The following is a 52,186-nucleotide window of genomic DNA, read 5'->3' on the forward strand; positions in this document are numbered from 1 at the left end:
ACCAATCGATGAGCGGGCACAGCAGAGTGTTCTGGCAACATGACTGACGGTGTCACCACGATGCAGCATCAGCATGGCGGTGAGCCGCCGGGCGTGGTTTTTGTCCTTTGTTTTATGGATAGTTTTCTGCATCAGGCGTCGTTCGGTTCTGGGTATTGGTGCTATGATCGACATTGCTCAGTCCGGCTGGTGATTTGGGATATTCAGCGATTGATCAGATCGCATAAACCGGACTGAGTTCCCTCTAAGTGATCTACTATTCCGAGCAGTTATTTAGACCAGGTAACCCAGTCGTATTTTTTAAATTCCATAACTACCTCGCGGTGATTGATTTGGTGTTGCGATACCCTGCAGCGTATTTCGCAACCTCTGGCAAACAAGCTGACCCACTCTCATGCTTACTACGCAGAGAAGGGGAGTTGATTGCGCGGGATACTGTCAGGCTGCATCCTGATAAATATGTTTAGGGAAGTTTGTCCAGGCGAACTCGCCATGAAGTTCTAGGGAAGCAATGTCATATGCATGTGCAGCGTCTTCTTTGTGAAGAAATAAACCGAGGTGTTTTATTTTGCTATTGCAGCAAATCTGAGCCTGCCACTTGCCTGCAGACTTCATAAAACTCACCCCTTTGTATCCGCTGCTATTGGATTTTCTAATCCCTTGGTTGTGCTGATTTTGATTGTGAGTGCACAGCCTGAGGTTGTTAATCCTGTTGTTTTGCTTGTCACCATCAATGTGGTCTATATGCGTCTCCGGTAGGCTACCATAGTGAAGTAGCCATGCTGCGCGGTGAGCTATAACAACTCCATACTTGTTAGCGCTGAACCGTAAATAGCCACGATGATCAGTGAACATGCGCCTTTCTTTTCCGTCTTTGGTAAAAAATTTCCCTGTTTCGGGCTCATAGATAATTAAGCCTGAATCAACCATGTCTGCATACTTCTTGCTGTAGTGCATTCTGAATACCTCTCGGTAAGGGATATTTAGAATGCTTTTCGCTTGTGAGCAGCATTGCCGTTCATCCTGAACCCGCCGCGCTCCCGACGCATGGTTTAATGTCGCGCCGTTCGACATGGGTTCATAATGTACTTAAAGTTCATTTATGTAAAGTACCTAAAGTACAAAATTAAGATAAAAAAAGTTCATAAGTAGTTATGCTTATGAACTTAAAGGTAAAATATTTTCTATCCGAAGCGTCTAAGGTCTATTGATTGTCTGATTAGTACTTTTGCCATGATGAAAAGCTGGTCTTCTTCGTCTTTTTCGATATGCCAACGGTCGTACGCGGCATTATCTGAGATCACTGAAATTTTGTCCTTGACCATTTGGAGTCTTTTTACGTGGAGTGACCTACCGAATACGAACACATAAATGCCATCTCCGTCGAATTGGTTAACCGAGATATCAACGAATATCTCATCGCCGGGATTTATGGTTCCTTCCATACTATCGCCATTGACAGTTATAACTTTCACCGTTTCTTGAGGTCTTCCATTGAACATGGATCTGGCTTGCTCATTGGTGTACTCAATGGCTCTTATCTTCTCAACAAACTCAGTACTCAGCATCGTTCCCGGCCCCGCACTAGCCTGAACGTCTAAAACATCGACCCTATAAACGTCCAGTTTTTTTTGGTAATGACCTGAGTCTATACCATCATCATCTGTATATCCATACAGGTGTTGTGAGCTAGTTCCAAGAAGCGCCGCTAATTGATCCATGACAGATTTTCTGGGTATCGCCTCATCGTTAAACCACTTGCTTACAGCCTTTGGAGTCAACTTCAACCTTAAGGCCAGTTCGGTCTGCCGACCCCTATCAGGTATTCCCGCCTTATCACAGGCCAGCGCTAGCCTATGCGAGAACTTTTCACGCTCTTTTTTAAGAACCATAGGTTCAAGCATATATTTAGTTGACTGTACTTTCAGTTCCGACATAATATGAACTCCAAGTTCAACCGCTGGAGAATTGCATGACCTTAATCACGTTAGCCGACGTCATTAAAAGTGTTCGTGTCTCTGTAGTGGCTGATATTTGCGGCCTAACTCCAAAGGCCGTTTACAAGTGGATCGAACGTGGTGCCTTGCCTCGTACGGAATTCACCGGCGAAACGGACTATGCAGGCAAGATTGCTAAAGCATCTGGCGGCAAGTATTCAGCAGCAGAGATTCGACGTATCAGTAAACAGCAAATTGCTGCGTAAATAATTTGTACTTTTAGTACCAAACGGCCTGGTATATGGTCGGGTGCCCGGCGTGGTCAATGGATGACTGTCAATGGTGCACAAAAAAACAAATCACATTAACCCAAGTGACTTGCTCACCGCAATGTCACGCAATCATTTACCTACAAGGAAATTATTAATCATGGAACAAGCAAGAAACAGCAAGTTGATCAACGAAGTAGAGACAGAGTTACGAAGTCGTCTGACGCACAAAGGTCAGCGCGTTCTGGCTGATGAGGCCGGATGGCATGAATCGAAAGTAAGCCGGTTAAACCTGCGCGATATGGCAACGGTTTTCGTGCTGCTTGAGAAGGTTTGGGAAACGAGCCTGATCGCAGAAGTTGCCCGGCAAGCGGTTGCAGCTGCGATGGGAAAAGAAAAAGCCTCAAGTTGCGCCAACAACTTTGAGGCCTGACGCGAAATGACTGGATCAATTCACAGGAGTAATTATGCCAAAGAAACACGTTGTGTACCAAGCGGATTTACACAAAAACATTACCCGATCCCGATATTTGCGCTCATGTAACCCGATTCTGGCTGAGAAGCTGAGAGAGATACTGGAAGAGCATAAGGTGAAGGAGAAGGGCAAATGAGTGTTGTACGTAACCTATCAGATTATCGCCCTTCTACGGAGGGTATGGAGCGTCGCGTGGCTCAACTGGAAGATGGATTCACCCGTCTTGCCAATGCGCTGTATGACGAGCTTATCGGTGCTGATTTAACGAAGAATCAGAGCAAGGTAGCACATGCCATCTGCCGTAAAACATATGGCTTTGGCAAGAAGATGGACCGCATTGCCGACAGCCAGCTTGCAGAGCTGACAAGACTTCCCCGCCAGAAAGTTAATAAGGCCAAGAATGAGCTTATCGAGATGAAAGTCATCATCCGCGAGGGTAACAAGATTGGCCCTAACAAAGAGGTTTCGGAGTGGCGTGTGACCGGGTGTCACTACTCTGGTGATAATGTCACTGCATTGGTGACAAATAATGTCACCAAAACGGTGACAGGGTTGTCACCAAAACAGAGTCACACAAAAGAAACTATTCAAAAGAAAAAAGAAACCCCTATATCCCCAGAGGGGAATTCATCGGTTTCTGAAGAAAAACCAAAGCGCCAGACAGTCAGCAAATACCAATTCGACCGTGACCGCCTGAAAGACACATGGAACCGCAAAGCTGAAACATTCGGCCTGCCGAAAATCCTCAGCATCAGCGCAACGACCGAGAAGGGCATCAAGCGCCTGTACGACTCCCACCTGAAGCACTGCAAAGAGACCGGTCGCCCAAGCCAGCAAATTGATACCTTCGTGAATGGCTATATCGAGTTTGGCTACCAGCCTTCCGATTGGGCCTGCGGTGCTAATCCTGGCGGAAAGCGTTACGGCATCGACACGGCGCTGACCCAAAAGAAAATCGACGAAATCATCAGCCAGGAGGCCTGAAATGGACAGTTTAGATTTCGAGCAGCAGCTGGTTGGTTCGATGATGGTCAAGGGCGATCACATCGACTGCCGCGATATCGCTGCAAAGCTCCCCGCCGAGGCTTTCGCCAATCATCACTTGCGCCAGATTTACGCGGTCATCTGCCGGTTCATCGATAAGTGCGAACCGATTGACCCTTTCACCGTGGGCGCAGCGGTACCGGAAGAAACGCGCGATCACGTCATGACCGTTGGTTTCAAATGCAAGACCGCGGCAAATATCAAGGCGTGGGCCAAGCTGGTTCGTCAGTGCTGGATGCTCCGCAAGGGAGCTGCAGAGCTGACAAAAGCGGCTGAGATGCTCGCTAACGCCAATACGCAGAACATCAACGAGAGCATTGCCGAAGCGACCGGCATCATCTCAAGACTCCAGTTTGAAACTACCGACCGTCTCCCGCGCCGCATTGGCGACATGCTGCCGGATTACATGCAGGTGCTTGAAAAGCGAATGGAAGGCCATGAGTCCGGCCTCTACCTCAAGACCGGTATCGAGGCGATGGATGAAGCTTATGGCGGATTCGACCGCACCGACCTGATTGTTATCGCTGGACGCCCTGGCATGGGCAAGACAGAGCTGGCAATAAACATCGGTAACTCAATCGGCCGGCAGAAGGGCAAAGGCCTGATGATTTCGATGGAGATGTCTGACATGCAGGTCGTTGAGCGCTTCGTCGCAGACCGCGGCGGCATCTCTCTCGGCTCGCTGCGCAACCCACTGGACATGATTGACGAGCAGTATACGCGCCTCACTAACGCCTCTTCGCAGCTTCAAAACGAAGATAACTACGTTCTGGATGAAACCCTCAGCGTTGACGAAATTATCACCCACGCCGAGCGCATGAACATGGATGGGGGCCTGAGCTTCGTGTCTATCGATTACCTCGGCCTTATGAAGAAGCCCAAAGCAGAGCGTAACGACCTGGCAATTGCCGAAATCACCCGCAAGCTGAAGCAGTTCTGTCTGCGCAACAAAGTGCCAGTCATCCTCCTGTCGCAGCTTAACCGCGGTGTCGAAGCCCGGGCTGATAGGCGGCCAACGATGTCAGACCTACGCGAGTCTGGTGCTATTGAGCAGGATGCTGATGTGATTATCTTCCCATACCGGGATGAGGTTTATCACGAAAACAGCGATATGAAGGGCATCGCAGAAATCATCGTCGGAAAATACCGCTCCGGACAGCCTCAGACGTTCTATATGGGCTGGAAGAATGGTCACTTCGTCAACATCGACCAGAGTCACGCTGCGCAGCAGTATTCCGACAATAAAAACAAAGAGCAGCCAGCCAATGACTGGCGCTACGGAGGCACCCAATGAACAAGCTAACCGCTGAAATCGCACGCCGAGAATTGGAAAAACTTAAAGTTTGGGAGGATGACTGTGTATTAACTCTGAAGGAAGAGCTGTACATGCAAGCCCTTGAGATTGCACTCCCCATACTGGAGCAGCAGGAGCGGGGTGAGGGGGAGTGGATAGAGTGGGGTGGCGGAGAGCAACCATTAAAGCATATGGATTTTTGCGAAGTTAGATTCAGGAATGACGAGCAGGGAACTGGTATGGCTCACTTTTGGGTGTGGAATCATAGCGGTGAGGATGATGACATCATAGCCTACAGGCTGATGGACTCGCGCCAGCAGCCGGTTAAACCGAAGAGAGGGGGAGGGTTTTAGGATGAGTGAATGGATTAAGTGCAGTGAAAAATATCCCGGCCCGCAAGAATGGGTTCTGGTGTATGCAAAATGGGCAAATCAGCAAGTCATTTGCTGGGACAATATCTCAGAAAAATGGACTGATTTTGACGAACAAACTTATCACAAGGAGATGTTCAGCCACTGGCAACCGCTGCCACCACCACCGGAGGACTCATGCACCAACTAACCGCCAGTGAAGCAAGCGACGATGAGATGGAGCGGCAGTCATTCCACCTGTGGGCCATAAATCAGTGTGAATACGACATGAGCTTCAACGATGAAACCAAACGCACTTACCGAAGCATGAAAACACGGAAAGCGCTCAAGGTATGGCAGGCAGCATTGAAAAGCAAGCAGGGGGAAGTATGACAGAGCATGGACTGAAAATTTTACCTGAGCATTACGAACCGGTGGAATCTGGCATCAAGCGGGCGGAACTGCGCAAGAATGAACGCGACTATAAGCAAGGAGACACTTTAAATCTTTGCGAATGGGATGGAAATAACTTCACTGGTCGATTCGCTATAAGGATGATTTCACATGTAGCAGACGTTTCCGCTTATCTGCCTGGATATGTATTGCTAAGCCTTGAAGATGCGGGGCCGGCTCACGATGATTTGATGTGGTGAGGTAATTATGAACAACGTCATCCCACTCCGGCCTGACCCACTCCGCAAGGCCTTCGAAGTAATAGACACACTCAAAGACACCAAGCTTTCACCGGGCCAAGAGCGCATCGCCGATGAGGCTTTGACGTGGCTTCAGAAAGCTATCGAAGAGAGATATCGAAATGGAGACACAACGTTACCTGCTTCGTAACAGTAGCATCCGACAGAACTGCATCAGCGCCATTCAGCAACTACCAGCCAATCCCGATAAGCCAGTCGAAATCGTCATCCAGGAACGCAAGCGAAGCCCAGACCAAAACCGCCGCATGTGGCCGCTTTTGCATGACCTCTCTGCACAGGTTACCTGGTACGGACAGAAATACACGCCAGACGACTGGAAAGACCTCATCACTGCCCTCGTAGCAAAAACCAAAAACGAACAGCAGCGCACCGCACCAGGAATCGGCGGCGGCGTGGTCATGTTCGGCTCGAGGACAAGCAAAATGCGGGTAAGCGAAATGGTAGAGGTCATTGAGGCAATTTACTGGTTTGGCACAGAGCAAAACGTGAAATTCAGCGACGAGGCCCGATTAGAAATCGAATGGGCTCAGAGGTTTGGAAAGAGCAAATGACACCCTTCACCGACATATCAGCAGCAATCGAAGAAGCAGACTGGATGTCTGCAAGAAGAAATATCCGGTACAGCGTCTATCAGCGCTTTGGCGGCGTTATGGAAGTATCCCGCACCCACCCTGACCGTAACGCCATGTACACAACTACAATCGACGAGGATAGAGCCATGCGAAACACATGGACGACTGAAAATCTCGACATCCTGATTAGAGACTATGCCACCACGGCAACTGACCTTCTGGCATCGCTGTTTGATAAGCCACGCCAGCAGGTTACAAACAAGGCGCGTGAACTGGGCCTTAAGAAACCCCCTGAATATCTTGAATCAGTCAGGGCCGTAACCGGCGGTATGAGGTGCAGAGATGCGAATCACACCCTTCGTGCATGACGCATGCGACGCGTCCACCGCTGACGAACTCCTCTCCCGATACAAACTCCGAAACATCCAGGCAACCAAATCGCTCGCATTCGACCCGCGGCTATGGATTGTCACTGCGATGTTGCCAACCTATCGGGAAAGGCCAATACCAACCAGGCAGTATAAAAACCCAATGTGGAGCAGGTTATGACATCAAAGGCTGATTACACCTTTCTGGACATGCTAATTCAGGAGAGTGTCGCATCAGGAAATAATACTTTCGCAAAAATCGATACTGGAGAGGTGAATAAGCAAGCCAAATTACTTGAGCAGCAAATAAAAAGTGAGGCTTTCCGCATTATCGACCGCCGGTTACAAGCTCTTCGCAAAAAGGGGTTGATCAAATACTCCACGGTTGAGAAATGGACAATCAATTATGAATGACCGCTGCTGTCGATGTCACACCACCCTCACCTCAGAGGATAAATACCATTACGGCGCTAACTGCAACCAGTGTGAATGCGATATCGAATGGGAGAATCATGAGCGACACAACCCAATCAAGTCAGCCTACTGGCGATGGCGGGCAATCTGTTATTGCCTGCGTTGGCTGTGGAATAAGCCTCAAACCATTCGAGGTATATGCCTGCACCGATTGCCTCAACTTCTGGCTGATGTCAGATCCAAACGGGCTAATGGGAGAAGATGATGAAATCACCTAGGATTCTTGTTTTGGGAATGCTTCCAGTACTAATGGAGCGATCTCTTTCTCATGTCGCAGAGTTGGTTTTATTATCAAGGGAGATAGCTCGAAATAGTCTGATTGAAGATGCGCCAGCTTCAGCCATAAATTGTAAATCCGTCGAAAGCTGGCAAGAAAAGCCAAAAAGAAATGGGGGGTTCGCTGCCGCAAGAAGAGCTGCAAAGAAAAAAAGGAGGCGTCATGGCTAAAGGCTTAAAACAGCCGAAGCTGAGAAAATGCAAAATCTGTCCTGAAAAATTTATCCCCCGCAACAGCCTCCAGACCGTCTGTTCTCCCAAATGTGCCATCCAACTCGCAAACCAGATATCCGAGCGCAAGCAAGAGCGCCTGGAGAAAGAGCAGCGCGCTGCATGGAACAAACGCAAAGCCGATGTAAAGCCGTTAAGCCACTGGATAGCTATGACCCAGCGGGCGTTTAACGATTACATCAGGGCGAGAGATGGTGATGTCTGTATAAGCTGCGGGAGCACAACGGCGGTCAGTTACCACGCCGGGCATTTTCGGACGACTGCAGCGGCTTCGCAGTTACGTTTCAACGAGGATAATGTTCACTCACAGTGCGCATCCTGTAATACCCACCACTCCGGCAATATCGGACCCTACCGCATCAACCTCATAGCAAAAATCGGCATTCAGCGCGTCGAGGCGCTCGAATCAGATAACAACCCTCACCGATACACCCGTGATGAACTGTACGCGATTAGAGCGCATTACAGGGCTTTGACGCGGGCATTGGTTAAACAGAGAGAGGCAGCCTAGTTATGAATCAAATTATCCTAAATCAGCCTTTAAGAAAATTATCGCTAAATAGCAGCCTCAGTCAGAGATGTTTCAAATGCAAAGGCGAAAAACTATTGCCTGATTACTCATGCATTCAATGGGGATCGCCAACACTCACTGGCAATGTTGCGAAGAAAGTATGCGATCGCTGCGGCGGAATTGGGGTTGAGGCTAAACCATGACTGAATACCTCAAAGCCAAATGGCGTCGGCTACTTTACCAGTTTCGGCCAATTTACCCAGTAATCCAGCCAGCACACATCCAGAGTTGGGATGCGATGCCCCGAAAAAACCGCAGGAGTAAGTCATGAAAGCAATCAGCTTTGATAGCGGCATTGAGCAGGTCAAAGTCGCACTCAACAATCAGCCAACACTTTCCATCCGTGAGATTCAACGCATCTTCCTTTGTTCACTTCCAACCGTCCGTAAAGCGATCAAGGCCATGATTGACCTTGGCGTCATTTACGAAATCAACGGCTATCAGGGCAAGCGCTACGTGAAGGAATCACCCAGCGAGCGCCAGCTTTTGAAGATGGAGCGAATCCGCGAGCGTGATTTAGCGCGGCGAGAAGCCCGACGCAATGCCAGAACAATGGTTTTCCTGTGCAAGGGAAAAACCACAGAAGGTAATCGCATCTTCCAGGAGTGCAAAACGAACAGCCCCATACAGCGCATGGATGACCTTCTGCGCGCCACCGGTAAGTTTTACTGACCAAGAGGTGTCTATGAACATTCAGCGATGGGTAGAGCGTTTTGAAGGCCTTATGGAAGAAATGGAGATGGATGGCGTGGACCCGGTCAACGTGGTCATGAACATGTGCCGCTGTTACGTGGAAGACTGCGCGGAAGACTCGAAGGGCGACAACAACGCCGTCATCTGGTCATTTGAAGACGGGCAAGACCTGGTCATAGCGCTGACACCTTCTGAAGAGTGTTCCGGCACGATGAATAAACAACTGCATTGATATTTGAGAGGGAATGAGCGTGAAAAATTACAGCGAGATGAGTGATTTTGAGATTAACGGCATGGTCGCGGCTGCGACACAGAAATTTGGTGATTACACACAAGCCAGAGGACTGACGTTCATTCACGAATATGGTGAGCCGACAGGTGAGTTTGGTTCCATGTGTCTTGGCTGGAAAGAGTTCAACCCATGTGGTTCATGGGCTGATGCGGGCCATATCATTGAAGAGAATGATATTTCTTTGCGGAAGCTTTATGGATCAGGATGGAGAGCTATCAAAGAATGGGGAGATTCACACGAACATGATAGCGAAAGCCCATTGCGCGCTGCCATGATTGTTTTCCTGATGATTCATGAGGCCAAGGATGAATGACCTCAGGCAATACTGGCAATTACTCCGACTCAGCAGCAAAGCATTAAACATTCCATTCAGCACCGATTACACCCTTCTGAAAAACAAATCCAGATTAACCAGAGGCAACCATGAAGAACGAACAGTTCACGCAGCTGACAACCTGTGCGCGCAAATCGGAAGTGAAGAAGCGTTACCTCGGCAAAGTGCAGATCATAACCCCATTGCAACGCGCCTGGGTTCGGTGCCTGCTTGATGTATGGGGCGAGAAGTACGGCGGTTCAGAAGGGCCAGATACGCAGAAATGCAGCGTCATTGGTCGCCTGATGGTCCGCAAAGAGTGGAATGACCGCGAATCAGAGCGGATAATTCAGACAGTCGAAAACCTTCACAAGCAGGGCTACAGCGGGAACGAGTTGTTCCTGAAAGCAAAGCAGATACTCAGTCCGGGTAATTCAGTCAGCAATCTTCTCGACCGCGCCAACGACAAAGAAGATGCTGATTTGGTTGAATCCGTCATGTGTAAGCTGTTTGCGCCAAACAATCCCATCCGCGCTGTAGCTATTAAATACTACTGCGATCGCAAGAGCTCGCAAGATATTGCCAGAGAGTTGTCTAAACTTACCGGTGTGGAGTTCGAATACTGCCGGTGGCGTATCAGATGGTGCCGGGAACTGCTTGAGGCTGCGGTTTATCACGCAGTGAAGAAAGAAATTGGTGCTAAAAGTCACGATATTGCTGCTTAGTTGTTTCTATCGTGCAAATAAATTTGCAAAACACGCCGAGTACCTGGTATAAATCTGTTATGCTCGGGACAGAAGTAGTTGAGCAACACAATTAACACAGTACCTTTTCCTGCTTAGAAAGGCTGCAACGTAAACGCCCTCCAGAGTGAACCGCCTGGCAGGGCGTTTTTATTTATGTGTCTTTTCGCGATGGTAGACCATGGCGAGAGGGCATGAGCATTAAAGCTTAAAATAAGTACCCTGCAGGCGCGGGCTTATAATCCGCCGTTAGCTCCACGAAACGGAGCCCATAACAGATAGGTTGCCTGACGTGGGATCGCTTGGCGATGAACTCGTGTTGTGAAACAGGCGGCCTATCGTTGTGGTGAGTGCGGAGGCTGATCCGCAATGGTTAGAGGGTGCTGTTGACTCCAGTGTATCTCCAATGTCTGATACGGTTCGCGGCCGTAAATCCTCCCGAGGCACAAAGCAGACAAAGCCGGAATCAGTCCCGGCCATCACACATAATTTGCTCTGGGCGGACCCGCCATGCTGTTAATCGCACTTGCGTCAGAGTAATCTTAAAAATGTGATTTATTGCAAAAACGCATTTGGCAATATTCAGTAAATTTACTACTGCCCCTTCAAGAGCTAAGCCATTGCGAGTGCCGGAGATAAGCGCCGGGTGGGGCATCAAACAAAAAAGGGTCGCTTTCGCGGCCCTTTCTCGTATTTGACTCTCAGACTAAAGAATGACGATCACCTTGCCTGCATAGCTTAACGAAGCGTCAACGGTCTTTGAGTCAAACCTATCGTGTCGTAAAAATATGTCGTGAAAATGGGCGATGGTTGAATGGTGGAACATTCAGCCAACATTTTGCTCATGGATTCAATCACGAACAAAACCGAGGCCCATCCAGTCTGATCAGACGGGTTTAAAGTAAGTCGGATTTGTTCAATAAGCAACGGCAATATTCTTAATTTTTGAACAAGTCCCTCAAAAGTGAGGGTCGCTTTATCGCGGCCTGGCTTGGTCTGTTTGACCTTGTTGGTCAGGTGCTTGTACACACGCAGCCACCTATGTGGTGGAGACTAAGCAATGGCAAACGGGATTGATTTCGTACCGGCGTTGCTACTGGCGATAATCATGACTCTCGTAGGTTCGGTGGCGAAGTATGCTAACAGGGCTGAGACGGACAAGATCCGATTAGTCAACCATGTTCTGATTTCGCTTTTCGCAGGCGCTATGATGTTTTTATATGGACTGCATGAAGAATGGTCGATGTATTTACTCGGCATCGGATGCGGTTTGGCTGGATGGCAGGGGGCGGCGATCATAAAGCGCATACATCCTCCCGGTTTCAGCCAGGAAGATAATGGTGACAACGATGGCACAAACTGACATCAGATTAGGGCGTCTGGTAATTAACGTGATGCCCGTCTTTTTCATGATACTTACCGCTGTAATGTGCACCCAATTCCAGAAGACCACCGACAGCAATGATTCGGCGGTGGAGCTGGCAATGAAGGTGCAGAAAGAAAATTCAGACCTGTCACGGCGTATTGCGGCCACTGAGCTGCGCGCGCGTGATGCAGAGAAAAGGGCGCTGACCGATACTACGCCTGATAAGGGGGTGAATGTGATCATCATTAACCCCGGTTCAAAGCAACCCAGTTCACTCCCGTCAAAGTCCTACGCTGACCTGAACTACCCACTTTAAGGATTCTCTATGAGCCAAATCGCTCAAATGCTCCGTGCTGATGAGGGGTTTAGCCCTGCGCCATACATCGACACGGAAGGTTATCCGACTATTGGAACTGGCCTCCGGATAGGCCCAAAAGGCGCAAAGTTGGCGAATTACACATTCAGCATCAGCCCTGGCATCTCAGATGCCTGGATGCAGGAAATCGCGAACGGATACCGACAGAAGTTGGCAGCAAATCCCAAAATTGCGCAGGCATGGCAAGCCTGCGATGAAGTTAGAAAAGACGTTCTTCTCAATATGGCTTATCAAATGGGCTCCACGGGGTTGACTGGCTTTACAACCACACTGTCCCTGATAGCTAAAAAGCAGTTCCAGCAGGCCGCCACTCAAATGCTTAACAGCCTGTGGGCGCGGCAAACTCCACTCCGTGCAGCGAGACTCGCCAACGTTATGACTATCGGTGACTATCGCGCATACAGCCAATGGTTCAAAGTATGAAACTCATCGATAACCTGCCTCAACTATGGAAAATGTGGTCAGTTCGCATCCTTGCGATTCTGGCTCTGGTTGCGTCGGTATGGGACCAAATCCCTGACAACGTGAAAGCCATGATCCCCGCGCAATACCTCGGTTATATCGTGGCGTTTGTGTCAGTGTGCGGCATCATTGCGCGCGCGATTAAGCAGTTTGAAAATAACGACACGCCGAAATGAACATCACATCAGCATTCTCACCTGGCTGGAAAGGCGCAGGAATAGCATTGCTGATTGGTGCTTTGCTGGGCGCTGCCGCGTCATGGTGGATTGCTGATAAAGCGCACACTGCCGAGATGGCGACACTGAACAACAAAACCACCTCAATGCTTAAGCAGGCAAGCGATGAAGCAAGCCTTCAAAGGGACAGGAATGCTCAACTGGAGCATGACTTCGCCAGCCTGATCGCAGCCAAAGAAGCACAGCATACGCAGGAGTTAAACGATGCCCTCGCTCAAAACAAAACTTTGCGTGATGCTGTTACCAGTGGTAATCGCGAGTTGCGCCTCGCAAAAGCCGACTTTGCCACCTGCAACGTGTCAAAAGGTGCAATTGCCAGCGCCGCCAGCATGGGCGATGGAACCGAAGTCAGATTCAGTCAGGATTTTGGACGAAACATTTACGACATCCGCGCCGGTGCAATAACTGACCAGAAGAAGCTTGATGTGCTGCAAAGCTATATAAGGGCTGAGCAGGATGCCGGATTAATTGCCAAATAACGCCATTACAAAGCTCACCCTCCAGTGGGCTTGATAATGCTGTTGCAGCCAGCAGGTTTCGAGCGCCGGTGAGAGCCATGCGAACCAAATAAAGACCCTGAATCTCACCATCCTTCCCAAAGCGCACCCCACGCGCTGAAAATCGACGAGAGCCTTACAGAAAGTGAGCCTGAGAAATGCCGTTAAAGTCGGCGGACTCTCTCGGGCGGCATTTCTGTGGGACAGGCTCATTTTCTGAAAGGTAAACGCAATGCAATTAGTTATCTCAGAAGTAACTGTTAAGCAGGATAAAGATGGTCGTCATTGCCTGAACGATTTGCAAAGAGCGGCGGTTAATGCAGAGGGTGAGTCTCGATCTGCAAGGTCGATGGAAGTACATGAATTCATGCGCCGCCCCGAGACTAAGGCGCTGATTGAGTTGCTGGAGAAAGAAACTACGGGAAAAGCACGTAGTTTGCCGGTGCTGACGATACAAGGTCGAAATGGTGGCACATATGTTTGCAAAGAGTTGGTTTATGCCTACGCGATGTGGATTAGCCCAAAATTCAATCTTCACGTTATCCGCACGTTTGATGCGGTTGCCGCAAAGGAGAAAATACGCGTTTCATACCGCGATACTGCGCGCCTTGAATATAAGCCTATGACCGATGCTATCAAGTGTGAGCGTGAAGCGCAGGGCAAGCAGATATCTCCGCATCACTTTAGCAATGAAGCCGACCTTATCAACCGCATTGCATTGGGCATGACCGCAGCCAAGTTCAAGGTTCACCATGAGATCGGCAAAAAAGAGAACATGCGTGACTACCTTACCGTCGAGCAAATTCACTGTGTGACCGAGTTGCAGCGTGCCAATACCGTCTTCATATCAATGGGCTGGGACTTTGAGCAGCGTAAAGAAGCCCTTAAAGGCATCTTTGATCGTAAGCATCGCCTGCCATTAATCGAAGAACAACAGCGACTGGTGGCCTGATATGAATGGAACATTCAGTCTGCAAAAAGCCAAAGATGTAGAAGCCCGGTTAAGAACTGCTGAAGAAGCTATCTCGTCAGGACTCATCGGTGAGGGCATCTACTGGGTACAGATGGCGATAAACATCATTGAGAAAGAGCGCGGCATCCAACAGACGGACTTTAGAAAAAATGGCTGACGAAGAATTTAATCTGGATTTCATCGGCGATTTAGACGCAGCCGAAAAACGAGCAAAAGAAACGGCAGAACGCCAGCCTGATATCGATGAAGGTGAAGCCGACTGCGAAGGCTGTAAAATCTGACCGAGAACCCACGATGACCAAATATATCCTGGCCGCCTTTATGGTGGCCTTTTCTTTTTGTGCCTCAGCAAAATCCACCTGTCCGGGTAAGTTCCTGAACGACAACCCACCGGCGGTGAAATACGACCAGGAAATCTGCTTCACTGATTACGCCGTTCTGTACAGCTATCAACTGAAAGACCCGGTGTTATCCGCTGAATACCTGACCGCCGACGAAGTTAAAACAGCGGGCCAGATGAAGCGCAAAGACAGCTTCCACGCTGAGCCAAAGGTTCCGGCGCAGTATCAGTCGAAGCCATCTGATTACCACAACAGCGGCTATGACCAGGGCCATATGGCGTGTAACGGCGATGCTCCAGACGTTAATGCGCAGTTCGATACATTCAGCCTTGCCAACATGACCCCGCAGCTTCCCGATCTGAACCGAAAAGCGTGGCGCTTGCTTGAAGAATCGGTGCGAAAGCAGGTGCTTGCAGAGGGTAGTGCTTACATCATCACCGGCATGATACCCGGCACCAAAACCATCGGTCACGGCGTCAACGTACCATCCTTCATCTGGAAGGCGGTCAAAGCCAAATCAGGTGAAGCGGTATACCTCGGTGACAACACTACCGGCAAGGTGACCAAACTGACCAGCCAGCAATTCGAACAGGCCTATCACATCAATCCATTTGGTGATTAATCATGCAGACCACACAGTTGCAAGTCATGATCGTGCCGCCTTCTACAGAAGTAATGCAGAGCATTGCTGATGCTTACCTGGCGAAGCTGTCGGGAACAGCGCTTAGTGAGCATGACCTGGAGCACGTCAAGTACAGTATCATTGGCGATATCATGGACAAGTTTCAGATTGTCGCCACGCCAGTAAGCTGATAGCCCGTTCAACGATTGACATACTCTACCCCAGCCGCAGGTGGGCAAACAGCGGCAGTCATTATGCAGACGACCTCAGCGGTTTTATCTTTTCCCGCAAAATCCAGTTTGCAGTGATGAAGGACTGATGGAAAGACATCGCATTTATTAAGTATTGCAGAGCATTTCACTATGAAGCGCTCGACAATGCAGAATTAAGTCAGGATGTGCTCGGCGCGCGTATAAAATTAAATGCTGAAAGAGGTGAGAATGACAACGATAGCATGGGATGGAAGTACTCTGGCTTCGGATAGTCAGTCCACCTCTAACGACGTAATCTGCACGCTCAATGAGCAGAAGATTTTCACCCCAACAGAAAAACAATGGTCAGTGAATGGCGAGGTTGTGCTGGCTGTAGGAACTGCCGGGGACTGCGGCATCGAGCTTCAGCTTTTCGAGATGATGGAGGCTGGCCTGACGCACAAGAGTCAGTTTACTCCTGAGCCAAGCTTCACTGCGCTAGCGGTAACCGGCAAAGGCCGAATGTGGATCATCTCCAAAAACACAGGGGATGCTCATGCATCAATAAGCCTGCAACTGGACGGGTACGCCACTGGCTCCGGCGGCATGATAGCTCGTGCAGCAATGCACTGTGGAAAGGATGCAATCGGAGCCGTAGAGGTCGCGACACAGTTAGACGTTTTCAGTGGTGGCAAGATTCAGTCCTTCACAGCTAAAGAGCCGATGATGAGGCGTGAAATCCCGCTATCTTGCTGTTAAAAGTGAATAAATATTGAAAACGCGCCGAGAAAGTGTCAAAATATGTACAAAATAGAGGTCGTGTCCGTAAAGGATGCGGCCTTTGTCGTTTCTGGAGCTAAATAACCATGACCCGTGAGCAAGCCCTCCATTTAGCAGCGCGCCTTAAACTGGAACACAGCCTCTCATCATTCGAAATTGGTCAGGCTGCCGCCCGGTTGAGTATCCACCTTAAGGCAGGTAGCAGCGATGAGAAATGTGACGGTAGCGTTCTTATCGTGCCGAATGGTCATGATCGCAAAGTGACGGACAGCATGAGAGAAAATGGCATCGACAAAGACTGCTATGCGCTTGGGCGGCATGACGGCATTAAAGACTGCATTCACTATCTCACGCAGCAGGGTCACAAAGTCGAGCAATACAACCCCGACATTCACGGGTGAGCCATGAAGCGCCTCAAAGAGATGGTAATAGCGACAATCGTTGCTGTTTCGGTGCTTGGTTCCCTGATCATGTTCGCAGAGTGGTTCAAATAGTCATCCCCAGGCGCATTCAATCCAGTGCGCCTCAGAATGGTTAATCAACCTCAGAGGTAGCTATGGCAACAACCAGCATTACTGCTACCGCAGACTGGCAACAGATTACAGACGGAACCATGGATAAGGTGATTCAGTCGATTGGCGGTGAGATCCGCCTGTGTGACTCACCAACCAAGCCAGATGGCAAAATGGCAAGCCACCGAGTAAACGGATGGGCCACGATTTCCGCGCCAACCGTTGCATGGATTAGGGCTGCTCACAGCGCCCCTGTAATGGTCATCATATCGTGAGGTAAGCATGGCAATCCTGCCCATCAACGGATTTCAGAAAATCCAGAGCGCTGGGCTAAAGGTTGGAAGCATCACCTCACTGCCATACGGTAGCCAGCCCACGGTCGAAATTACCGGCACGCCACCTAATCAACTACTGAATGTTGGTATTCCGGCAGGTAAACCCGGTGACAACGGATCATCGCCTTTACTGACTATAGGCAAGGTAACCACGCTTTCAGCAGGCAGTCAGGCGACAGCAAGCATCTCCGGCACTGCGCCAGCGTTTACTCTGGATATCGGGATACCTGCTGGTCCCTCCGGGAGCAATGCCACAACCACCGCTACGGCAACCACATCTGCAAATGGTCTGATGTCCTCCGCTGACAAAACTAAACTGGATACTATCAATGCTCCGGTGTTTAACGTCATTGCTTCAGGTGGTCGCCCGGTAGGAACCGCATTCACTGTCGATGCTAACCGAAACGCTAGGGTGAGTTACACCATCAGTTACACACTTACCGCCACGCTTACGGTAGGGCAGACGCTTCAGATCGTCGCTACTGTGGATGGCAAAGAAGTCGCCCGCATGGCAGACGGAATTCTGTTAGGTCTGGCGGGTAATCTGCAAAAGACAAAATCATTCAGCTTCGATGTGCCTGCGGGTAAATCGGTGCTGCTCACTAAAACCGGAACATCCAGCATTATCGCCACAGTGATAAGTGGTCAGGAAGTTCTTTATTAGCAGGAAACAGAATGGCAAAGCTCACTGACAAACAAGAGCTGTTTGCCCGTGAGTTTATAGTTGACCTCAACGCAACACAGGCAGCTATCAGGGCGGGATACAGTGCTAAAACCGCCCAGGAACAATCAAGCCGATTGTTATCAAATGTCATGGTGCAACAGCGCATTGGGGAGCTTAAGACGGTCAGGAATGAGCAGGTTGGCGTAGATGCTGCGTATGTGCTGCGTCGCCTTACCGAAATCGATCAAATGGACGTGCTCGACATCCTGACCGATGTAGGTGATTTGAAGCCGGTAAAAGACTGGCCCAAGGTATGGCGCACATCATTATCCGGACTAGACGTCATGGCAATGGCTGGCGAAGGAGATAACGCAGGACTGCTGAAGAAAATCAAATGGCCTGACAAGGTGAAGAACCTTGAGCTTCTCGGTAAGCATGTAGATGTTCAGGCATTCAAAGAACAAACGAAGGTGGAGCACGGCTTCGAAGAGGAAGTCTCTGACCTGATGAAAGCATTATCAGCAGGAGCATCGCATGTCTCTTCAATCCGAAATCCTGGAGATGCTGAGTGATAAGCTCCGTCGTCTGAATACGCTTTACTGGATCACCGACAAAAACGGCAAATCAGTACGCTTTCAGATGACGCGTGAGCAGCTTGAGTATTTCGAAGGCATGCATACCCGCAATATCATCCTGAAGGCCCGTCAGTTAGGTTTCACCACTGAGGTTTGCATCATCCAGCTTGATGCGGCCATATTTGAGTCGGCCCGATGCGCGCTTATCGCCCATACACTGAACGACGCCAAGCGCCTGTTTCGTGAAAAGGTGAAATATGCCTACGATCGGCTGCCTGACTTCCTTAAGCGCTGCAATCCGGCAAGCAACGACTCTGCCAGTGAGCTTGTATTCCAGAATGGCGGATCGCTTTACATCAGCACCTCGTTCCGTGGTGGCACGCTTCGCTATCTGCATGTCTCTGAGTTCGGGAAGATATGTGCAAAGCATCCTGAGAAAGCACGTGAAATTGTCACCGGTGCTTTTGAGGCGGTATCGACGGATTGCTTCACCACGATAGAGAGCACGGCAGAGGGTCGGGCAGGTTACTTCTTTGAGTATTGCCAGGCTGCTGAAAAAGCTCAGTTGCAGGGCAAGAAACTTTCGCAGCTCGACTGGAAGTTCTTTTTCTTCTCATGGTGGAAGAATCCCCAGTACGCAATTGACCCGGTAGAGCCGCTTCCTCAGCGCCTGATTGACTACTTCAACGACATTGAGCAGAAGCTAGGCATCAGCATTAACGAGCGCCAGCGCGCATGGTACTACGCCAAAGAGAAAACTCTTGGCGATGACATGAAGCGCGAATACCCGTCCACGCCGGAAGAAGCATTCCAGCAGTCGGTCGAAGGCGCTTACTACGCGAAGCAGTTCCACTGGCTGTATGCAAATGGCCGTATTGGTCAGATCCCCGCTAACCCACACCTCCCGGTTCACACGTTCTGGGATATTGGCGTGGGTGATTCGACGGCGATCTGGTTCGTGCGTGAGGTCGGCAATGACTTCCACATTATCGACCATTACGAAAACAGCGGCGAAGGCTTGCGTCATTATATGAAGGTGCTGAAGGACCGCGGCTACACATACGGTGAGCACTGGGGCCCGCACGATATTGAAAACCGTGAATTTGGCTCTGATGCGAAATCACGTAAAGAGCTTGCCCGTGATGGCTATGAAATTGACGGTCAGCGATACAGCATCAAATTCAACGTCGTTCCGCGTGAATCAGTAGATACCGGCATAGAAGCCGTGCGCGAGATTTTACCTTTCTGCGTATTTGATGAGGCGAAGTGCGAGCAGGGCATTAACGCTCTGGAGGGATACCGCAAGGAGTGGGATGACAAGCGCGGCTGCTGGAAAGACAAACCTCTGCATGACTGGACATCACACAGCTCTGATGGGTTCCGCTATTTCGCCGTCGTCAAAAACAACAGGCGCACATTCAAAACGAAAACGCGTCATTTTTCTGCATAACTGGAATTGACTATGACAGATTCTGTAAGAGTGCGATCAGCAAAAGTCGAGGCTATTGCAGAATGCTGGCCTATGATTACCGCGCTGCTGGGCGGCACCGAAGAAATGCGGGAAGAGGGCAAGACCTATCTCCCGCAGTGGCCCAATGAAGACAATGACTTTTACAAGCGTCGCCTGCAGGTTGCCACATTATTCCCGGCATTCGCCCGCACCGTTGAGGTGTTGAGCGGCAAGCCATTCTCGCGGCCGGTGACGTGGAATGACGATGTGCCAGAGAGCATTGTGGCACTGTTCGACGATATCGACATGCAGGGAACGAACCTTCACTCATTCCTTGCCAGTGTGCTTGAAGAGGCGATGGGGTTTGGTATCTGCATCGGGCTTGTCGATTACCCTCAAACCTCCGGTCAAATGACGCGCGCTGAGCAAAAAGCCAGTGGCGTTCGTCCGTACTGGGTGAAAATCTGCGCTAACAGCCTGCTTGACTGGCGTTCTGAGCGTATTAACGGGCGTGAGCTGCTTACTCACCTTCGCTTCGTCGAGTGCGTGACTGAGCAGGACCCTGCCGATGAGTTCTCTGAGGTTCAGGTTGAGCAGGTTCGGGTGCTCGACAGTGGTCGCTGGCGTATTTATCGCGAGCAGCGCAACGATACAACCGGCGAAATCAAATGGGTGCTTCATGATGAGGGCGTAACGAGCCTGAAATTTGTCCCCGCCGTGCCGGTTTACGGTAAAAAACTCGGGTTCATGTGCTCAAAGCCACCGCTTTCTGAGCTTGCCTATCTGAATGTTGAACACTGGCAGTCCAAAAGCGATCAGCAGACCATCCTCCACGTCGCCCGCGTGCCGATACTCTTCGGTAAGGGCTTTAGCCAGGATGAAGAAATCACCGTTGGCGCGGCCAGCGCTGTAATAGCGGAAAACGTCACTGCTGACCTGCGTTATGTCGAGCATACCGGCAAGGCGATTGAGTCCGGCAGCAAAGACCTTGAGCGCCTTGAAGACATGATGCGCCAGATTGGTGCTGAGTTGCTTGTAATCAAGCCTGGCAAAATCACCGTTGCTCAGACAATGGCTGAAGATGAGGCCGGTACATGCGCGCTACAGCGCATTGTGCAGGACTTTGAAGATGCAGCCGACCAGATGCTTCAGATTACTGCCGAATGGCTTTCAGAGAAGGCTGGCGGCTCGTTAACGATATATAACGACTTCGGCGCAGCTTCGCTTGCAGAGGCAACGTCTCAGTTGCTGCTTGATGCTGCAATCGCCAACGTGATTTCACGCGAAACGATGTTCACCGAACTCCAGCGGCGCGGATTGCTTAAAGATAACCTCACCTGGCCTGATGAGCTGAAGCGTATTGCTTCTCAGCCGCCAGTGCCGACGGATATCAATACCAACCTCACCGCTTAACACACGAATACCCCTACGCGCCTGGCCTAACCGCCGGGCTTTTTTATGGCTGAAATCTGCGGATGCAGAGCAGCGAACCGGGCCGGATGGCTCACAGCAAGGTTGGATGACCATAAATGAAACTTAAACTCGATGAGAACGGCCACGTGGTAGTCAGCGACGGCAAACCAGTTTATGTACACGACGATGGCAAAGAAGTTGCTTTCGACGCAGTAGGAACGGTAGCCACGATTTCCAGACTGAATGGCGAGGCCAAATCGCACCGTGAACGCGCTGAAGCGGCAGAGTCCTCTCTGAAAGCATTTGAGGGCATTGCTGATCCAAAAGCTGCTTTGCAGGCGATTGAAACCATCAAAAACCTCGACGCCAAAAAACTGGTGGATGCCGGTGAAGTGGATAAGGTCCGGGCGGAAGCCATCAAAGCCATTGAAGACAAGTACGCTCCTGTCCTGAAAGAGCGTGATGACCTTCAGGCCGCTCTGGTTAATGAAAAGGTTGGCGGCAGCTTCCTGCGGTCACAGTTCATCGCCGAGAAAATGGCAATCCCCGCTGATTTTGTTCAGGCGCGGTTTGGTGATGCATTCAAGCTGGAAGGCGATCAGGTAGTTGCCTACGACAAACAGGGCAACAAACTTTTCAGCCGCAGCAATCCCGGCGAAGTCGCTAAGTTCGACGAAGCGCTAGAAATTCTCATCGATAACTACCCCCATAAAGACCACATTCTGAAAGGCTCATCGGCTTCCGGCTCGGGCTCTCAGGGTGGTCAGGGTAGTGGCAGTTCAAAAACCTCTCTCGCCCGTTCCCAGTTTGATCAGCTTCCGCCTGCAAAACAGATGGAGCACATCAAATCGGGCGGCACAATTACCGATTAAGAAGGAAATTCATAAATGGCTAACACCCTGACCAGCCTTGTCCCAGACCTGTACGAATCGCTGGACATCGTGTCTCGCGAACTGGCCGGCTTCATCCCGTCTGTAACCATGGATGCCACCGCTGAACGTGCAGCCCTGAACCAGGCGATCCGCATTCCAATTACCCCTGCCGCGCCTGCTGAGAACGTGACTCCTGGTCAGTTGCCTCCGGACGATGGTGACCAGACTATCGGCAACATTCCTTTTACCATCACCAAATCCCGCATGGTTCCGTTCCGCTGGACGGGTGAAGAGCAGAAAGGTATCAACACCGGTCCTGGCTACGCCAACCTGCGCCGCGATCAGATCACTCAAGCAATGCGTACCCTGGTAAACGAAATCGAAGTTGACCTTGGCAACCTGGCTTATCTGTCATCTCGCGCTACCGGTACCGCTGGCACCACGCCATTTGCTACCAACCTCAGCGACACTGCGCAGGTCCGTAAAATCCTGTCTGACAACGGTGCGCCACTGAGCGATCTGCAGTGCGTCATCGACACCACCGCCGGTGCGAACATCCGCACACTGGCACAACTGACCAAGGCAAACGAAGCAGGCACCACCGCTTTGCGCGCTCAGGGTACGTTGCTGGAACTGCATGGCTTCGTGCTGCGTGAATCTGCAGGCGTTGCACGTCACACCGCTGGCACTGGCGCAAGCTATGTCACCAACGGCGCGCTGACTGTCGGCACTACCGTTATTCCTGCGCAGACCGGTTCAGGCACCATTATTGCCGGTGACGTTGTGACTATCGGCAACTTCAAGTACGTGGTTACCTCTGCGCTGTCAGGCGGCTCATTCACCATCGGCGCTCCTGGCCTGCGTGAGAACGTGGCAACCGGTTCGACTGTAACGCTGGCGGCTGCTTACACCGCTAACTTCGCATTCAGCCGCTCAGCGATCGTGCTTGCAACCCGTGCGCCTGCGCTGCCGGAAGAAGGCGATATGGCCGACGACCGCATGATGATTCAGGACCCACGCACCGGCATGGCGTTCGAAGTCTCCATGTACAAACAGTACCGCCGTGTGCGTTACGAAATTGCTGCCGCGTGGGGTGTGCAAAACATTAAACCCGCCCATACAGCGCTGCTGCTTGGCTAAATTTCGGGGGCTTCGGCCCCTGACTTTTTTCGAGAGGAAATTATGGCTGGACTGACAAGAGAACAACGCGCCGAGCGTGAAGCGGCAAAACTGGCGGAACTACAGCAGGAAGAGCTGACGCCTGAGCAAGAGCAGGAGCTTGATAAAGAGCTTGAGCAGGAAGGTGCTAATCAGATCGCTTTCGTCATGATGGTTCGTGATGAAGAAAAATACCCCGCGCCGCACACCGCTCAGGTTCACCCTGACGAAGTGCAGAATTACTACTCCGGCGGCTGGGTAGAAGACAAGAGCTAACAGGCGGTGAACGATGCTTACTGACCAGCAGAAAACAGACGTGCGACGTTATGCCGGTTATCCGATGGTTGGTGACACGCCTGTAGATGACACCCGCGACTTCGCTTATGGATGGGTTTCGCCTGGCGTATGGGAAACCCTTTTTCGTCGCCTGAATTCAATGAGCGCCTCTGAAGAGAGCGTACTGATTAACACCTACCTGACCAAGCTTGCGTTGCTGGAAACGGCGATAACTGACGCCAGCGACAATCTCGACACCGATGTGGCCGCCATCTGGACCCACAACAAAAACGAAGTGTCAGATCGCATGAACCTGTTCAACAAATGGCGTCGGTTGATGTGTTCATTCATCGGCATACCGCCGGGCCCATGGCTGGGTAATGGCGGCACTCGCGTCGTCAGGGGGTGATGCATGGATGGCAATAAAATCCAGCTAAAGATGTACAAGGGATATGCGAAGGCGGCAAGGGTGGTGGGTACGGATTACCAGCACTTCCGCCCGACCACAGCCAATAATCCACTGGATGCTGCTAATGCGCTGCCATCGCTGAAAATGACGCTGAACGCCTGCGATATGAAGTACGGCAAGCCCAACGTGTACGGCAAGGCCACCTGGTACGGCATTTTTGACGGCACGCAGGGGCAGGTTGGTGATTATTTCGTCGGCATCGAAGGTGCGCTTTTTGTTGCAGCCATGCAGCAGTTGCTGCCGATCCTTATGGTTGGCTGCAATCGAACAGTGACCATCCTGCGCCCGTCAATGGGCTCTGGTCCGGGTGCTATCGGCTACGGTGGTGACACAGCCGCAAGTGAAGTGCCGCTCATGACCAACTGGCCGTGCTCGATGCTCCAGGGCAGCAAGGGCGAGAAAAACGAGGTTGGATTGCCTGCTGATGCGAAAAACCCGTGGTTTAACGTGCTGCTTCCTTACGTCAATGGTGTGACACTCCGCACGGCAGACATCATCACTGATGACCTCGGCGGCCGGTACAAGCTAACCTCTGCCGAACTGACAGATTTAGGCTGGCGATTAACTGCACAACAGGTGAGGCCGTGATATGGCAGACGTTTACGGCATTCAGAACACGCTGGTATCGCTCATCGCGGGCGTGATTTATCCCAACGGAACGTCTCAGCCTTCTGTTTCGGGCGTGACGACAACCGTTTACGCTGGATGGCCTCAGCCAGCTCGCCTTGAGCAGGATTTAACGGCCGGCGGTTGTCACATTACCGTTTATCCACTCTCGACCGAGAAGAAGCTTACCGAATCGCTGGGAAGGCCATGGCGCACCATCTCGAAAGGTGCTTCTGGTATCACCGCCGCTGTATCGGGCCAGCAAATTACCTTCGGCGGCACGGTAACCACCCCGACCAACATCAACATTCACAGTAATGATCAGCATTACACCTACGCGGTGCAGCCAACGGACACGTTAACGACTATCGCCACTGCTTTGGCGGTGCTGATTGCGGGTGCGTCGAATGTGGGCCCGGTTATCACAATGCCGTCTACTGCTTCGTTTGAGGTCAGGATTGGCTCGAATGACACCGTCGGACGGATACTGCGCCGTCAGGAAAAAGACTTCCAGATTACGGTGTGGGCCGGTTCGCCCGATGTGCGCGCTACTGCTGCTCTTGCTGTTGATAACGGCCTTTCCGCGCTGACATACCTCAGCATGCCCGACGGCTCGCCTACGGTGCTGAGATACAAGCGCTCTCTCATCAGTGACAACGCACAGTCTTACCTTGTTTACCGTCACGACATGATTTTCTGCGTCGATTTCAGCTCGCTTCAGACCGCGCAGGCAACTCAGGTTGTTGCTCCTACGATGAACGTGAGCGACACGCATACCACTCAAACCTTCCCGGAGTAACAACATGGCCGACAATGCCAAATCAATCGAACCCGCAGAACTGGGTTACGATCTCGTCGTGCGTCACGCTTTTATGGATTACCAGATTGGTGATCGCATCAAGGATTCAGCCAAAATCCAGGAGATTTTAGCTGGCGAAATGGCCTGCTATGTCTTCAAGGCAGCAAAAGCAGACTGATAACACTCTCTGTCAACAAATGACCCGCTCACTGAGGCGGGTTTTTTATTTGGGGAAACGATATGCCCGTTTATCAAACCGGTAGCCTTAACACTACCGCGCTGTCTGCTGCCGATTTGTATGTAGGCATTCAGGCACCAAAAACACGCTACATCAACGGCGTGGCAAGTGATGGCCTGGGCCTTGTTGGTATTGCTTCATGGGGCCCGGTTAACTCCCCGGTGCTGATTGGCTCTGATACCGATCAGGCGCTTTATTTCGGCTCTCAGCAGGTTCGCAAATATGACCTGTGTACTGCCATCGCCATCTCGCTGCAGATTGGCGCCACTAACCTGAAATGCGTCCGCGTGACTGATGGCACCGACCTTGCGGCAGCCATCGCGCTGAAAGACACCGCAACGCCAACAGCCGCTACCGGCATGACGCTGACCGCGAAGTATTCCGGCACCAAAGGTAACGGCATCACTGCGAAGATTTCGACCGGTACGGCGGTAAACAGCTACAAACTGACCGTTTACTTCCCCGGTCAGACGCCGGAAGTGTTCGATAACATCACCGGTTCAGGCGCGGCGCTGTGGGCAAGCCTGGTAAGCGCGGTGAACAACGGCATTACCGCCGTGCGCGGCGCAAGTCAGTTTGTCGTGGCGACTGTTGGTACATCAACTGCGGTTCCTGACACTACTACCGTGTGGCAACTGACCGGTGGCACCGATGGCGCAACCACCATCACAGATTCTGTTCTGGTCGGTACAGACGGCACAAGCACTACCCGCACCGGTATGTACGCACTGCGCGGCGCTGGCGTCCAGATGCTGAACCTGGTTGACTTAACCGACAGCACCCAATGGCCGACAATCAACACATTCTGCCTGTCGGAAGGCACGTTCGGCGTTGTGCAGGCTGCAGCTGGCGTCACCTATGCGACACTGGCTACCACGCTCAACACGTCTGGCGTAGACAGCTGGCAGGTCAAAGTTCTGGTTGGCGACTGGGTCTACTGGAATGACACGCTGAATGGCCTGAGTGCCCGCATGTGTGCCCCGGCAACGTTTGTTGCTGCGAAATATGCCGCTCAGTCACCAAGCGTCAGCGCCCTGAACAAGCCGATCACCAACGTTGTTGCCACTCAGCGCCAACTGGCTAATCAGCCTTACAGCATCAGCGAAATCGGCGCGCTCAGCACCGCTCGCCTGGATGTCATCACCAACCCATGCCCCGGTGGAAATTACTTCGGCCTGCGCTCTGGTCGCAATGCCGCGTCATCAACCACGCAGAACGACGACACCTATACCCGTATGACCAACTACCTGTCTGCGACGCTGGCGGCATCGTTCGGCTATGTGGTAGGTGAGGGCCAGACTACCGACCTGCGCCGTAGCACCAAGGCTACCATCGAATCCTTCCTGCAAAACCTCGCTGACGAGGGGATGATTGGCGATCCGAATGGCGGTCCGGCATTCAGCGTCAAGCTCGATGCGACAAATAACCCGAGCTCGCGAGTTGCGCTGGGATATATGGTTGCTGACGTGCAGGTTAAGTATCTGGCAACCGTTCGCTACTTCCTGATCAACCTGGAAGGCGGCGCAAGCGTCAACGTGTCCGTCTCCAGCAGCGCGACCATTTAACAGTTCAACAGCCCTCCATGTGAGGGCTTTTTATTGGAGCAAGAAATGGCGCTGATTGAACTGACAAAAGGTGCTTTCGCAATCGTTGATGATGAAGACGCAGATTTGTTATCAAGATTTAGCTGGCAACTTAACTGTCAAGGGTATGCCAGTGCCAACGTGGGGGTTGGAAGAGCGCACGTTACACATGAGCGAATGCACAGAATGATCATGAGGCCTCCGGAAGGAATGGACGTTGATCATATCAATGGCAACCGTCTGGATAATCGTAAATGCAACCTTCGTTTGGCAACTAGAAGCCAAAACCTTCAAAACTCCAGAAAACGCACCGGTTGCTCTTCTAGATTCAAGGGCGTCAACTGGCTTGGCCAAAATAAGCGCTGGCGAGCCCGGATAAAGGTCTTCGGCAAAGAAATCGCACTAGGTTGTTTCATTAGCGAGTTAGAGGCCGCCGAAGCGTATAACAAAGCTGCGAAAGAACACTTCGGAGACTTTGCCAAACTCAACGAAATTTAGGAACACAATTATGCCTTTATCTAATTACACAGTCGGTCGCGACGTCCAGGTTGATATCAACACCGCTTATGGCGTCGTGACCATTCCAGTGGTCATCTCTTTTGATGCCAAGCCGAAAGTTAACCAGGTCGATGTGACTAAAATCACCGGCGAAACCGACACGCTCATGATCCCCAAAAACTGGGATGGCACCATTGAGGCCGAGCGACAGGATGCCACTCTGGATTCGTGGTGGGCGCAGTGGGAATCTGACTATTTCGCAGGTATCAACCGCGCCGCCGGCACCATCACTGAAACCATCACAGAGAACAATGGCGCTGTCACTGTCTGGCGCTATACCGGCGTGCAGTTCAACTTTACTGACCCGGGCAAGAAGCAGGGTGATCAGACCGTTCGCCAGTCATTCGCATTCACGGCTAAACGCCGCTTACAGGTAGCTTAATACATGGCTAATGTCACAGTAAAAGACGGTGCCGCAGCTGATGTTGCGGCACAGGAAGAAGCAGCAACCATCCTGAAAGACTCCAAAGGTCGTCGCATTGTTTTGCGCGAACTGGACCCACTGGAAGAATCACGCATTTTCATTGCTGTTGGTGCTGCTAATGCCGCAAACCACACTTACATGACCGGCTATGCGTTTCCGGCAGCCATGGTTGAGTCGATTGATGATGTGGATTATTCGGTTCCTACCAACCAGGCTCAGATTGACGGTCGCCTGAAGCACCTCGGAAAGGAGGGGATGACTGCAATCCGCGAGTACATGATCAAAGCGGTACGGGATGCCGGGCTTGGCGAAACGGACAGCGACGTGGAGCAGGCCGCAAAAAACTGACAGGGAACGCTGATTTTCGCAACAGATGCTATCTGATGAAAAACGGCGTTCCCTTCTCAGTTCTGTTTAAAGGCTTTGATGACCTGATGCAGCATGAAAAGCTTGCAATGCAGGTCACTCTTAGCGAACTGGACAGCGGTCAGAAGTACAACTGGACCACCGGCGAGTATGAGGAGAGGAAATGAAAGACGTATCACTTGATAGCCTGGCGTCGGCCTTTTCCTCGCTCGCCACATCAATCAGTAATGGTCAGAACGGCATAGCGCACGCGCTTGGTGAGGCGATTCGCGACCGTGCAAAGGAAAAGATTGGTGAATATCAGCCATCCAGTCACGGTTTCGATGCTTGGGCTCCGCTGGCACAATCAACTATGGATCAGCGCGTGTCAAAAGGCTTCCCGGCCAATAACCCGCTACTGAGAAGTGGTGAGTTGCGCGATTCCATCACGATGCGATCGGATGGTAACGGTGCAATAATTGGCAGCCCGCTGGATATTGCGCTCTATCAGGAAAATGGCACTGAACACATACCGCCAAGACCATTTCTTGGGCCTGCGGCAGGCGAGGTTATGGACCGCGCGCCAGAGCTGATCGTCAAAGTCATTTCAGCGAAGATGAAATAGTTTTTGCTGCCTGTTTTTTCTACTAAATGCGCCGGGCGAGTGGTAATATTCAGTTAACATAACCCAACTGGTGCTTGAGATGAAAAAGACAGGATGTTCATTGATTGCCGTCGCCATGATGGCACTCTCTTTCACTTGCAGTGCAGCATTTCACAAAGGTGAGAAGCTTCCCCTTAAAGATGGCGGAATGCTTTGCCGTTCACTTGAAGGGGCTATAGCAACCCGAGACGTCGCAATCACCAACGAGCAGGGCGGTAATGCGGACATGATTGATGCAACCAGGCATTTCTCCTGCCTGAGTTATTCAATCCGGCCTCTGACCTTTGTTAAATACGATGATTACCTAATCCCTGGTTATCCGGAAAAAGGAAAGGTTTTTGCCTCCGTCATTGAACCACGTTCTGGCGAAGTCTGGCACATATTCACCGGATTCCTCGGTAAATAGCTGAATAATTCGAATCATACAAGACCCGGCCACTGTGCCGGGTTTTTTATTGCCCATAGGATACGTATATGGACTCTCAGGCTTACCGCGTTGCCGTCCTGCTGACCCTTAACGATCAACTGAGCAAGAACCTTGCGAAAGTTGGTAAGGATGCACAAGAGTTAGGCGGCAAGTTTGATGCCATCAATAAAAGCATCCAGGCAATCACTAAAAGCTCTAACGCAGCAGCTAAAGCCATTGAAAAGCTGAATAAAAGCCTTAACAGCCAGGGGTTAAGCCAGGCAGCCAGCGCAAAATCATACGCAGATTCCATGGAAAGGGCTGCCAGAAGCTCGGCCAGTATAGCGACAACGGCGGCCCAATCCAGTGGCATGATGCAGGCAATGATTGGAGTTGCGGCATCAGGTGCGATTGCCAGGCAAATCAGAGAAGGTGATTTTCTTAAAGCATCAAGGGGTTCTGCTGGGCTTTTAGGTAGGGGCGGCTATACCTTTGACGGCAGCGCGACCAGAATTAGCGGATACCTTCCACCTGGAACTGTTGGTGCCCTACCTGCTCCATCCAGTGGCGGCGCATTAGTCGCAACCGGAGGCGGCGGCATTCGTGGTTTTATTGGCGGTGCGGTAACTGCCTGGAAGAGCCGTAAGAATGGTGGCGTGGGCGGCGGGGGAGATGCTGATTTCCCGCCTGGCGGTGGAGGTGGTGGTGCAGGAGGAGGCCGAGGAGGGAATGGTGGCGGTGGTAACGGTTATGGCATGGAAAACCTTGCCATCGCTTACGGCGGTTTCCACTTCATGCAAAGCGCAGTCGAAGCTGGGGCGGAGTATCAGACATTGCTCGCGCGATTCTCTGCCTATGGCATGGGTGATGCTGCAGTAAAAGAGGCTGACAAGTTCGCGCAGGCAACCAAGGTAATGGGGGCTTCGAAAAACGACATGCTCCGCTTCTTTGTTGAGGCGCAGGGCGTATTCCGTGAGTCTGGCGAACTTACTACCGAAGATCAGCTAAAAGGCGCACGCCTTGCGGCGCCCATGATGGCGAAAATGCAGTTTTCCATGGCGTCTATGGACCCGGCGGCAAACCACATGACGCATGCCAAAGAAATGGACATGCTTCGCTTCGTGGAGCAGGCTGGCGGCCTCAATAGTCCGGCCAAATTCAACTCCATCATGAACAACGCCTACAAGGCGGTGCAGTCATCCGGTGGCAATATCGATTTCAGCCAGTTGCGTCAGTTTATGGCGCGTGCTGGTACGTCAGCCTATAACCTCAACGATTCTGCCCTCTATGCCAAACTTGAGCCTATTATCGGCGAGATGAAAGGTGGTGCGGCGGGTGACGCCTTAATGACGGCGTATAACCGGCTGACTGGCACGATCAAGCTACCAAATCAGGTTGTTAAGCAGCTTGAGGATATGGGTGTCTGGGATAAATCCAAAATCATTCATAACAGCATGGGCGGGATTAAGTCCATTGTTGGCGGCCCTGGCTCTCAGTTGACAGACCTCAAGCTTCTCGCAAGCGACCCGGTTGAGTTCTATGAGAAAGTGATCAGGCCTAAATACGCTGCTAAGGGAATGTCTGAAGAGCAGATTCAGCTACAAAATAACGTCATTTTCGGTCGTCAGGGCGGCAAGATGTTCAACCTGATTGAGAAGCAAATGCATGTTATTGAGCTGGCTGCCAAGGCTTTTGAAAAGCAGATGGGCATAGATGATGCCAGCAGGCAGACCGCTGGAACGTATACAGGCAAGCGTGTTGACTTTGACGCCAAATGGAAGGATTTCCAGCTTGCACTTGCTCAGGATGGCGGCCTGCTTGACACCTTCACCAAAGGGTTATCAAGCCTGACCACTTTCCTGCAAAAACTGACTGAATTCAGTAATGCACACCCTAAATTCACCAGCTCTGCTATGTCGTTACTCGAAGTTGTAACGGCGCTGGCGGCAATGAAAGGCGGGGCGTGGCTGTTGAAGCATGCATTCAGTGCTTTGATATCACCGGTCACCATTTTGACAGGTAGTCAGTCCGGAAGCATCAGGCTCCTAGGTTCCGCATTGGCTGGGCTTCCCGGTATCATTGCGGCAACCACCTTTGCTGCACTATACCCAACAAGCACGGTAAGCCAGACGCAGGAAGATGCCGAAAGAGCGAGACTTGGAGCGCAAAACTCCAAGGACAACACCGGCGTCGAGATGAAGCCGTGGACACCAACCCAGGCTGACTTTGATCGTAACCACGCTGCCGATGCAACCTACAGGAAAACCGGTGTATATCCGGAAATTCCAAGTCAGCAAAGGCCGGTAATGGTCACCTCAAAAACCTACCTCGACGGCAAGCAGATCGCCGAAACCGTCACCAGTCACCAGACCAGGCAGGCCAGCCGTGCACCAGCCAGCCCAACCGGCGTTGATGCGACTATGGGCCTGTTACACCCTGGTATGGCGAGTGGTGCGTTTACTCGTTAACGGAGAGAGTTATGGCGCTTTTTGATTCACTCACATCGCTCTCTTCAACAGTCAGAAGCGTGGCTTCAGGGCTTAACCTGTCTGCCACGCGGCTGATTCTTGGCGATTTTGAGTTTCTGGATTTCGAGCTTCCTGAGCGGATAATCATCCCTGGTCGACAAAAAACCGTCACGCACCAGATGATTGGTGGCCGCCGTCTCGTTGACGTCCTTGGCGTGGAGTATGACCCAATCACCTGGTCAGGCATTTTCACCGGCGACACCACATCTTCCCGCGTTTCCATGCTGGAGCAGATGAGGGATGCAGGTGAAACGCTGACCATGACGCTGTCAGGCTATTCGTTTGACGTGGTGATCGCCGAGTTTAACCCGGCGTATGAGTTTGAATATCGCAGGCCATACAACATCACGCTGGCGGTGGTACAGCGCAACGACAGCCCGTTACAGACCGATGCGTTAACCGGCGCGCTGAATGCGCTTATCGACAGCGACATCGGGCAGGCGCTCAACCTTTCCAGCGTCATTGACGTGGATGCGGTGACATCAGCGGTCAGCACGGTACAGACTGCGGTCAGTACGGTTAAAGACTACGCCACCGCAACGGTAGACCAGGTTCAGGCAGTCGTCAGGCCCATCATCGCGGCGCAGCAGATTGTTCAGACGTCGATTTCATCCCTCGAAAACTCCCTGGGCGAAATCACCACGCTGGGCGGCATCATTCCGGGCAACCCGATATCGACGACGGTAAATAACCTGCTTACCCAGGCTGATGGCATGACCCGATTGCCCGCGCTGTATAACCTCGGCTCAGTGCTTGAGCGCGTTAACAAGAACGTGCGCACCGGCCAGACGGCCAATGGCGTCAAAAGCGTCACCTTGTCAGGCGGAAACCTTTATCAGGTGGCAGCCGACAACTACGGCGATGCGCGGTACTGGGAAAGCCTGGCGACGGTCGTCAACCTGACGGACCCTCAACTTACCGGGATCAACACCATCGTGGTACCGACAACGCCATCCACCTCAGTGAGTTAGTATGGACGTAAACAACCCGATTTTAACGCCGGGTTCAAGGTACGTTTCTGGCCGCTGCTACCTGAATAAAACGCTGGTCGACTTCAAATCGTTCGAGGTCACCAGTAACGGGTTTCGCGGGGCCAGCACTTTTGACCTTGAGCTGGCGGTTTCGGCTCTTCCACAGTCAATGCAACTGGCCTGGTGGGGCACGCAGACCACGATTGCCGTGGACCTGTGGGCGGATATCACCACGCCAGCGGGCGTGGATTCGAAAATGCTCATTCGTGGCAATATCGACACATGGGACTTTGACCCGGCGCGCTTCATCATTACCTGCAACGGCAGGGACTTTACTGCCCTGTTCATTGATGCCAAAACAGCCGGAGAGAGCTTCAAAAACTATACTTCAAGCCAGATCGCAACCATCCTGGCTCAGCGTCAGGGTCTGAAAGCGGAAGTGACAGCGACAACGCAGCGATTTGGTGAGTTTTACCAGATTGACTCCGCACACCTGACCGGCGAACAGACGGAGTGGGACCTGCTGACGACACTGGCCGCTTTGGAAGGGTTCAATGTGTGGATTGAGGCCGATACGCTTTATTTCCACCCTGAAGCCGACCAGAGCAAAGCAGATAATTATGTCATCCGCTATATGCCGCCCGGCACAGTCACGCGATATCCGCAGGCCAACGTATCTGAAGACCTGCGATTCTCACGCGCTCTGACCATTTCAAAAGGCGTCACGGTAGAGGTGATGAGCTGGAGCGCCAAAAGGAAGAATAAGCAGTTCATTGCTTACTATCCCAAGACGGCCAAGCGCACTAATCCCGGCGCGTCTACGCCGAAAACGCAGGTTTACCGCATCATCCGCAATGGCTTGTCACCGGAACAGGCTCAGGCCATGGCAGAAAAGGTTTACCGCGATATTGTCCTGCATGAGCTCAAGTTCAGTTGCTCAACGTTTGGTGACAACGTCCTGGTGCCGCGCACGCTGGTTCGCATTGAGGGCACTCAGTCGATGTTCGATCAGCTTTACTGGTGTGACTCAATCACCCGGCGCATAAGCTGGGATGAAGGCTACACCATGCGCATATCTGGCAAAAACCACTCACCGGCACTGGAGATCAGCACGCAATGATGCACATGATGAATCAGATAGCCATGCGCTCCCAGATGGCTGCAGGTGGCTTCTCCGGCACCCGGCAGGGCGTAATCACTGCTTACGACCCGGTCGAATATGCCATTAAGGTAGCGCTGCAGCCAACCGGCGAAGAAACCGGATGGATACCGCTCGGTACGCCGTGGGCGGGGAATGGATGGGGCATGGCGGCGGGCCCGATGATTGATGCCGAAGTACAGATTGACTTCGACTCAGGTCAGATTGGCGTTCAGATGGCCGGCAATCAGTTTTACAACAACGTTGACCGATGCCCCGGCCCGCCGTCCGGTGAGTTCTGGATAGTGCATCAGTCCGGCTCGCTACTGAAGTTTCTCAACACCGGGGAAATCCTCGTTTCTTCTGGAACCAAGATAACTTACGCCGCGCTTCAGCATCATTTTACCGATGGAGATGTGCTGATTGACCAGAACCTGATCGTGATCGGAAATATCTTTGACCAGAATCAGGCTCATGGCTCACTCGGAGACCTGCGCGTTAAATACAACGGACATAAACACACTGGCGTCCAGTCAGGAAGCAGCTCAACGAATACCACGGACAGCCCAACCTCATAAGGCGATAGCATGTACGACCTGTATCACTATGTCGGCACGGACATTTCCGTATCGCCGAGCGGTGACATTTTGTCTGTGACAGGCACAGAGCGCCGCAAGCAGAAGATTTTACGCCGCCTGATAACCAACCCAGGCGAACTGGTCTTTCACCCTGAGTACGGGGCTGGATTAGGTAAAAAGGTTGGCGAGAACGTCAACATCAACGAGTGGAAGGCGCTTATCCTGGGGCAGATGAAGCTTGAGGATTGCGTCGCCCGATCACCTGAGCCAACAGTAACCCTGAGCCTGATTGATAACGGCGTGGATGTTTACGTCAAATACACGGACGCCGTCAGCGGAACGGCTGAGTTTCTCAATTTCGACATTACGAGGTAGCCGTGAATCTCAATATCAAGTCATTTACCACGCTGGTCACTGACCAGGTTACGGCTATCCAGGCAAAGTCTGCGCTTTTGGTTGACCTGACAATCGGTAGCCTGCTCAGGGCGATTGTGGAGTCAAACAGTGGTGTAATTCTCTGGCTCCAGCAGCTTATAGTGAATCTTCTGGTTATTACGCGGGCTGCAACATGCTCAGGAAGCGACCTTGACACATGGCTTGCGGATTATGGCTTCACGCGGGAGCCGGCAACCTATGCAACCGGCCCCGTCACCTTCTCCAGATTTACGGCCACCAATGCCGCGTTAATTACCATCGGCTCACAAGTGACAACCAACGACGGAACGCAGACGTATAACGTCATCCTGGATACCGGAAACGCCAATTACAACGCCACGCAGGGTGGTTATGTTGTGGCCGCTGGCGTGGCATCGGTGATTGTTCCGGTACAGGCCGTCACGGCTGGGGCTGCAGGTAATGCATCAGCAGGCACTGTGACCACTGTAGTCGGTTCCATCCCTGGCATTGATACGGTAAACAACGCAAACGCCTTTGCGAATGGTGCTGATGCAGAATCGGACGACGCGGCGCGGGCCAGATTTCGGCTGTGGATTGCGTCACTTTCAAAAGCTACGTTGTCGGCGATTGAATATGCAATTGCAAGCGTAAAACAGGGCGTTTCATACAAGGTGGTTGAAAACCAGAACTATGCCGGCGCAACGCAATACGGATATTTTTATGCTGTGGTTGACGATGGAAGCGGTGCGCCTTCAAGTGCATTTTTATCATCCGTTTACACTGCGATTGACGCTGTTCGCGGCGCAACAGTCACTTTTAGCGTATTCGGCCCGACGGTTGTCACCGCGAATATCGCAATGACAATCACCACTGACCCGTCAGTAACGCACAGCGATATCGTTGCCCTGGTGAATACGGCGATCACTAACTACATCGCAACACTGACGCTTGGGCAGTCTCTGCCACTGACAAAGCTTTCTGCCGTCGCCTATGACGCAAGCACGTATGTCACCAACGTGACGAACATCACCATCAACGGATCATCCTCTGACCTTGCTGCAACCGTTAAACAGGTTATTCGCGCTGGCACAGTGGTTGTGAGCTAAGGGGAAGTAATGGCTACAGGCGATCAGTCAGATTTTGTCAGGCGCATTCAGACACTCATACCGGCACGCTGGTTCAATGACAGCAACCCGATCAGGGATGCCCTGATTAACGGCATGGCTCAAGGCCTGTCGTGGATATACTCCCTTTACCTTTATGCAGCCCTCCAGAGCCGGATAATGACCGCTACCGGGGGCTGGCTTGACCTTGTGGCCTACGATTTCTTTGGCGACAGGATAAAGCGAGGAGCGGCGCAGTCTGACAGCGACTTTCTTAACCTCATCAAAGTTAACCTGTTCAGGGAGAGGGGGACAAGGAAAGCCATTATTCAGGTACTTGAGGACCTGACCGGGGCCACGCCGATAGTGTTTGAACCTACCCGACCTCAGGATACAGGCGCTTATGGTGGACCGACTATAGGCTATGGAGCTGCAGGAGGATATGGCTCTCTCGTCATGCCTTATCAGGCGTTCGTGACCGCATACAGACCGGTAGGTGTGGGCGTACCTTATGTTGGCGGGTACAGAAGCACACCATCAGGGTACAGCACACCATCTCGTGGTGAGTATGCACCCGCCGCTAACCTTGCCAGCCTTACCGATGCCCAAATATATGCCGCCGTTGCTTCAGTAAAAATGGAAGGCACGGTCATCTGGGTGAGAATTCTTCCCTACACGGCACAGTAATCATCTAATCAACCACAAACCTCGCCCTGGCGGGGTTTTTTATTGAGAAAATCCATGGATCGTCAAATTGTCTATCCGGGCGCTATCCCGCTCGAAACCGATCTTCTTAACACCAATAAATACACTATGATTGGCCTTGCGAAACTGGCTGCCGCAGTGATGGGGACATCGACCTATGTCAGGGGTCTGGCCTGCACCGCAAGCAGCCCTGCTTCGATGCTCGTAAACGTATCCGCAGGTGAGATTTACAGCCTGCAAAACGTCGATGGTACGGCTTATTCATCTCTCGCTGCTGACACCACACACTCTATCCTGAAGCAGGGTATTGTGATGGACAGCGCATCATTCACCCTCACCGCCCCTGGCACATCGGGATACAGCATTAACTACCTGATTCAGGCCACTTACACCGATACCGACAGCGGTGCGACAGTTCTTCCTTATTACAATGCCAGCAACCCATCTGTAGCATGGAGTGGCCCAAACAACAGCGGCACAGCGCAGAACACGGTAAGATCTGGCGTATGCACACTGTCTCTCAAGGCTGGGGTTGCGGCCACCACAGGTACGCAGGTAACACCTTCCCCTGACGCTGGATTCACCGGCCTGTATGTGATTACGGTGGCGCAGGGAGCAACCACAGTCTCAAATTCAAATATCAGTGTATATGCTAACGCACCTTTTTTGCCTTCTGCAGGGGTCATTGATGGCATCCAGCGCAATGTTTTGCGCTACGGCTCAGATACCGGATCGGCTAATGCCTATGTGGTAAACATCAACCCGGGAATTGCATCGCTGACAGCAGGAATGGAGGTGCTTTTTCGGGCCACCAACGCGAATACGGCGACAAGCACGCTGAATGTCTCAGCTCTGGGTGCGTTCCCTGTACTTAATCAGTACGGCGCCACGTTAACGGCGGGAGAGATTGCTGCAGGCAGTCTGGTCCGTGTTATCTGGTCAGCGGCAGCAACGTCATGGTTTGTTCTGGACTCGACAGGCGCGATACCAACCGTTCCCACAGCGCCAAGTACGTCTAACAGCACGCAGGCTGCGTCCACAGCTTTTGTTAAAACGGCTATAGCAAATCTTTCGCTGGGTAACGCATCAACAAGAACTGTCGGTAACGGCAGCTCCACTCAAATACCAGACATGTCGTACTGGACTGGAAGCTCAGGCTGGAGAAAGGCCCCTGATGGCTTTATTGAGCAGTGGGGTATTTCTGGCTCAACTACAGACTCAGTCAACGTTACCTTCCCGGTTCCATTTACCTCTGGTGTTTATTTTGTGGGTGAGCATGATAATGGCGGAGGCACAAGCCTCACTTTATGGCAAATAAACTCGATTACATTGAGCGGTTTTCAGGCAAGGAATATTGGCAGGTTGGTCAAGGCTGACAGTGCAGTCGAGCCATCTATTTCAGCTAACTGCATTTGGTTTGCGAGAGGTAAATGATGACATACGTATTTTCCCCATCAAACAAAAACTTTTACCCCACAGAACTTGAGGCTGAATACCGCAAAAGCAACACCTGGCCAAGTGATGGAATTGAAGTATCTGATGATGTATTTAACCAGTTCAGTGGCACACCACCAGAAGGTAAAACGAGAGGGGTGGGAGCAGACTCTATGCCAGCATGGGCCGATCTCCCAGCAAAAACAAATAATGACCTTTATAAGGAAGAGTCCGCTGCATTAAATCTTAAATATAAAAATGATGTTAATACACTGAGCGAATCTTATGCCACTGCCGCCCTGGCAGACGGCCCATCTCAAAACACAAAACAAACGGCAATTTACCAGCAATATCAAAGCCTGAAAGCGCAGTATGTAGCAGACAGCAATGCGCTAAAGGTTAAATACGGGGTGTAAGATGGACGAAAAACCTGCAACAACAGGCTATGTATTACCTAAGTTCTGCCCTATCTGTGCCGAAATTATGCAAACCTCCACACTGACCGTAGACGGCGTCACTTTCGATATCTGGAAGTGCCCTGAGTGCGGCTACGAGGAAGCCAAGGACTGAGCAGGGGCCAGGGATGGCCTTGATCGAACCAGACACCCGGGCACTAAATTATGCTTTGGTTATTCAGTCCTTCGAAAATTTCCTTCCCATATTTATCAAAGGTATTTCTATATATCTGTGCAGGAATTCTGCAATCAACAAAGATAAAGAAGTGATAGCCAGGAAAGTTAAAACGCCATTATGTATTTCATACCCGAAACGGAACTTTAACATAGGTATAAATGTCAATAAAACGGCATGAGAAAGATATAAAGAGTAAGAGACATCACCAAGCCACATCATTACTTTACTTTTCGGCTCCCCTTCAATCCTGCAAAGCAAAAATGAAGAAAATATGATTGCAGCATAAACGCCCATCCCCTCAAATCCATGCCTTTCAATTCCAGAATAATCCATAAAAACATAAGAAGCAGATACAATCAATAAAGCGGTGAGTATCGATATGTTTACCTTTAAGTGCTCTTTATTTGCCTTATAAATTGAGTATAAAGCCATTCCGAAAATGAACTCTAACATCAAAGGTGATGATAATGTCGACATGAAGAAATATTTTAATCCACCTCCTACACCATCATATTCAGAGACCAGAAATAATTCCCCGTAATTAAAGTACTGAAATGAGAGCATAAGTGATGCAATCAAGAAAGAACACACCATGACCCTGTGCTTGTGACTTATCAACATGGATATCATAAACATCAAATAAAACACGATCTCATAGCTAAGAGTCCAGGCCGTGAAAATTACGGAGTAACCAAAGGTTGGTGCTGATTTACCGTAATCGAGATTGATCAAAAGCATTGAGCGAAGAACCTGCCCAGTCGGGAAGTTGTGCATGATCAAAACAACAGAAGCTAAACACACCCAGTAGACGGGAATGACCCTGAAGATACGTCTCAGAGCAAAGGTCTTAATCGTTTGCTTCTTCTCTGTAGAAGCGGCAATGATGAAGCCACTAATCATAAAGAAAATATCAACACCAATACTTCCCTTACTGAAAAGTATGTTACCTATTTCTGGCTGATCGTAAACGCCATTGAGAAGAAAACGGCAGTGGTACATCACCACGATAAGCGCTGCAATGCCCCTTAGGTAATGCAATGAAAGTATCATCAAAGCTGCTCCATAGCTCTTTACTTAAATTTATTGTGAGAATCGACGCCTATCTTAGCAGTACACCCAAAAGACAAGCTTAACTAATTTGGCTTTGTTTGATTCACGTCATGGTAAATGCGATGAATAACAAAACTTCGACCCTCCATGCCTTTACAAAACTCCTGCCACTCCCCACTTGATCAATCACGCAGATCGATATTACTGTAATTATATACAGTATTTTATCGGAGCTATCGTCATGCCACGTTACGGAGACATAAGGATTTCATTCCACGAGGCAATGCGGCGCAGCGCTAAGATGGGTGTAACCGTCTCAACATCTGACTTCGTTGCGGAGCTTGCTAAACGCAACTGGGAGATGAGCCACAGGCAGGCCAATGAGTGGATAGCGCAGAACGTGATGACATTCAGAGACCAGTCACCGGACGAGGGCGAGAACAAGCTCTGGCAGCGTTTCTACCACTACGGGGAGTATTGATATGGGATTTCCTTCACCGGCGTCTGACTTCGTTGAGAGCCGCATAGATTTGAACAGGCTGATGATTCACCGGCCGTCATCTACCATCCGCATTGAAACGCCGAGAGGATTTGCGCTGGTAGACAGTTCCATCACTCCGGCAGTGGGCAATAAGGTCGCCTGGCAGGTTGACGGCTACCCGATGATTGGGAAGTTCTTCAGAACGGGAATTGTGACGGAAGAGGGGGAGACGATTGACGGGGAGTCACTGGAAGGTGTGGTGATGCTCGGCGTGGTGACGCATGAAATCCTGTCTGTGTATGAGGCTGACTGGATGCCGGTTTGAAGCGGTTGGTATTTGGGATTATCATGAATCACAGAAACGACCAAAAATTCGGGGTAAAATTTTATTTAGTACAGGTGCTAGTACATAAAATTTTAACCGGATAAAATAATAAAACGTAAGTTATTGTTGGTAAAAGAAAATCGACATTAAGCAACTCATCTACCTCTGCAACCTCGAACGCGAACGCCATTTTGGCCGTGCCGCTGAGGCGAGTTTTGTCAGCCAGCCTACCTTATCAATGCGGTTAAAAAATCTGGAACGCGAACTGGGGTTATCCCTGATCAACCGCAGCAATAACTTTGCCGGATTCACGCCAGAAGGGGATCGGGTGCTGGCCTGGGCGCGGGAAATCGTCTCCGTTTATCAGGGGCTGAAGCTGGAAGTCGAGTCACTGAAACACGGCGTTAACGGCACATTGCGGCTGGGTGTGGTACCGCAGTGCAGCGTGTCGCTGGCCCAGCTGCTCAAAGCGGTTCAGGTGCGCTATCCACAACTCGATTACCGTATTGCCGTCCTGAGCGCCGACCAGCTGCTGGAGGCGCTGAACAGTCATACGGTCGATGTCGGGATTGGTTTTTTTGAAATGGCGACGCTGCGTGAACTGCATTTTCAGGCCGCGTTGCTGGCGGACCGTGGCGTTGAAGCGGTGTTTCATCCCGGACATTTTCAGCACTTAGGCGAGGTTGAAAGCCTGGATCTGCCAACGCTGGCCCGTCAGCCGCTGTGTCTGGCTGAACCCACGCGCTATTTTCGTCGCTATCTGGATATGGCGCTGCGGGAGATGTCGCTGATGCCGCGCGTGGTGGTAGAAAGCGCCTCCATTATGCAACTGCTGCAGTGTACGCAGGTCGGGTTGGGCGTACTGGTTTCGCCACGCGGTCATCTGCTGCCCGCGTCTTTACACGGACTGGAACAGCGGCCTGTCATAATGCCAAAGATGGCGCGCCAGGCGGCCCTGGTGGTCGCTGAACCGGGTCGGGCAACGCCGCTGGCACAGCACTTCTATGACGAAGCGCGCAGTCATCTGGATCTTTAGCGCGCCTCACCACAGGCATAAAATAAACGGCTGTTCCAGTTTGCCCGCGCGATGGCCTGGATAAGCGCGAACTGATCGGCAACGGACCAGCCGGATTCTTGCAATGGCTGGAGATCGGCGGCGCAAAAACGTTCTGGCTGACGGGTCAGCAGGGCGGTTAACGCGCTGACCGCCCGGTCAGCGTCGGTCAGGTTAGCATTATCAACGGTGCCAGCCTGGCCGCTACAGGGCGTTAACGAAGGTGGACGCCAGCGATTTCCCAGCAGGCTGGCCGCTGTAGCCTCAACCCGGGCGGTGAAGACCGTCTCCTCCTGATGATTCAACCTGTACCAATGCTCTAATAACGCCGGTGCGTGCGCCAGCAACCAGAGGGCGTCCTCTGGCGCAGACGATGTCTGGCATTGCGCCACGGCCTTATGCTGCGCCTCGCTGGCATAGCGGGGCTCAAGCGGTTTCAGGACCGGCTGCCAGACGCCGGGGGCATCGGTGGCTGGCGCATCCGGTGCAGGTGACATGCCGGGGATCCAGCGTACCGGCATGTTCAGCAGAGCATGAATACCGGCGATCACGCGTGCCTGGTAACAGACAAAGCCGACCAACTGATTAAGCGTGACAATATCGGCTTCGCTCAGACCTGCGGCGTGAAGGGCGCGCACACTGTCGGCAGTAATCAGAGTGGGTTGCATGGCCAGCAGTCGGGCGTACTGGGTAATTTGTGTCAGGCGGTTATTGCTCTCGCGCGACGAGTCAGGGCCAGGCAGAGGATTGAGTCTTGCAGAGTAGTGATTGCAGAGCCGCTGAATGCCCGTAACCTGCGCCACGGTCAGCGCGCTGCTTAACCGATCGTAAAGCGTCAGCGTATGGGTCAGCGTAACGTCAACCTGGTCGGGAAACAGCAGGTCAACAATCTCATGAGCAATCTGAATGGCGGGTTGTCCGGCCTGCAACAACGGCTGAACAGAAGAGGTTTCCTGCGCTAACCCCAACAAGAACCGATCGTCGATATGCGCTGCTTCAGGAAAAAGCGGGGCAGCCGGAACGGTACGCGGACAGGTCTGGCTCTCGTAAAACCAGTGATCCTGGCCAGTATAGCGGCGTTGTTGCATCATCAGTCCTTTTGCAAAATCTGATGCGGCACATGCGGGACAGAGTCAGTGAACCGGTCGCAGGCCGCAGGGCTGACTTATCCTCGCCCACGGGCAGGGTACGGCAAAAGACCGATCGGTGATAATTAATAGCAATAAGGAATAACGAGGGCGCGGGCGGGGAAGGACAGGGCGAGCAGCGCTCGCCCATGAGGAAACTTATTTCAGTTCCAGTTCGTTCATCGCGGCGATGCTGAAACCGCCGTCGACGTGAACGATCTCGCCGGTGATACCACCCGCCAGATCGGAACACAGGAAGGCCGCAGAGTTACCCACGTCTTCGATGGTCACGGTACGGCGAATCGGGGTTACCGCTTCACAGTGAGCCAGCATCTTACGGAAATCTTTGATGCCTGAAGCCGCCAGCGTACGGATTGGACCGGCAGAAACGGCGTTCACACGCACGCCTTCTGGTCCCATGGCATTGGCCATGTAACGTACGTTTGCTTCCAGAGACGCTTTTGCCAGGCCCATTACGTTGTAGTTAGGGATAGCGCGCTCTGCACCCAGGTAGGACAGCGTCAGCAGCGCTGAGTTGGGGTTCAGCATCGCACGGCACTCTTTTGCCATGGCAACAAAGCTGTAGGCACTGATGTCGTGCGCAATTTTGAAACCTTCGCGGGTTACGGCATTCACGTAATCGCCATCCAGCTGGTCGCCTGGGGCAAAACCAATTGAGTGAACGAAACCGTCAAATTTCGGCCAGGTTTTTGCCAGCTCAGCGAACAGGGACTGGATGCTTTCATCTTCTGCAACATCACATGGCAGTACGATGTCAGAACCCAAATCTTTGGCGAACTCTTCCACACGACCTTTCAGTTTGTCGTTTTGGTAGGTGAAAGCCAGTTCTGCGCCCTGTTTGTGCATCGCCTGTGCAATACCGTAGGCGATGGAAAGTTTACTGGCAACACCAGTAATCAGAATGCGCTTACCGGAAAGAAAACCCATAGCTGTAATCCTTATGGTCATGGTAGTTGGCGGTCGCGTTGTTTAAATAATAGACGACCGACGTTAATCGACGTGCGGATTCTAGCACGTCTGCCTTAAATCAGGAAAACTGCGCACAGTTTTCCACAAAACCCCGAAAAATCAACGCTGGCGTTGCCACGCTTCGGCCGTTAACGCTTCGCCGAAATGGCTGTTGATCAGACGTTTGGTCAGATCATGCAGCGGAGAAGCCAGCACGTCGGCCGTCCCGCCGCGTTCCACGACTTCGCCCTGATGCATGACCAACACTTTGTCGCTGATATGCTTCATCATCCCTAAATGTTGCGTCACGTAGATGTAGGCGATGCCGTGTTTTTCCTGCAGCTCCAGCATCAGGTTGACCAGCTGTGAGCGCATGGTCATATCCAGTGAGGCTAGCGCTTCATCTGCAATAATCACTTTGGGTTGCAGAATTAATGCCCGCGCCAGGCCCAGACGCTGTTTTTGGCCTGGTGCCAGCATATGCGGATAATAACCGGCATGGTCGCGCAGTAATCCCACCTGACGCAGCGTGCCAATGATGCGTTTCTCGCGCGCCTCGGCGTCAAGATCGGTATTCAGGCGCAGCGGCAGCTCCAGAATCTGACTGACGCGCTGCCGGGGATTAAGCGACGTAGAAGGATCCTGGAAAATCATACGGATGCGCTGGCTACGGTAGCCATAATCCCCAAAGCTCAGCGCATGATCGTCAATAATGATTTCCCCCTCCGTTGGGGCAACGGTGCCGCTGAGCATTTTTGCCAGCGTTGATTTGCCGGAGCCATTTTCGCCGATGATCGCCAGCGTCTGCTTCTCCCGCAGCGTGAAGCTTACGGACTTCACCGCCTCGACATGCTGACGGCGAAACAGACCGGTACGATAACGAAACGTTTTGCTGAGATTGCGCACTTCCAGTAGCGTTTCCATGCTATTGGCCCTCCACGTTGAGCGGAAAATGGCAGGCATAGAGATGCGAACGGGAGCCCGTCAGCCGTGGCGTTTCCACACATTTACGCTGTGCATACGGGCAGCGCGGTCCAAGACGGCAGCCAATGGGCAGGCTTTCGAGCGATGGAATCGCGCCGGATAAGGTATTCAGGCGGCTCTTGTGAGGAAGCGGGCGGCCAAAGTCTGGCATCGCACGAATCAGCGCCTGGGTATACGGATGGTGCGGCGTGGTCATCAGGTCTTCACTCTGCGCCGTTTCCACGGTTTGTCCGCAGTACATAACGTTGATCCTGTCAGCCCAGTGACTCAGGGTACGCAGGTCATGGCTGATTAGCAGAATCGTGGTGTTGTTGTTCTGATTCAGACGGCTCAACAGGCGAAAGATCTGCGCCTGCGTCGTCGGCTCCATAGCGTTGGTCGGCTCGTCGGCAATCAGCAGGCGCGGCTGATTCGCCAGTGCGATGGCAATCATCACTTTCTGACACTCGCCCTCGGTGAGTTCGTAGGGAAAGCTGCGCATGATGTCTTTGTGATCTTTAATACCGACGCGGTGCAGCAGCTCGATGGCGCGGTTTTTTCGCCAGAACCAAAAGCGCTTCATCCACGGTCCTTTGTACGTCCAGCGCGGAATCGCCTGCATCAACTGACGGCCGACACTTTCCGAGGGATCAAGACAGGACTGCGGTTCCTGGAAAATCATCGACACATTGTGACCTACGATGCGGCGACGCTCACGCGGCGACAAACGCAGCAAATCCACGTCATCAAAGACCATACGGTCTGCGGTGACGCGCCAGTTGTCGTTGGTCACGCCACAAATCGCCTTGGCAACCAGACTTTTGCCCGAGCCCGACTCACCCACCAGACCGCGAATTTCGCCCTCAGTCAGTGATAAATTGATGCGGTCTACCGCTTTGACCGGCCCGTCAGCGGTCATAAATTCAATCGTCAGATTACGAATATCCAGTAACGGCATTATTCCACTCCTGCCTCGACGGCCCGACGAATGCCGTCACCGAGCAGATTAACCATTAACACGCTGACCATCAGCGCGGCACCGGGAAGCATGACAGTCCAGGGCGCAACATACACCAGCTCCAGCGAATCACCCAGCATCGCGCCCCACTCAGGCGAGGGCAACTGCGCGCCGAGGTCAAGAAAACCCAGTGCGGCGATATCGAGAATAGCCATCGACAGCGCGCGCGTAATTTCACTGATCAGCATAGGCAAAACGTTAGGCAAAATGGCGTGCCACAAAATATTGATGCTGGTGGCGCCATCCAGGCGAGCCGCAATCACATACTCTTTTTCCAGTTCGTCATGAACGGCGCTGTAGATTTCGCGCACCAGGCGCGGCATCAGCGCCAGCCACACGGCCAGTAATGCGTGCTCCAGGCGCGGCCCCAGAAACGCCACTACGATAATGGCCAGCAAGAGTGAGGGAATGGACAGCAGCGTATCCAGGACATGATTCAGCACCGCAGAACGCACACCGTGCGTCATGCCCGCTACAATCCCCAGCACCAGCGCCCAGAAGGTGGCAAACAGCGTGACGAGACTGGCCGATCCAACCGTGGGGGCCACGCCGTTCAGCAGGCGGCTCAGTAAATCACGCCCCAGATCGTCCGTCCCGAGAAAAAAGGAAACCTCACCGTAGCGCGACCAGGAGGGCGGTAGCAGTTGATAACCCAGAAATTGCTGGTCGATGTTGTAAGGGGCCAGAAAATGGCCGAACAGACACAGCAGCAGCAGTGTGCCAAAGCCGTACAGGCCAATCATCGCCGGCATATCGCCATAAAAATGGTGCCAGCTCTGGCGAAACGCACTGGGCAGGCGTTTTTCGGCGTAGATGTTATCGGACGGCATACCATTCCTTATGTTTCAGTGGATTCAGCGCCGCGCCAACGATGTCAGCGAGCACATTCACCACAATCACCAGTCCACCGGTCACCATTACGCCTGCTGAGATGGCCGCATAGTCCTGCTGACGGATGGCGTTAATCAGCCAGCGCCCCAGACCAGGCCAGTTAAAAACCATCTCCGTAATCATCGCCAGCGTTAACATGCTGGAGAACTGTAAACCCAGGCGCGGAATGACAGGCGGAAGGGCGTTATGCAGCACATGACGGCGAATAACGGTAAAGCGCGAGAGCCCGCGGGTCGCCGCAGCTTTAACATAGTTTTTATCGACGACATCGCTGGTGCTGATGCGCAGTAAACGCACAATCTCAGTGGTCGGGGCCATCGCCAGCACGGTCACCGGTAAAATCAGGTACATCAGCACGCTGATCATCATTTCATGCCGCCACGGTGAGGGGCTGAGCCAGGCATCGATTAAAGCAAAACCGGTTATGTTCTGGACCGGATAGAGCAGGTCATAGCGACCGGAAACCGGCAACCAGCCCAGCGTTAACGAGAAAAACAGGGTAAACAGCAGGGCGAGCCAGAAGACCGGGATCGAAAATCCCAGCAAGGCAAACGCGCTGATAACTTTGTCCTGCCATTTATGACGCAGGGCACCCGCACAAATCCCCAGCGGAATGCCGACGATCAAGGCAAGCGTAAAGGCCATCAGGCACAGCTCCATGGTGGCCGGAAAGACCTCGCGCAGTTGCAGGCCAATTTCCTGACCATTGGTGCTGGATACGCCAAAATCCAGTTGCAGCATACCTTTAAACCAAAACCACCAGGCATCGAACAGTGAGGCGCCTTCGAGCGGGGCATTCGGTGTGAAATAGCTCAGGCTGAAACTCACCAGCGAGAGAAAAAACAGCGTAATCACCAGTAACACCAGCCGACGCAAAATATAGATGATCACTTATCGATCCTCCCGCTCATCACGATAAACGCCAGCAAAGGAAGCGTTACCAAACGGACTCAGTACCAGGCCTCTAATATCATGCCGGTAGGCTTGCAGGCGCAAGGATGAAGCCAGCGGCAGGACGGGCAGTTCCTGAGCTAAAATTTGCTGAGCTTTATCATAGCTCTCAATGCGTCCGGACAGCTGTTGCGACAGCAGAGCATTTTTCAGCGTGCTGTCAAACGCAGGCGAGCACCAGTGCGCATAGTTGGTCTGTGAGGCAATCGCCGCGCAGCTCAGCAGGGGACGAAAGAAACTGTCAGGATCGTTACTGTCGGTTGCCCAGCCTGCCAGGGTCAGGTCGTGGTTCATCGCCATCAACTGTGCTTCCTGAAAACGGCCTTCAACCGGCACGATAGTGACGTTAACGCCAATTTGTGCCAGATCGGCCTGAATCAGTTCTGCCGTTTTCAGCGGCGCGGGGTTCCAGGACTGCGAGGCGGCAGGCACCACCAGACGCAGGTGAAGATCGGTCACGCCCGCCGCTTCCAGCGCAGCCCTGGCCTTTTTCGGATCGTAGGCGGTGATGCTGGCATCCGTATCGTAAGCCCAGGAGGCACGCGGCAAAATCGAGGCCGCAGTTTCTGCCGTGCCGTAATAAATCGACTCCATCAGGCGTTCATTATTAATGGCCAGCGCCAGTGCGTGACGCACTTCCGGTCTGTCGAGCGGAGGTTTTCGCGTGTTGAAGGCCAGATAGGCGATGTTCATACCGGGCCGCAACGTCATGCGTAGCCGGGGATCGTCGCGCAGAATGGAAATCTGGCTGGCGGCAGGATAGGCCAGCACATCGCACTCACCGGTCAGCAGTTTCGATAACCGGCCGGCGCCGCCCGCGCCAAGATCAATCACCACCTGTTGCAGGCGCGGTACGCCTTTCCAGTAGTAGGGATTGCGGGCCAGGCGAATATATTGCCCACTGCGGTATTCGCTCAGTTGAAACGGGCCGGTGCCCACAGGTAACCGATCCAGCGTTTCCTGATGACCTGTTTTGTCCAGGCTGTCGGCGTATTCCTTCGAGAGGATGGGCGCATAGTGGGTTGCCATGTGCCAGAGAAACGACGCATCAGGGCTGTTCAGGCGAATTTCGACCGTATAGTTATCGATCTTTTTCACGCTCTGCACGGCGTCAGCGAACTGCAGGCTGTCGAAATAGGGATAATAGCCGCCATTAACGTCATGCCAGGGATGTTTACGGTCAAACATGCGCGCAAAGCTAAAGACCACATCGTCGGCATTCATCGTGCGGGTAGGCGTAAAGTTTGAGGTGTGCTGAAACTGCACACCGTGACGCAAGTGAAAGCGATAGGTCGCGCCGTTATCACGCACCTCCCAGCTGTCTGCCAGGTCAGCCTGTAAACGATAGGTATAGGGATCGACATCAAGCAGGCGGTCATAGAGCTGCGCCGCCAGTGTGTCCACCGTTAAACCACTACTGGCCATCTGCGGGTTAAACGTATTTAGCGTCCCGTTGACGCAATAGACAAAGCCGCTTTGACGAATATCCGTGGCAAGTGCGGGCGCGGACCACACAGGTGCGCTCAACACGCTGAGACTCAGCAACAGCGAAGGCATTAGTTTTAACATAGAACTCAACGATTCTCGGGCATTGGGCAAAGTGTATCGCAAAGCGCGCGTGGTCCCAACTCTGCGTCATCGATTGCCGACGATTCGTACAGCAGGTGTAAACGACCCGCGCAAAAAGGCGCAGCGTTGGTGTGGAGATGAGAAAAATTCTCAATAACACTTTACAGATGCAAACAGGAATGATTATTATTCAGTTGCACTTCGACGGGGCTCTACCGAAGAAGAGCACGACATTGCTCACATTGCTTCCAGTTGCCCGCTTCGGCGGGCCCTTTTTTTACCCGCCTGAATGGCCCCGGCACGTTGTCAGCTTCTGTACGTATATAACAGCCCGCTAATGTTGTCCGTCGCGCGCCTGAATACCGTGTTTTTTCATGATGGCACGGAGTTGATGATAGGTGACGCCCAGTAAGCTGGCCGCCCGGCGCTGATTATACTTTGCCTGTTGCAGGCTGATTTCTACCACGTCACGTTCCTGCTGGTTCTGCCACTGGCGCAGATCAAGCGGAAGTGAAGGCAGGGCGGTTGGCGACTCGGTAGCAGGCAAGGGGGCGGCCCTGTCTGCGGCTTCACTGCGGCGGGCAAACGGGTTAATGATGATTTCATCCAGCGCGGTATCGCTGGTGTTATGGCGATAGACGGATCGTTCGACCACGTTTTTCAGCTCGCGCACGTTGCCCGGCCAGTGATGCTCAAGCAAGGTTTGCTGTGCGCGGGGCGTAAAGCCGGGAAACAACGGCAGTTTGAGCTCCCGACACATCTGTATGGCAAAATGGTCAGCCATGACCAGAATGTCGCTGCGGCGCTCCCGAAGCGGCGGCAACTGCACCACATCAAAGGCCAGGCGATCCAGCAGATCGGCCCGAAACTTACCGGCTTCGGCCAGCGCGGGTAAATCTTCATTGGTGGCGCAGATCAGACGCACATTAACCTGAAAAACATGGTTTCCGCCCACGCGTTCCAGTTGGCCGTATTCAATTACCCGCAACAGTTTTTCCTGAACCAGCATGGGGGCTGTCGCCAGTTCATCAAGAAACAAGGTGCCACCATCCGCGCGCTCAAAGCGGCCCAGATGACGTTTTTGCGCACCGGTAAAGGCACCTGCCTCATGGCCAAAAAGCTCAGAATCAAGCAGATTCTCGTTCAGCGCCGCACAGTTAAGAGAGACAAAAAGGCCCTGCCAGCGATCAGAAAGGTAGTGCAGACGGCTGGCAATCAGCTCCTTACCTGTCCCGCGTTCGCCCACCACCAGCACAGGCTTCTCCAGCGGCGCGAGCTTTGACACCTGCTCCAGCACTTCCAGAAAGTTATTTGATTCGCCCAGCAAATTGTCGTTGTTCACAGATATGATGAATTTCGCCACTGATTAATCAATTTAACTATATTAGGTCAGGCAAAAAAAACTGCCAACTTATTATCGTAATTAAAATCAATAAGATAAAAATTGGCACGCATCTTGAATTAGTTCTCACCAGCAAGCTAAAACTATGACCATAAAGAGGAGCATCATTATGGGTATTTTTTCTCGTTTCGCTGACATCGTTAATGCCAACATCAATTCACTGCTGGAACGCGCAGAGGATCCGCAGAAACTGGTGCGCCTGATGATTCAGGAGATGGAAGATACGCTGGTCGAGGTGCGTTCGACGTCAGCCCGCGCGCTGGCCGAAAAGAAACAGCTGTCACGCCGTATCGAGCAGGCTGAGCTGCAGCAGGCTGAATGGCAGGAAAAAGCAGAACTGGCGATTCGCAAAGATAAAGAAGATCTGGCCCGTTCTGCGCTTATCGAAAAACAGAAGCTGACCGATCTGATCGCCTCGCTCAAACGCGAAGTCGAACAGGTTGACGAAACGCTGACGCGCATGAAAGGTGAGATTGCTGAGCTGGAGAAAAAACTGAGCGAAACCCGCGCGCGCCAGCAGGCGTTGACGCTGCGCCATCAGGCCGCCTCGTCATCCCGTGATGTCCGCCGTCAGCTGGACAGTGGTAAAATTGATGAAGCCATGGCGCGTTTCGAATCGTTTGAACGCCGAATCGATCATATGGAAGCGGAAGCGGAGAGCCACGGTTTTGGTAAACCTAAAACCCTGGATCAGCAGTTTACTGAGCTGAAAGCCGATGACGAAATCAGTCAGCAACTGAATGCGCTGAAAGCCAAAATGAACCGCAGCGAATAAACTGCCGCTGACAGTAGGAAAGGATTAAGGAGAGTCAATGAGCGCACTATTTTTGGCGATACCTCTTACAATATTTGTGCTGTTCGTGGCCCCCGTCTGGCTGTGGTTACACTACAGTAACAAGCGCAGCGGCGGAGCGGAGCTGTCACAGAGTCAGATGCAGCGTCTGCAACAGGTGACCCGGGATGCTCAGCGCATGCGCGAACGCATTGATGCGTTAGAAGCGATCCTGGATGCAGAACATCCTAACTGGAGGCAGCCATGATAAGAGGCCGTAAATTATGGCGTAAGCCTGACGAAGGAAAGCTGATGGGCGTCT

Annotated in this window: 77 protein-coding genes and 1 pseudogene (1 of these 78 cut by a window edge); 64 read left to right on the top strand and 14 right to left on the bottom strand. The window is 52.1% G+C overall.

Annotation, left to right across the window (positions count from 1 at the left end):
• The 4 genes and pseudogenes from F7Q90_RS08410 to F7Q90_RS08425 all read right to left on the bottom strand — a co-directional run.
• Window positions 1-174: pseudogene (locus F7Q90_RS08410) on the bottom strand (IS630 family transposase); the annotation flags it as partial.
• Between the two features lie 139 nt (window positions 175-313).
• Window positions 314-442 carry a transcriptional antitermination N peptide gene (locus tag F7Q90_RS28115; protein WP_455906682.1) on the bottom strand — a complete coding sequence of 43 codons (129 nt, stop codon included), beginning with the start codon at window positions 440-442 and terminating at the stop codon, window positions 314-316.
• Complete coding sequence (locus F7Q90_RS08420; protein ID WP_170283803.1) at window positions 439-957, bottom strand: HNH endonuclease; 519 nt, start codon at window positions 955-957, stop codon at window positions 439-441. Before F7Q90_RS08420 ends, F7Q90_RS28115 begins: the two co-directional genes overlap by 4 nt.
• A gap of 227 nt (window positions 958-1,184) precedes the next feature.
• Window positions 1,185-1,892, bottom strand: coding sequence for an XRE family transcriptional regulator (locus F7Q90_RS08425; RefSeq protein WP_151160849.1), 708 nt, complete (start codon window positions 1,890-1,892; stop codon window positions 1,185-1,187).
• Between the two features lie 80 nt (window positions 1,893-1,972).
• Between F7Q90_RS08425 and F7Q90_RS08430 the strand changes: the two genes are divergently transcribed.
• The 17 genes from F7Q90_RS08430 (at window position 1,973) to F7Q90_RS08515 (ending at window position 10,597) form a co-directional block, all read left to right on the top strand.
• On the top strand, window positions 1,973-2,203 hold the full coding sequence (locus F7Q90_RS08430; RefSeq protein ID WP_151160789.1) for a helix-turn-helix domain-containing protein: 231 nt from the start codon (window positions 1,973-1,975) through the stop codon (window positions 2,201-2,203).
• A 73-nt stretch (window positions 2,204-2,276) separates the two neighbouring features.
• Window positions 2,277-2,639, top strand: a complete 363-nt coding sequence (locus F7Q90_RS08435; protein ID WP_249042810.1) for a CII family transcriptional regulator — start codon at window positions 2,277-2,279, stop codon at window positions 2,637-2,639.
• A 174-nt stretch (window positions 2,640-2,813) separates the two neighbouring features.
• Window positions 2,814-3,665, top strand: coding sequence for a replication protein (locus F7Q90_RS08440; protein ID WP_151160790.1), 852 nt, complete (start codon window positions 2,814-2,816; stop codon window positions 3,663-3,665).
• 1 nt (window position 3,666) lies between these two features.
• Window positions 3,667-5,019, top strand: coding sequence for a replicative DNA helicase (locus tag F7Q90_RS08445; protein WP_151160791.1), 1,353 nt, complete (start codon window positions 3,667-3,669; stop codon window positions 5,017-5,019).
• The gene (locus F7Q90_RS08450) at window positions 5,016-5,372 is read left to right on the top strand and encodes a hypothetical protein (RefSeq protein WP_151160792.1); all 357 of its coding nucleotides are present in this window, start codon (window positions 5,016-5,018) and stop codon (window positions 5,370-5,372) included. Before F7Q90_RS08445 ends, F7Q90_RS08450 begins: the two co-directional genes overlap by 4 nt.
• A 1-nt stretch (window position 5,373) precedes the next feature.
• Window positions 5,374-5,580, top strand: coding sequence for a DUF551 domain-containing protein (locus tag F7Q90_RS08455; protein WP_151160793.1), 207 nt, complete (start codon window positions 5,374-5,376; stop codon window positions 5,578-5,580).
• Entirely contained in the window at window positions 5,568-5,762 is a 195-nt protein-coding gene (locus F7Q90_RS08460; protein ID WP_151160794.1) for a hypothetical protein, read from the top strand. Before F7Q90_RS08455 ends, F7Q90_RS08460 begins: the two co-directional genes overlap by 13 nt.
• Entirely contained in the window at window positions 5,723-6,022 is a 300-nt protein-coding gene (locus F7Q90_RS08465; RefSeq protein WP_249042811.1) for a DUF3850 domain-containing protein, read from the top strand. Before F7Q90_RS08460 ends, F7Q90_RS08465 begins: the two co-directional genes overlap by 40 nt.
• Before the next feature lie 161 nt (window positions 6,023-6,183).
• A complete protein-coding gene (locus F7Q90_RS08470; protein WP_151160795.1) occupies window positions 6,184-6,633 on the top strand; it encodes a recombination protein NinB in 450 nt (149 codons plus the stop codon).
• The gene (locus F7Q90_RS08475; protein ID WP_151160796.1) at window positions 6,630-7,022 is read left to right on the top strand and encodes a hypothetical protein; all 393 of its coding nucleotides are present in this window, start codon (window positions 6,630-6,632) and stop codon (window positions 7,020-7,022) included. The genes F7Q90_RS08470 and F7Q90_RS08475 overlap by 4 nt, the downstream gene beginning before the upstream one ends.
• A 177-nt stretch (window positions 7,023-7,199) precedes the next feature.
• A complete protein-coding gene (locus tag F7Q90_RS08485) occupies window positions 7,200-7,436 on the top strand; it encodes a hypothetical protein (RefSeq protein WP_151160798.1) in 237 nt (78 codons plus the stop codon).
• Window positions 7,437-7,534: 98 nt separating this feature from the next.
• The gene (locus F7Q90_RS26610; protein WP_170283805.1) at window positions 7,535-7,714 is read left to right on the top strand and encodes a protein NinF; all 180 of its coding nucleotides are present in this window, start codon (window positions 7,535-7,537) and stop codon (window positions 7,712-7,714) included.
• Between the two features lie 221 nt (window positions 7,715-7,935).
• Window positions 7,936-8,514, top strand: coding sequence for a recombination protein NinG (locus F7Q90_RS08495; protein ID WP_151160800.1), 579 nt, complete (start codon window positions 7,936-7,938; stop codon window positions 8,512-8,514).
• 327 nt (window positions 8,515-8,841) lie between these two features.
• On the top strand, window positions 8,842-9,246 hold the full coding sequence (locus F7Q90_RS08500; RefSeq protein ID WP_151160801.1) for a GntR family transcriptional regulator: 405 nt from the start codon (window positions 8,842-8,844) through the stop codon (window positions 9,244-9,246).
• A gap of 13 nt (window positions 9,247-9,259) precedes the next feature.
• A complete protein-coding gene (locus tag F7Q90_RS08505) occupies window positions 9,260-9,499 on the top strand; it encodes a hypothetical protein (protein WP_151160802.1) in 240 nt (79 codons plus the stop codon).
• Window positions 9,500-9,518: 19 nt separating this feature from the next.
• Entirely contained in the window at window positions 9,519-9,872 is a 354-nt protein-coding gene (locus F7Q90_RS08510; protein ID WP_170283806.1) for a phage protein NinX family protein, read from the top strand.
• A gap of 110 nt (window positions 9,873-9,982) precedes the next feature.
• Window positions 9,983-10,597 (top strand): hypothetical protein, encoded by a 615-nt coding sequence (locus F7Q90_RS08515; protein WP_151160804.1) that lies wholly within the window; start codon window positions 9,983-9,985, stop codon window positions 10,595-10,597.
• Between the two features lie 756 nt (window positions 10,598-11,353).
• Here the strand turns inward: F7Q90_RS08515 and F7Q90_RS08520 are convergent.
• Window positions 11,354-11,644, bottom strand: coding sequence for a hypothetical protein (locus tag F7Q90_RS08520; RefSeq protein WP_151160805.1), 291 nt, complete (start codon window positions 11,642-11,644; stop codon window positions 11,354-11,356).
• Between the two features lie 31 nt (window positions 11,645-11,675).
• On the opposite strand from F7Q90_RS08520, the gene F7Q90_RS08525 reads away from it, so the two are divergent.
• From F7Q90_RS08525 to F7Q90_RS26630, 41 genes are all read left to right on the top strand, one after another.
• Window positions 11,676-11,978 carry a hypothetical protein gene (locus tag F7Q90_RS08525; protein ID WP_151160806.1) on the top strand — a complete coding sequence of 101 codons (303 nt, stop codon included), beginning with the start codon at window positions 11,676-11,678 and terminating at the stop codon, window positions 11,976-11,978.
• The gene (locus F7Q90_RS08530; protein ID WP_151160807.1) at window positions 11,965-12,297 is read left to right on the top strand and encodes a hypothetical protein; all 333 of its coding nucleotides are present in this window, start codon (window positions 11,965-11,967) and stop codon (window positions 12,295-12,297) included. Before F7Q90_RS08525 ends, F7Q90_RS08530 begins: the two co-directional genes overlap by 14 nt.
• A gap of 9 nt (window positions 12,298-12,306) precedes the next feature.
• Window positions 12,307-12,780, top strand: a complete 474-nt coding sequence (locus tag F7Q90_RS08535) for a glycoside hydrolase family protein (protein WP_151160808.1) — start codon at window positions 12,307-12,309, stop codon at window positions 12,778-12,780.
• Window positions 12,777-12,995, top strand: coding sequence for a DUF7940 domain-containing protein (locus F7Q90_RS08540; RefSeq protein ID WP_151160809.1), 219 nt, complete (start codon window positions 12,777-12,779; stop codon window positions 12,993-12,995). Before F7Q90_RS08535 ends, F7Q90_RS08540 begins: the two co-directional genes overlap by 4 nt.
• A 47-nt stretch (window positions 12,996-13,042) precedes the next feature.
• Window positions 13,043-13,534, top strand: coding sequence for a lysis system i-spanin subunit Rz (locus tag F7Q90_RS08545; RefSeq protein ID WP_170283807.1), 492 nt, complete (start codon window positions 13,043-13,045; stop codon window positions 13,532-13,534).
• A 250-nt stretch (window positions 13,535-13,784) separates the two neighbouring features.
• Entirely contained in the window at window positions 13,785-14,504 is a 720-nt protein-coding gene (locus F7Q90_RS08550; RefSeq protein WP_151160811.1) for a KilA-N domain-containing protein, read from the top strand.
• A gap of 1 nt (window position 14,505) precedes the next feature.
• Entirely contained in the window at window positions 14,506-14,682 is a 177-nt protein-coding gene (locus F7Q90_RS26615; RefSeq protein ID WP_170283808.1) for a hypothetical protein, read from the top strand.
• Window positions 14,675-14,806, top strand: a complete 132-nt coding sequence (locus F7Q90_RS27615; RefSeq protein WP_282958443.1) for a hypothetical protein — start codon at window positions 14,675-14,677, stop codon at window positions 14,804-14,806. Before F7Q90_RS26615 ends, F7Q90_RS27615 begins: the two co-directional genes overlap by 8 nt.
• A gap of 13 nt (window positions 14,807-14,819) precedes the next feature.
• Window positions 14,820-15,488 (top strand): DNA/RNA non-specific endonuclease, encoded by a 669-nt coding sequence (locus F7Q90_RS08555; RefSeq protein ID WP_151160812.1) that lies wholly within the window; start codon window positions 14,820-14,822, stop codon window positions 15,486-15,488.
• 2 nt (window positions 15,489-15,490) lie between these two features.
• Window positions 15,491-15,679 carry a hypothetical protein gene (locus F7Q90_RS08560; RefSeq protein ID WP_151160813.1) on the top strand — a complete coding sequence of 63 codons (189 nt, stop codon included), beginning with the start codon at window positions 15,491-15,493 and terminating at the stop codon, window positions 15,677-15,679.
• Window positions 15,680-15,928: 249 nt separating this feature from the next.
• Window positions 15,929-16,438: a hypothetical protein gene (locus tag F7Q90_RS08565; protein WP_151160814.1), complete on the top strand. Its 510-nt coding sequence runs from the start codon at window positions 15,929-15,931 to the stop codon at window positions 16,436-16,438.
• 107 nt (window positions 16,439-16,545) lie between these two features.
• A complete protein-coding gene (locus F7Q90_RS08570; RefSeq protein ID WP_151160815.1) occupies window positions 16,546-16,860 on the top strand; it encodes a hypothetical protein in 315 nt (104 codons plus the stop codon).
• Window positions 16,861-17,015: 155 nt separating this feature from the next.
• Window positions 17,016-17,246 (top strand): hypothetical protein, encoded by a 231-nt coding sequence (locus F7Q90_RS08575; RefSeq protein ID WP_151160816.1) that lies wholly within the window; start codon window positions 17,016-17,018, stop codon window positions 17,244-17,246.
• A gap of 7 nt (window positions 17,247-17,253) precedes the next feature.
• Entirely contained in the window at window positions 17,254-17,970 is a 717-nt protein-coding gene (locus F7Q90_RS26855) for a hypothetical protein (RefSeq protein WP_211369699.1), read from the top strand.
• 11 nt (window positions 17,971-17,981) lie between these two features.
• Entirely contained in the window at window positions 17,982-18,542 is a 561-nt protein-coding gene (locus tag F7Q90_RS08585) for a terminase small subunit (RefSeq protein WP_151160817.1), read from the top strand.
• Complete coding sequence (locus F7Q90_RS08590) at window positions 18,505-19,995, top strand: terminase (protein WP_151160818.1); 1,491 nt, start codon at window positions 18,505-18,507, stop codon at window positions 19,993-19,995. The genes F7Q90_RS08585 and F7Q90_RS08590 overlap by 38 nt, the downstream gene beginning before the upstream one ends.
• Before the next feature lie 12 nt (window positions 19,996-20,007).
• Complete coding sequence (locus F7Q90_RS08595) at window positions 20,008-21,408, top strand: DUF4055 domain-containing protein (RefSeq protein ID WP_249042812.1); 1,401 nt, start codon at window positions 20,008-20,010, stop codon at window positions 21,406-21,408.
• Window positions 21,409-21,524: 116 nt separating this feature from the next.
• Window positions 21,525-22,280 (top strand): DUF6651 domain-containing protein, encoded by a 756-nt coding sequence (locus F7Q90_RS08600; RefSeq protein ID WP_151160819.1) that lies wholly within the window; start codon window positions 21,525-21,527, stop codon window positions 22,278-22,280.
• 15 nt (window positions 22,281-22,295) lie between these two features.
• Window positions 22,296-23,420, top strand: a complete 1,125-nt coding sequence (locus F7Q90_RS08605; RefSeq protein WP_151160820.1) for a P22 phage major capsid protein family protein — start codon at window positions 22,296-22,298, stop codon at window positions 23,418-23,420.
• Between the two features lie 42 nt (window positions 23,421-23,462).
• A complete protein-coding gene (locus F7Q90_RS08610; protein ID WP_151160821.1) occupies window positions 23,463-23,714 on the top strand; it encodes a hypothetical protein in 252 nt (83 codons plus the stop codon).
• A gap of 13 nt (window positions 23,715-23,727) precedes the next feature.
• A complete protein-coding gene (locus tag F7Q90_RS08615) occupies window positions 23,728-24,123 on the top strand; it encodes a hypothetical protein (protein WP_151160822.1) in 396 nt (131 codons plus the stop codon).
• A gap of 3 nt (window positions 24,124-24,126) precedes the next feature.
• Window positions 24,127-24,771, top strand: coding sequence for a hypothetical protein (locus F7Q90_RS08620; RefSeq protein ID WP_151160823.1), 645 nt, complete (start codon window positions 24,127-24,129; stop codon window positions 24,769-24,771).
• A gap of 1 nt (window position 24,772) precedes the next feature.
• The gene (locus F7Q90_RS08625; RefSeq protein ID WP_151160824.1) at window positions 24,773-25,588 is read left to right on the top strand and encodes a hypothetical protein; all 816 of its coding nucleotides are present in this window, start codon (window positions 24,773-24,775) and stop codon (window positions 25,586-25,588) included.
• A gap of 4 nt (window positions 25,589-25,592) precedes the next feature.
• A complete protein-coding gene (locus F7Q90_RS26620; protein WP_170283809.1) occupies window positions 25,593-25,766 on the top strand; it encodes a hypothetical protein in 174 nt (57 codons plus the stop codon).
• Window positions 25,767-25,828: 62 nt separating this feature from the next.
• A complete protein-coding gene (locus tag F7Q90_RS08630; RefSeq protein ID WP_151160825.1) occupies window positions 25,829-27,391 on the top strand; it encodes a phage tail protein in 1,563 nt (520 codons plus the stop codon).
• Window positions 27,392-27,436: 45 nt separating this feature from the next.
• The gene (locus tag F7Q90_RS08635; protein ID WP_151160826.1) at window positions 27,437-27,907 is read left to right on the top strand and encodes an HNH endonuclease; all 471 of its coding nucleotides are present in this window, start codon (window positions 27,437-27,439) and stop codon (window positions 27,905-27,907) included.
• 10 nt (window positions 27,908-27,917) lie between these two features.
• Window positions 27,918-28,349 (top strand): hypothetical protein, encoded by a 432-nt coding sequence (locus F7Q90_RS08640; protein WP_151160827.1) that lies wholly within the window; start codon window positions 27,918-27,920, stop codon window positions 28,347-28,349.
• Window positions 28,350-28,352: 3 nt separating this feature from the next.
• Entirely contained in the window at window positions 28,353-28,739 is a 387-nt protein-coding gene (locus tag F7Q90_RS08645) for a hypothetical protein (RefSeq protein ID WP_151160828.1), read from the top strand.
• A 35-nt stretch (window positions 28,740-28,774) separates the two neighbouring features.
• Entirely contained in the window at window positions 28,775-28,924 is a 150-nt protein-coding gene (locus F7Q90_RS26625; RefSeq protein WP_006119513.1) for a hypothetical protein, read from the top strand.
• Window positions 28,921-29,361, top strand: coding sequence for an HK97-gp10 family putative phage morphogenesis protein (locus tag F7Q90_RS08650; protein WP_151160829.1), 441 nt, complete (start codon window positions 28,921-28,923; stop codon window positions 29,359-29,361). The genes F7Q90_RS26625 and F7Q90_RS08650 overlap by 4 nt, the downstream gene beginning before the upstream one ends.
• Window positions 29,362-29,440: 79 nt before the next feature.
• Window positions 29,441-29,806, top strand: coding sequence for a hypothetical protein (locus tag F7Q90_RS08655; protein ID WP_151160830.1), 366 nt, complete (start codon window positions 29,441-29,443; stop codon window positions 29,804-29,806).
• A gap of 68 nt (window positions 29,807-29,874) precedes the next feature.
• Window positions 29,875-32,274, top strand: a complete 2,400-nt coding sequence (locus F7Q90_RS08660; RefSeq protein ID WP_151160831.1) for a hypothetical protein — start codon at window positions 29,875-29,877, stop codon at window positions 32,272-32,274.
• Between the two features lie 11 nt (window positions 32,275-32,285).
• Complete coding sequence (locus F7Q90_RS08665; protein WP_249042813.1) at window positions 32,286-33,305, top strand: hypothetical protein; 1,020 nt, start codon at window positions 32,286-32,288, stop codon at window positions 33,303-33,305.
• 1 nt (window position 33,306) lies between these two features.
• Window positions 33,307-34,425 (top strand): phage late control D family protein, encoded by a 1,119-nt coding sequence (locus tag F7Q90_RS08670; protein WP_151160832.1) that lies wholly within the window; start codon window positions 33,307-33,309, stop codon window positions 34,423-34,425.
• A gap of 5 nt (window positions 34,426-34,430) precedes the next feature.
• A complete protein-coding gene (locus F7Q90_RS08675) occupies window positions 34,431-35,021 on the top strand; it encodes a phage baseplate assembly protein V (RefSeq protein WP_249042814.1) in 591 nt (196 codons plus the stop codon).
• Window positions 35,022-35,030: 9 nt separating this feature from the next.
• The gene (locus F7Q90_RS08680) at window positions 35,031-35,396 is read left to right on the top strand and encodes a phage tail protein (RefSeq protein WP_151160834.1); all 366 of its coding nucleotides are present in this window, start codon (window positions 35,031-35,033) and stop codon (window positions 35,394-35,396) included.
• 2 nt (window positions 35,397-35,398) lie between these two features.
• Window positions 35,399-36,523 carry a baseplate J/gp47 family protein gene (locus F7Q90_RS08685; RefSeq protein WP_151160835.1) on the top strand — a complete coding sequence of 375 codons (1,125 nt, stop codon included), beginning with the start codon at window positions 35,399-35,401 and terminating at the stop codon, window positions 36,521-36,523.
• 9 nt (window positions 36,524-36,532) lie between these two features.
• Window positions 36,533-37,207: a hypothetical protein gene (locus F7Q90_RS08690; RefSeq protein WP_151160837.1), complete on the top strand. Its 675-nt coding sequence runs from the start codon at window positions 36,533-36,535 to the stop codon at window positions 37,205-37,207.
• A 54-nt stretch (window positions 37,208-37,261) separates the two neighbouring features.
• The gene (locus tag F7Q90_RS08695; protein ID WP_151160839.1) at window positions 37,262-38,659 is read left to right on the top strand and encodes a gp53-like domain-containing protein; all 1,398 of its coding nucleotides are present in this window, start codon (window positions 37,262-37,264) and stop codon (window positions 38,657-38,659) included.
• Window positions 38,656-39,075: a tail fiber assembly protein gene (locus F7Q90_RS08700; protein ID WP_151160841.1), complete on the top strand. Its 420-nt coding sequence runs from the start codon at window positions 38,656-38,658 to the stop codon at window positions 39,073-39,075. The genes F7Q90_RS08695 and F7Q90_RS08700 overlap by 4 nt, the downstream gene beginning before the upstream one ends.
• Window position 39,076: 1 nt before the next feature.
• The gene (locus F7Q90_RS26630; protein WP_170283810.1) at window positions 39,077-39,229 is read left to right on the top strand and encodes a hypothetical protein; all 153 of its coding nucleotides are present in this window, start codon (window positions 39,077-39,079) and stop codon (window positions 39,227-39,229) included.
• Between the two features lie 63 nt (window positions 39,230-39,292).
• Here the strand turns inward: F7Q90_RS26630 and F7Q90_RS08705 are convergent, their stop codons facing one another.
• Window positions 39,293-40,342: an acyltransferase family protein gene (locus tag F7Q90_RS08705; RefSeq protein ID WP_249042816.1), complete on the bottom strand. Its 1,050-nt coding sequence runs from the start codon at window positions 40,340-40,342 to the stop codon at window positions 39,293-39,295.
• A gap of 301 nt (window positions 40,343-40,643) precedes the next feature.
• Here F7Q90_RS08705 and F7Q90_RS08710 point away from each other — a divergent pair, with 301 nt between their 5' ends.
• The 3 genes from F7Q90_RS08710 (at window position 40,644) to F7Q90_RS08720 (ending at window position 42,184) form a co-directional block, all read left to right on the top strand.
• On the top strand, window positions 40,644-40,823 hold the full coding sequence (locus tag F7Q90_RS08710; RefSeq protein ID WP_249042815.1) for a DNA polymerase V: 180 nt from the start codon (window positions 40,644-40,646) through the stop codon (window positions 40,821-40,823).
• A 1-nt stretch (window position 40,824) separates the two neighbouring features.
• Window positions 40,825-41,148 carry a S24/S26 family peptidase gene (locus F7Q90_RS08715; protein WP_151160847.1) on the top strand — a complete coding sequence of 108 codons (324 nt, stop codon included), beginning with the start codon at window positions 40,825-40,827 and terminating at the stop codon, window positions 41,146-41,148.
• A gap of 139 nt (window positions 41,149-41,287) precedes the next feature.
• The gene (locus tag F7Q90_RS08720) at window positions 41,288-42,184 is read left to right on the top strand and encodes a LysR family transcriptional regulator (RefSeq protein WP_033741802.1); all 897 of its coding nucleotides are present in this window, start codon (window positions 41,288-41,290) and stop codon (window positions 42,182-42,184) included.
• Here F7Q90_RS08720 and F7Q90_RS08725 read toward each other — a convergent pair.
• The 8 genes from F7Q90_RS08725 to pspF form a co-directional block, all read right to left on the bottom strand.
• Window positions 42,181-43,290 carry a carboxymuconolactone decarboxylase family protein gene (locus tag F7Q90_RS08725; protein ID WP_006119312.1) on the bottom strand — a complete coding sequence of 370 codons (1,110 nt, stop codon included), beginning with the start codon at window positions 43,288-43,290 and terminating at the stop codon, window positions 42,181-42,183. The genes F7Q90_RS08720 and F7Q90_RS08725 overlap by 4 nt on opposite strands.
• A gap of 198 nt (window positions 43,291-43,488) precedes the next feature.
• Entirely contained in the window at window positions 43,489-44,277 is a 789-nt protein-coding gene (gene fabI, locus F7Q90_RS08730) for an enoyl-ACP reductase FabI (RefSeq protein ID WP_006119311.1), read from the bottom strand.
• Window positions 44,278-44,418: 141 nt separating this feature from the next.
• Window positions 44,419-45,222 (bottom strand): putrescine export ABC transporter ATP-binding protein SapF, encoded by an 804-nt coding sequence (gene sapF, locus F7Q90_RS08735; protein ID WP_006119310.1) that lies wholly within the window; start codon window positions 45,220-45,222, stop codon window positions 44,419-44,421.
• A 1-nt stretch (window position 45,223) separates the two neighbouring features.
• A complete protein-coding gene (gene sapD / locus F7Q90_RS08740; RefSeq protein ID WP_006119309.1) occupies window positions 45,224-46,219 on the bottom strand; it encodes a putrescine export ABC transporter ATP-binding protein SapD in 996 nt (331 codons plus the stop codon).
• A complete protein-coding gene (sapC, locus tag F7Q90_RS08745; protein WP_006119307.1) occupies window positions 46,219-47,109 on the bottom strand; it encodes a putrescine export ABC transporter permease SapC in 891 nt (296 codons plus the stop codon). The genes sapD and sapC overlap by 1 nt, the downstream gene beginning before the upstream one ends.
• A complete protein-coding gene (gene sapB, locus F7Q90_RS08750) occupies window positions 47,096-48,061 on the bottom strand; it encodes a putrescine export ABC transporter permease SapB (RefSeq protein WP_006119306.1) in 966 nt (321 codons plus the stop codon). The genes sapC and sapB overlap by 14 nt, the downstream gene beginning before the upstream one ends.
• On the bottom strand, window positions 48,062-49,690 hold the full coding sequence (gene sapA / locus F7Q90_RS08755) for an ABC transporter substrate-binding protein SapA (RefSeq protein ID WP_006119304.1): 1,629 nt from the start codon (window positions 49,688-49,690) through the stop codon (window positions 48,062-48,064).
• Between the two features lie 334 nt (window positions 49,691-50,024).
• A complete protein-coding gene (pspF, locus tag F7Q90_RS08760; protein WP_044242047.1) occupies window positions 50,025-51,038 on the bottom strand; it encodes a phage shock protein operon transcriptional activator in 1,014 nt (337 codons plus the stop codon).
• A 163-nt stretch (window positions 51,039-51,201) separates the two neighbouring features.
• On the opposite strand from pspF, the gene pspA reads away from it, so the two are divergent.
• The 3 genes in view from pspA to pspC are tightly spaced (at most 37 nt apart) and all read left to right on the top strand, a layout consistent with a single transcriptional unit that may run on beyond the window.
• Window positions 51,202-51,867 carry a phage shock protein PspA gene (gene pspA, locus F7Q90_RS08765; RefSeq protein ID WP_006119300.1) on the top strand — a complete coding sequence of 222 codons (666 nt, stop codon included), beginning with the start codon at window positions 51,202-51,204 and terminating at the stop codon, window positions 51,865-51,867.
• A 37-nt stretch (window positions 51,868-51,904) separates the two neighbouring features.
• Complete coding sequence (pspB, locus tag F7Q90_RS08770; protein ID WP_006119299.1) at window positions 51,905-52,132, top strand: envelope stress response membrane protein PspB; 228 nt, start codon at window positions 51,905-51,907, stop codon at window positions 52,130-52,132.
• Window positions 52,129-52,186, top strand: partial view of an envelope stress response membrane protein PspC gene (pspC, locus tag F7Q90_RS08775; protein WP_006119297.1) — the start only. It continues 293 nt past the right edge of the window; the window shows 58 of its 351 coding nt (coding positions 1-58); the start codon lies at window positions 52,129-52,131; its stop codon lies off the right edge, out of view. Before pspB ends, pspC begins: the two co-directional genes overlap by 4 nt.

This window comes from Pantoea stewartii subsp. stewartii, from assembly GCF_008801695.1.
Classification (GTDB): domain Bacteria; phylum Pseudomonadota; class Gammaproteobacteria; order Enterobacterales; family Enterobacteriaceae; genus Pantoea; species Pantoea stewartii.

What these genes read in the sequence shown, in the direction of transcription:
- pspA (WP_006119300.1), top strand. Translation starts at nt 51,202, where the DNA reads ATGGGTATTTTTTCTCGTTTCGCTGACATCGTTAATGCCAACATCAAT.
- F7Q90_RS26625 (WP_006119513.1), top strand. Translation starts at nt 28,775, where the DNA reads ATGAAAAACGGCGTTCCCTTCTCAGTTCTGTTTAAAGGCTTTGATGAC.
- F7Q90_RS08710 (WP_249042815.1), top strand. Translation starts at nt 40,644, where the DNA reads ATGGGTGTAACCGTCTCAACATCTGACTTCGTTGCGGAGCTTGCTAAA.
- F7Q90_RS08550 (WP_151160811.1), top strand. Translation starts at nt 13,785, where the DNA reads ATGCAATTAGTTATCTCAGAAGTAACTGTTAAGCAGGATAAAGATGGT.
- F7Q90_RS08425 (WP_151160849.1), bottom strand. Translation starts at nt 1,892, where the DNA reads ATGGTTCTTAAAAAAGAGCGTGAAAAGTTCTCGCATAGGCTAGCGCTG.
- F7Q90_RS26620 (WP_170283809.1), top strand. Translation starts at nt 25,593, where the DNA reads ATGGCCGACAATGCCAAATCAATCGAACCCGCAGAACTGGGTTACGAT.
- F7Q90_RS08435 (WP_249042810.1), top strand. Translation starts at nt 2,277, where the DNA reads ATGGTGCACAAAAAAACAAATCACATTAACCCAAGTGACTTGCTCACC.
- F7Q90_RS08515 (WP_151160804.1), top strand. Translation starts at nt 9,983, where the DNA reads ATGAAGAACGAACAGTTCACGCAGCTGACAACCTGTGCGCGCAAATCG.
- F7Q90_RS08620 (WP_151160823.1), top strand. Translation starts at nt 24,127, where the DNA reads ATGGATGGCAATAAAATCCAGCTAAAGATGTACAAGGGATATGCGAAG.
- F7Q90_RS08540 (WP_151160809.1), top strand. Translation starts at nt 12,777, where the DNA reads ATGAAACTCATCGATAACCTGCCTCAACTATGGAAAATGTGGTCAGTT.
- F7Q90_RS08655 (WP_151160830.1), top strand. Translation starts at nt 29,441, where the DNA reads ATGAAAAAGACAGGATGTTCATTGATTGCCGTCGCCATGATGGCACTC.
- F7Q90_RS08615 (WP_151160822.1), top strand. Translation starts at nt 23,728, where the DNA reads ATGCTTACTGACCAGCAGAAAACAGACGTGCGACGTTATGCCGGTTAT.
- F7Q90_RS08530 (WP_151160807.1), top strand. Translation starts at nt 11,965, where the DNA reads ATGGCACAAACTGACATCAGATTAGGGCGTCTGGTAATTAACGTGATG.
- F7Q90_RS08645 (WP_151160828.1), top strand. Translation starts at nt 28,353, where the DNA reads ATGGCTAATGTCACAGTAAAAGACGGTGCCGCAGCTGATGTTGCGGCA.
- F7Q90_RS08455 (WP_151160793.1), top strand. Translation starts at nt 5,374, where the DNA reads ATGAGTGAATGGATTAAGTGCAGTGAAAAATATCCCGGCCCGCAAGAA.
- F7Q90_RS08560 (WP_151160813.1), top strand. Translation starts at nt 15,491, where the DNA reads ATGCAGACCACACAGTTGCAAGTCATGATCGTGCCGCCTTCTACAGAA.
- F7Q90_RS08605 (WP_151160820.1), top strand. Translation starts at nt 22,296, where the DNA reads ATGGCTAACACCCTGACCAGCCTTGTCCCAGACCTGTACGAATCGCTG.
- F7Q90_RS08430 (WP_151160789.1), top strand. Translation starts at nt 1,973, where the DNA reads ATGACCTTAATCACGTTAGCCGACGTCATTAAAAGTGTTCGTGTCTCT.
- F7Q90_RS08600 (WP_151160819.1), top strand. Translation starts at nt 21,525, where the DNA reads ATGAAACTTAAACTCGATGAGAACGGCCACGTGGTAGTCAGCGACGGC.
- F7Q90_RS08690 (WP_151160837.1), top strand. Translation starts at nt 36,533, where the DNA reads ATGGCTACAGGCGATCAGTCAGATTTTGTCAGGCGCATTCAGACACTC.
- F7Q90_RS08665 (WP_249042813.1), top strand. Translation starts at nt 32,286, where the DNA reads ATGGCGCTTTTTGATTCACTCACATCGCTCTCTTCAACAGTCAGAAGC.
- F7Q90_RS26855 (WP_211369699.1), top strand. Translation starts at nt 17,254, where the DNA reads ATGGCAATCCTGCCCATCAACGGATTTCAGAAAATCCAGAGCGCTGGG.
- F7Q90_RS08640 (WP_151160827.1), top strand. Translation starts at nt 27,918, where the DNA reads ATGCCTTTATCTAATTACACAGTCGGTCGCGACGTCCAGGTTGATATC.
- F7Q90_RS08460 (WP_151160794.1), top strand. Translation starts at nt 5,568, where the DNA reads ATGCACCAACTAACCGCCAGTGAAGCAAGCGACGATGAGATGGAGCGG.
- F7Q90_RS08555 (WP_151160812.1), top strand. Translation starts at nt 14,820, where the DNA reads ATGACCAAATATATCCTGGCCGCCTTTATGGTGGCCTTTTCTTTTTGT.
- F7Q90_RS08445 (WP_151160791.1), top strand. Translation starts at nt 3,667, where the DNA reads ATGGACAGTTTAGATTTCGAGCAGCAGCTGGTTGGTTCGATGATGGTC.
- F7Q90_RS08495 (WP_151160800.1), top strand. Translation starts at nt 7,936, where the DNA reads ATGGCTAAAGGCTTAAAACAGCCGAAGCTGAGAAAATGCAAAATCTGT.
- F7Q90_RS08450 (WP_151160792.1), top strand. Translation starts at nt 5,016, where the DNA reads ATGAACAAGCTAACCGCTGAAATCGCACGCCGAGAATTGGAAAAACTT.
- F7Q90_RS08570 (WP_151160815.1), top strand. Translation starts at nt 16,546, where the DNA reads ATGACCCGTGAGCAAGCCCTCCATTTAGCAGCGCGCCTTAAACTGGAA.
- F7Q90_RS08660 (WP_151160831.1), top strand. Translation starts at nt 29,875, where the DNA reads ATGGACTCTCAGGCTTACCGCGTTGCCGTCCTGCTGACCCTTAACGAT.
- F7Q90_RS26630 (WP_170283810.1), top strand. Translation starts at nt 39,077, where the DNA reads ATGGACGAAAAACCTGCAACAACAGGCTATGTATTACCTAAGTTCTGC.
- F7Q90_RS08475 (WP_151160796.1), top strand. Translation starts at nt 6,630, where the DNA reads ATGACACCCTTCACCGACATATCAGCAGCAATCGAAGAAGCAGACTGG.
- F7Q90_RS08535 (WP_151160808.1), top strand. Translation starts at nt 12,307, where the DNA reads ATGAGCCAAATCGCTCAAATGCTCCGTGCTGATGAGGGGTTTAGCCCT.
- F7Q90_RS08725 (WP_006119312.1), bottom strand. Translation starts at nt 43,290, where the DNA reads ATGCAACAACGCCGCTATACTGGCCAGGATCACTGGTTTTACGAGAGC.
- sapD (WP_006119309.1), bottom strand. Translation starts at nt 46,219, where the DNA reads ATGCCGTTACTGGATATTCGTAATCTGACGATTGAATTTATGACCGCT.
- F7Q90_RS27615 (WP_282958443.1), top strand. Translation starts at nt 14,675, where the DNA reads ATGGCTGACGAAGAATTTAATCTGGATTTCATCGGCGATTTAGACGCA.
- F7Q90_RS08715 (WP_151160847.1), top strand. Translation starts at nt 40,825, where the DNA reads ATGGGATTTCCTTCACCGGCGTCTGACTTCGTTGAGAGCCGCATAGAT.
- F7Q90_RS08565 (WP_151160814.1), top strand. Translation starts at nt 15,929, where the DNA reads ATGACAACGATAGCATGGGATGGAAGTACTCTGGCTTCGGATAGTCAG.
- sapC (WP_006119307.1), bottom strand. Translation starts at nt 47,109, where the DNA reads ATGCCGTCCGATAACATCTACGCCGAAAAACGCCTGCCCAGTGCGTTT.
- F7Q90_RS08465 (WP_249042811.1), top strand. Translation starts at nt 5,723, where the DNA reads ATGGCAGGCAGCATTGAAAAGCAAGCAGGGGGAAGTATGACAGAGCAT.
- F7Q90_RS08590 (WP_151160818.1), top strand. Translation starts at nt 18,505, where the DNA reads ATGTCTCTTCAATCCGAAATCCTGGAGATGCTGAGTGATAAGCTCCGT.
- F7Q90_RS08420 (WP_170283803.1), bottom strand. Translation starts at nt 957, where the DNA reads ATGCACTACAGCAAGAAGTATGCAGACATGGTTGATTCAGGCTTAATT.
- F7Q90_RS26610 (WP_170283805.1), top strand. Translation starts at nt 7,535, where the DNA reads ATGAGCGACACAACCCAATCAAGTCAGCCTACTGGCGATGGCGGGCAA.
- F7Q90_RS26615 (WP_170283808.1), top strand. Translation starts at nt 14,506, where the DNA reads ATGAATGGAACATTCAGTCTGCAAAAAGCCAAAGATGTAGAAGCCCGG.
- F7Q90_RS08630 (WP_151160825.1), top strand. Translation starts at nt 25,829, where the DNA reads ATGCCCGTTTATCAAACCGGTAGCCTTAACACTACCGCGCTGTCTGCT.
- F7Q90_RS08650 (WP_151160829.1), top strand. Translation starts at nt 28,921, where the DNA reads ATGAAAGACGTATCACTTGATAGCCTGGCGTCGGCCTTTTCCTCGCTC.
- F7Q90_RS08635 (WP_151160826.1), top strand. Translation starts at nt 27,437, where the DNA reads ATGGCGCTGATTGAACTGACAAAAGGTGCTTTCGCAATCGTTGATGAT.
- F7Q90_RS08675 (WP_249042814.1), top strand. Translation starts at nt 34,431, where the DNA reads ATGATGAATCAGATAGCCATGCGCTCCCAGATGGCTGCAGGTGGCTTC.
- sapA (WP_006119304.1), bottom strand. Translation starts at nt 49,690, where the DNA reads ATGTTAAAACTAATGCCTTCGCTGTTGCTGAGTCTCAGCGTGTTGAGC.
- F7Q90_RS08440 (WP_151160790.1), top strand. Translation starts at nt 2,814, where the DNA reads ATGAGTGTTGTACGTAACCTATCAGATTATCGCCCTTCTACGGAGGGT.
- F7Q90_RS08695 (WP_151160839.1), top strand. Translation starts at nt 37,262, where the DNA reads ATGGATCGTCAAATTGTCTATCCGGGCGCTATCCCGCTCGAAACCGAT.
- F7Q90_RS08575 (WP_151160816.1), top strand. Translation starts at nt 17,016, where the DNA reads ATGGCAACAACCAGCATTACTGCTACCGCAGACTGGCAACAGATTACA.
- fabI (WP_006119311.1), bottom strand. Translation starts at nt 44,277, where the DNA reads ATGGGTTTTCTTTCCGGTAAGCGCATTCTGATTACTGGTGTTGCCAGT.
- F7Q90_RS08670 (WP_151160832.1), top strand. Translation starts at nt 33,307, where the DNA reads ATGGACGTAAACAACCCGATTTTAACGCCGGGTTCAAGGTACGTTTCT.
- F7Q90_RS08485 (WP_151160798.1), top strand. Translation starts at nt 7,200, where the DNA reads ATGACATCAAAGGCTGATTACACCTTTCTGGACATGCTAATTCAGGAG.
- F7Q90_RS08585 (WP_151160817.1), top strand. Translation starts at nt 17,982, where the DNA reads ATGGCAAAGCTCACTGACAAACAAGAGCTGTTTGCCCGTGAGTTTATA.
- F7Q90_RS08700 (WP_151160841.1), top strand. Translation starts at nt 38,656, where the DNA reads ATGATGACATACGTATTTTCCCCATCAAACAAAAACTTTTACCCCACA.
- F7Q90_RS08610 (WP_151160821.1), top strand. Translation starts at nt 23,463, where the DNA reads ATGGCTGGACTGACAAGAGAACAACGCGCCGAGCGTGAAGCGGCAAAA.
- F7Q90_RS08470 (WP_151160795.1), top strand. Translation starts at nt 6,184, where the DNA reads ATGGAGACACAACGTTACCTGCTTCGTAACAGTAGCATCCGACAGAAC.
- pspB (WP_006119299.1), top strand. Translation starts at nt 51,905, where the DNA reads ATGAGCGCACTATTTTTGGCGATACCTCTTACAATATTTGTGCTGTTC.
- F7Q90_RS08525 (WP_151160806.1), top strand. Translation starts at nt 11,676, where the DNA reads ATGGCAAACGGGATTGATTTCGTACCGGCGTTGCTACTGGCGATAATC.
- sapF (WP_006119310.1), bottom strand. Translation starts at nt 45,222, where the DNA reads ATGGAAACGCTACTGGAAGTGCGCAATCTCAGCAAAACGTTTCGTTAT.
- F7Q90_RS08680 (WP_151160834.1), top strand. Translation starts at nt 35,031, where the DNA reads ATGTACGACCTGTATCACTATGTCGGCACGGACATTTCCGTATCGCCG.
- F7Q90_RS08625 (WP_151160824.1), top strand. Translation starts at nt 24,773, where the DNA reads ATGGCAGACGTTTACGGCATTCAGAACACGCTGGTATCGCTCATCGCG.
- F7Q90_RS08705 (WP_249042816.1), bottom strand. Translation starts at nt 40,342, where the DNA reads ATGATACTTTCATTGCATTACCTAAGGGGCATTGCAGCGCTTATCGTG.
- F7Q90_RS08500 (WP_151160801.1), top strand. Translation starts at nt 8,842, where the DNA reads ATGAAAGCAATCAGCTTTGATAGCGGCATTGAGCAGGTCAAAGTCGCA.
- F7Q90_RS08505 (WP_151160802.1), top strand. Translation starts at nt 9,260, where the DNA reads ATGAACATTCAGCGATGGGTAGAGCGTTTTGAAGGCCTTATGGAAGAA.
- F7Q90_RS08595 (WP_249042812.1), top strand. Translation starts at nt 20,008, where the DNA reads ATGACAGATTCTGTAAGAGTGCGATCAGCAAAAGTCGAGGCTATTGCA.